The sequence below is a fragment of the Stenotrophomonas acidaminiphila genome, from assembly GCF_001431595.1.
Lineage (GTDB): Bacteria > Pseudomonadota > Gammaproteobacteria > Xanthomonadales > Xanthomonadaceae > Stenotrophomonas > Stenotrophomonas acidaminiphila.
This window is the reverse complement of the sequence record NZ_LDJO01000075.1, coordinates 1-53,542: the sequence shown is the minus strand read 5'-3', so window position 1 is coordinate 53,542 and position 53,542 is coordinate 1. Positions and strand designations below refer to the sequence as shown.

General features: G+C 69.6%; 59 protein-coding genes, 3 tRNA genes and 1 pseudogene (1 of these 63 cut by a window edge). 33 read left to right on the top strand and 30 right to left on the bottom strand.

Translation table 11 applies throughout. From position 1 onward, the window contains the following. On the top strand, window positions 1-432 hold the 3' portion of the coding sequence (locus tag ABB33_RS16685) for a thioredoxin family protein (RefSeq protein WP_056932827.1). It extends 165 nt beyond the left edge of the window; the window shows 432 of its 597 coding nt (coding positions 166-597); its start codon lies beyond the left edge, outside the window; it ends in the stop codon at window positions 430-432. 119 nt (window positions 433-551) lie between these two features. Next, complete coding sequence (locus ABB33_RS16680) at window positions 552-1,673, top strand: hypothetical protein (RefSeq protein ID WP_056932826.1); 1,122 nt, start codon at window positions 552-554, stop codon at window positions 1,671-1,673. Window positions 1,674-1,695: 22 nt separating this feature from the next. On the opposite strand, the gene ABB33_RS16675 is transcribed toward ABB33_RS16680, so the two are convergent. After that, the gene (locus ABB33_RS16675; protein WP_056932825.1) at window positions 1,696-2,190 is read right to left on the bottom strand and encodes a MarR family winged helix-turn-helix transcriptional regulator; all 495 of its coding nucleotides are present in this window, start codon (window positions 2,188-2,190) and stop codon (window positions 1,696-1,698) included. Between the two features lie 126 nt (window positions 2,191-2,316). On the opposite strand from ABB33_RS16675, the gene hppD reads away from it, so the two are divergent. Together hppD and hmgA are read left to right on the top strand one after the other, a co-directional pair. Then, window positions 2,317-3,432: a 4-hydroxyphenylpyruvate dioxygenase gene (gene hppD, locus ABB33_RS16670; RefSeq protein WP_054667871.1), complete on the top strand. Its 1,116-nt coding sequence runs from the start codon at window positions 2,317-2,319 to the stop codon at window positions 3,430-3,432. A gap of 68 nt (window positions 3,433-3,500) precedes the next feature. Then, complete coding sequence (gene hmgA, locus ABB33_RS16665; RefSeq protein ID WP_054667869.1) at window positions 3,501-4,799, top strand: homogentisate 1,2-dioxygenase; 1,299 nt, start codon at window positions 3,501-3,503, stop codon at window positions 4,797-4,799. A gap of 1 nt (window position 4,800) precedes the next feature. On the opposite strand, the gene ABB33_RS16660 is transcribed toward hmgA, so the two are convergent. The 7 genes from ABB33_RS16660 to ABB33_RS16630 all read right to left on the bottom strand — a co-directional run bounded on the left by ABB33_RS16660 (window position 4,801) and on the right by ABB33_RS16630 (window position 11,300). Continuing rightward, complete coding sequence (locus ABB33_RS16660) at window positions 4,801-5,307, bottom strand: hypothetical protein (RefSeq protein WP_054667867.1); 507 nt, start codon at window positions 5,305-5,307, stop codon at window positions 4,801-4,803. 97 nt (window positions 5,308-5,404) lie between these two features. Continuing rightward, window positions 5,405-5,776 (bottom strand): Na+/H+ antiporter subunit G, encoded by a 372-nt coding sequence (locus tag ABB33_RS16655; RefSeq protein ID WP_054667865.1) that lies wholly within the window; start codon window positions 5,774-5,776, stop codon window positions 5,405-5,407. Then, window positions 5,773-6,015 carry a K+/H+ antiporter subunit F gene (locus tag ABB33_RS16650; RefSeq protein WP_267914007.1) on the bottom strand — a complete coding sequence of 81 codons (243 nt, stop codon included), beginning with the start codon at window positions 6,013-6,015 and terminating at the stop codon, window positions 5,773-5,775. Before ABB33_RS16650 ends, ABB33_RS16655 begins: the two co-directional genes overlap by 4 nt. Before the next feature lie 38 nt (window positions 6,016-6,053). Beyond that, window positions 6,054-6,560 carry a Na+/H+ antiporter subunit E gene (locus tag ABB33_RS16645; RefSeq protein WP_054667862.1) on the bottom strand — a complete coding sequence of 169 codons (507 nt, stop codon included), beginning with the start codon at window positions 6,558-6,560 and terminating at the stop codon, window positions 6,054-6,056. Further along, window positions 6,557-8,101 (bottom strand): monovalent cation/H+ antiporter subunit D, encoded by a 1,545-nt coding sequence (locus tag ABB33_RS16640; RefSeq protein WP_056932824.1) that lies wholly within the window; start codon window positions 8,099-8,101, stop codon window positions 6,557-6,559. Before ABB33_RS16640 ends, ABB33_RS16645 begins: the two co-directional genes overlap by 4 nt. Continuing rightward, the gene (locus ABB33_RS16635) at window positions 8,098-8,472 is read right to left on the bottom strand and encodes a Na+/H+ antiporter subunit C (RefSeq protein ID WP_054667859.1); all 375 of its coding nucleotides are present in this window, start codon (window positions 8,470-8,472) and stop codon (window positions 8,098-8,100) included. Before ABB33_RS16635 ends, ABB33_RS16640 begins: the two co-directional genes overlap by 4 nt. Then, on the bottom strand, window positions 8,472-11,300 hold the full coding sequence (locus tag ABB33_RS16630; protein ID WP_056932823.1) for a monovalent cation/H+ antiporter subunit A: 2,829 nt from the start codon (window positions 11,298-11,300) through the stop codon (window positions 8,472-8,474). The genes ABB33_RS16635 and ABB33_RS16630 overlap by 1 nt, the downstream gene beginning before the upstream one ends. A gap of 244 nt (window positions 11,301-11,544) precedes the next feature. Between ABB33_RS16630 and ABB33_RS16625 the strand changes: the two genes are divergently transcribed. After that, window positions 11,545-12,432, top strand: a complete 888-nt coding sequence (locus ABB33_RS16625) for an NAD-dependent epimerase/dehydratase family protein (RefSeq protein WP_056932822.1) — start codon at window positions 11,545-11,547, stop codon at window positions 12,430-12,432. Between the two features lie 48 nt (window positions 12,433-12,480). On the opposite strand, the gene ABB33_RS16620 is transcribed toward ABB33_RS16625, so the two are convergent. Further along, window positions 12,481-12,960 (bottom strand): Mpo1 family 2-hydroxy fatty acid dioxygenase, encoded by a 480-nt coding sequence (locus tag ABB33_RS16620; protein ID WP_054667855.1) that lies wholly within the window; start codon window positions 12,958-12,960, stop codon window positions 12,481-12,483. A gap of 56 nt (window positions 12,961-13,016) precedes the next feature. After that, complete coding sequence (locus tag ABB33_RS16615) at window positions 13,017-13,943, bottom strand: phosphoribosylaminoimidazolesuccinocarboxamide synthase (protein WP_056932821.1); 927 nt, start codon at window positions 13,941-13,943, stop codon at window positions 13,017-13,019. Window positions 13,944-14,087: 144 nt separating this feature from the next. Between ABB33_RS16615 and ABB33_RS19220 the strand changes: the two genes are divergently transcribed. The 14 genes from ABB33_RS19220 (at window position 14,088) to ABB33_RS16545 (ending at window position 24,842) form a co-directional block, all read left to right on the top strand. Further along, the gene (locus ABB33_RS19220; RefSeq protein ID WP_054667851.1) at window positions 14,088-14,417 is read left to right on the top strand and encodes a J domain-containing protein; all 330 of its coding nucleotides are present in this window, start codon (window positions 14,088-14,090) and stop codon (window positions 14,415-14,417) included. Window positions 14,418-14,428: 11 nt separating this feature from the next. After that, the gene (gene rpe, locus ABB33_RS16605) at window positions 14,429-15,103 is read left to right on the top strand and encodes a ribulose-phosphate 3-epimerase (RefSeq protein WP_054667849.1); all 675 of its coding nucleotides are present in this window, start codon (window positions 14,429-14,431) and stop codon (window positions 15,101-15,103) included. Window positions 15,104-15,105: 2 nt separating this feature from the next. Further along, on the top strand, window positions 15,106-15,591 hold the full coding sequence (locus tag ABB33_RS16600; RefSeq protein WP_054667848.1) for a GNAT family N-acetyltransferase: 486 nt from the start codon (window positions 15,106-15,108) through the stop codon (window positions 15,589-15,591). Window positions 15,592-15,914: 323 nt separating this feature from the next. After that, window positions 15,915-16,169, top strand: coding sequence for a hypothetical protein (locus ABB33_RS16595; protein ID WP_056932820.1), 255 nt, complete (start codon window positions 15,915-15,917; stop codon window positions 16,167-16,169). A gap of 87 nt (window positions 16,170-16,256) precedes the next feature. Further along, a complete protein-coding gene (locus ABB33_RS16590) occupies window positions 16,257-16,493 on the top strand; it encodes a hypothetical protein (RefSeq protein ID WP_152985136.1) in 237 nt (78 codons plus the stop codon). 77 nt (window positions 16,494-16,570) lie between these two features. Next, a complete protein-coding gene (locus tag ABB33_RS16585; protein WP_056932818.1) occupies window positions 16,571-17,251 on the top strand; it encodes a winged helix-turn-helix domain-containing protein in 681 nt (226 codons plus the stop codon). Further along, window positions 17,251-18,642: a sensor histidine kinase gene (locus ABB33_RS16580; protein WP_056932817.1), complete on the top strand. Its 1,392-nt coding sequence runs from the start codon at window positions 17,251-17,253 to the stop codon at window positions 18,640-18,642. The genes ABB33_RS16585 and ABB33_RS16580 overlap by 1 nt, the downstream gene beginning before the upstream one ends. A 225-nt stretch (window positions 18,643-18,867) precedes the next feature. Continuing rightward, the gene (gene trpE / locus ABB33_RS16575) at window positions 18,868-20,358 is read left to right on the top strand and encodes an anthranilate synthase component I (protein WP_056932816.1); all 1,491 of its coding nucleotides are present in this window, start codon (window positions 18,868-18,870) and stop codon (window positions 20,356-20,358) included. A 10-nt stretch (window positions 20,359-20,368) separates the two neighbouring features. Beyond that, the gene (locus ABB33_RS16570; protein WP_056932815.1) at window positions 20,369-21,130 is read left to right on the top strand and encodes a hypothetical protein; all 762 of its coding nucleotides are present in this window, start codon (window positions 20,369-20,371) and stop codon (window positions 21,128-21,130) included. A 10-nt stretch (window positions 21,131-21,140) separates the two neighbouring features. Beyond that, a complete protein-coding gene (locus ABB33_RS16565; protein ID WP_056932814.1) occupies window positions 21,141-21,725 on the top strand; it encodes an anthranilate synthase component II in 585 nt (194 codons plus the stop codon). Beyond that, window positions 21,719-22,237 (top strand): DUF1543 domain-containing protein, encoded by a 519-nt coding sequence (locus ABB33_RS16560; RefSeq protein ID WP_225546643.1) that lies wholly within the window; start codon window positions 21,719-21,721, stop codon window positions 22,235-22,237. The genes ABB33_RS16565 and ABB33_RS16560 overlap by 7 nt, the downstream gene beginning before the upstream one ends. Before the next feature lie 13 nt (window positions 22,238-22,250). Further along, on the top strand, window positions 22,251-23,282 hold the full coding sequence (gene trpD, locus ABB33_RS16555; RefSeq protein ID WP_056932813.1) for an anthranilate phosphoribosyltransferase: 1,032 nt from the start codon (window positions 22,251-22,253) through the stop codon (window positions 23,280-23,282). A gap of 52 nt (window positions 23,283-23,334) precedes the next feature. Further along, window positions 23,335-24,129, top strand: a complete 795-nt coding sequence (trpC, locus tag ABB33_RS16550) for an indole-3-glycerol phosphate synthase TrpC (protein ID WP_056932812.1) — start codon at window positions 23,335-23,337, stop codon at window positions 24,127-24,129. Next, window positions 24,126-24,842 carry a haloacid dehalogenase-like hydrolase gene (locus tag ABB33_RS16545; protein WP_054667810.1) on the top strand — a complete coding sequence of 239 codons (717 nt, stop codon included), beginning with the start codon at window positions 24,126-24,128 and terminating at the stop codon, window positions 24,840-24,842. The genes trpC and ABB33_RS16545 overlap by 4 nt, the downstream gene beginning before the upstream one ends. A 42-nt stretch (window positions 24,843-24,884) precedes the next feature. Here ABB33_RS16545 and ABB33_RS16540 read toward each other — a convergent pair whose 3' ends face one another. Both ABB33_RS16540 and crp read right to left on the bottom strand, forming a co-directional pair. Further along, window positions 24,885-25,643: a sulfite exporter TauE/SafE family protein gene (locus tag ABB33_RS16540; protein ID WP_054667808.1), complete on the bottom strand. Its 759-nt coding sequence runs from the start codon at window positions 25,641-25,643 to the stop codon at window positions 24,885-24,887. A 214-nt stretch (window positions 25,644-25,857) separates the two neighbouring features. Further along, window positions 25,858-26,547 (bottom strand): cAMP-activated global transcriptional regulator CRP, encoded by a 690-nt coding sequence (gene crp, locus ABB33_RS16535; protein ID WP_054668795.1) that lies wholly within the window; start codon window positions 26,545-26,547, stop codon window positions 25,858-25,860. Between the two features lie 156 nt (window positions 26,548-26,703). On the opposite strand from crp, the gene speD reads away from it, so the two are divergent. Both speD and sugE read left to right on the top strand, forming a co-directional pair. Beyond that, window positions 26,704-27,498 carry an adenosylmethionine decarboxylase gene (gene speD / locus ABB33_RS16530; RefSeq protein WP_054667806.1) on the top strand — a complete coding sequence of 265 codons (795 nt, stop codon included), beginning with the start codon at window positions 26,704-26,706 and terminating at the stop codon, window positions 27,496-27,498. Window positions 27,499-27,663: 165 nt separating this feature from the next. Continuing rightward, the gene (sugE, locus tag ABB33_RS16525) at window positions 27,664-27,978 is read left to right on the top strand and encodes a quaternary ammonium compound efflux SMR transporter SugE (RefSeq protein ID WP_056932811.1); all 315 of its coding nucleotides are present in this window, start codon (window positions 27,664-27,666) and stop codon (window positions 27,976-27,978) included. A 168-nt stretch (window positions 27,979-28,146) separates the two neighbouring features. Here sugE and coq7 read toward each other — a convergent pair whose 3' ends face one another. Next, on the bottom strand, window positions 28,147-28,791 hold the full coding sequence (coq7, locus tag ABB33_RS16520; protein ID WP_054667802.1) for a 2-polyprenyl-3-methyl-6-methoxy-1,4-benzoquinone monooxygenase: 645 nt from the start codon (window positions 28,789-28,791) through the stop codon (window positions 28,147-28,149). Between the two features lie 193 nt (window positions 28,792-28,984). Here coq7 and rplM point away from each other — a divergent pair, with 193 nt between their 5' ends. Continuing rightward, a complete protein-coding gene (gene rplM / locus ABB33_RS16515) occupies window positions 28,985-29,413 on the top strand; it encodes a 50S ribosomal protein L13 (protein WP_056932810.1) in 429 nt (142 codons plus the stop codon). A gap of 2 nt (window positions 29,414-29,415) precedes the next feature. Continuing rightward, entirely contained in the window at window positions 29,416-29,808 is a 393-nt protein-coding gene (gene rpsI, locus ABB33_RS16510) for a 30S ribosomal protein S9 (RefSeq protein WP_054667799.1), read from the top strand. Between the two features lie 170 nt (window positions 29,809-29,978). Here the strand turns inward: rpsI and ABB33_RS16505 are convergent. The 3 genes from ABB33_RS16505 to ABB33_RS16495 form a co-directional block, all read right to left on the bottom strand. Further along, window positions 29,979-30,053, bottom strand: a tRNA-Gln gene (locus ABB33_RS16505). A 109-nt stretch (window positions 30,054-30,162) separates the two neighbouring features. Continuing rightward, window positions 30,163-30,237, bottom strand: a tRNA-Gln gene (locus ABB33_RS16500). 31 nt (window positions 30,238-30,268) lie between these two features. Next, window positions 30,269-30,345 (bottom strand) — tRNA-Met (locus tag ABB33_RS16495). 120 nt (window positions 30,346-30,465) lie between these two features. Here ABB33_RS16495 and ABB33_RS16490 point away from each other — a divergent pair. From ABB33_RS16490 to bfr, 3 genes are all read left to right on the top strand, one after another. Then, complete coding sequence (locus tag ABB33_RS16490) at window positions 30,466-31,086, top strand: RNA pyrophosphohydrolase (RefSeq protein WP_056932809.1); 621 nt, start codon at window positions 30,466-30,468, stop codon at window positions 31,084-31,086. Between the two features lie 122 nt (window positions 31,087-31,208). Then, window positions 31,209-31,418, top strand: a complete 210-nt coding sequence (locus ABB33_RS16485; protein WP_054668794.1) for a (2Fe-2S)-binding protein — start codon at window positions 31,209-31,211, stop codon at window positions 31,416-31,418. A 145-nt stretch (window positions 31,419-31,563) separates the two neighbouring features. Then, window positions 31,564-32,034: a bacterioferritin gene (gene bfr, locus ABB33_RS16480; RefSeq protein ID WP_054667795.1), complete on the top strand. Its 471-nt coding sequence runs from the start codon at window positions 31,564-31,566 to the stop codon at window positions 32,032-32,034. A gap of 150 nt (window positions 32,035-32,184) precedes the next feature. Here the strand turns inward: bfr and ABB33_RS16475 are convergent, their stop codons facing one another. Genes ABB33_RS16475 through ABB33_RS16465 form a run of 3 tightly spaced genes read right to left on the bottom strand, consistent with a single transcriptional unit; the run spans window position 32,185 to window position 36,956 of the window. Then, complete coding sequence (locus ABB33_RS16475) at window positions 32,185-34,470, bottom strand: hybrid sensor histidine kinase/response regulator (RefSeq protein ID WP_380609978.1); 2,286 nt, start codon at window positions 34,468-34,470, stop codon at window positions 32,185-32,187. A gap of 1 nt (window position 34,471) precedes the next feature. Continuing rightward, window positions 34,472-36,286, bottom strand: a complete 1,815-nt coding sequence (locus tag ABB33_RS16470) for an EAL domain-containing protein (protein WP_054667792.1) — start codon at window positions 36,284-36,286, stop codon at window positions 34,472-34,474. 31 nt (window positions 36,287-36,317) lie between these two features. Next, entirely contained in the window at window positions 36,318-36,956 is a 639-nt protein-coding gene (locus ABB33_RS16465; protein WP_056932808.1) for a DUF4126 domain-containing protein, read from the bottom strand. Window positions 36,957-37,125: 169 nt separating this feature from the next. On the opposite strand from ABB33_RS16465, the gene ABB33_RS16460 reads away from it, so the two are divergent. The 5 genes from ABB33_RS16460 (at window position 37,126) to ampE (ending at window position 40,668) form a co-directional block, all read left to right on the top strand. Then, the gene (locus ABB33_RS16460) at window positions 37,126-37,866 is read left to right on the top strand and encodes a DUF6776 family protein (RefSeq protein WP_054667789.1); all 741 of its coding nucleotides are present in this window, start codon (window positions 37,126-37,128) and stop codon (window positions 37,864-37,866) included. After that, complete coding sequence (locus tag ABB33_RS16455; RefSeq protein ID WP_056932807.1) at window positions 37,866-38,294, top strand: bactofilin family protein; 429 nt, start codon at window positions 37,866-37,868, stop codon at window positions 38,292-38,294. Before ABB33_RS16460 ends, ABB33_RS16455 begins: the two co-directional genes overlap by 1 nt. 31 nt (window positions 38,295-38,325) lie before the next feature. Beyond that, window positions 38,326-38,712 carry an iron-sulfur cluster insertion protein ErpA gene (gene erpA, locus ABB33_RS16450; protein WP_054667784.1) on the top strand — a complete coding sequence of 129 codons (387 nt, stop codon included), beginning with the start codon at window positions 38,326-38,328 and terminating at the stop codon, window positions 38,710-38,712. Window positions 38,713-38,798: 86 nt separating this feature from the next. Further along, the gene (gene nudC / locus ABB33_RS16445) at window positions 38,799-39,704 is read left to right on the top strand and encodes an NAD(+) diphosphatase (RefSeq protein ID WP_054667781.1); all 906 of its coding nucleotides are present in this window, start codon (window positions 38,799-38,801) and stop codon (window positions 39,702-39,704) included. A 76-nt stretch (window positions 39,705-39,780) separates the two neighbouring features. Next, on the top strand, window positions 39,781-40,668 hold the full coding sequence (gene ampE, locus ABB33_RS16440; protein ID WP_056932806.1) for a regulatory signaling modulator protein AmpE: 888 nt from the start codon (window positions 39,781-39,783) through the stop codon (window positions 40,666-40,668). Between the two features lie 114 nt (window positions 40,669-40,782). On the opposite strand, the gene ABB33_RS16435 is transcribed toward ampE, so the two are convergent. The 5 genes from ABB33_RS16435 to ABB33_RS16415 all read right to left on the bottom strand — a co-directional run bounded on the left by ABB33_RS16435 (window position 40,783) and on the right by ABB33_RS16415 (window position 44,753). Beyond that, a complete protein-coding gene (locus ABB33_RS16435; RefSeq protein WP_054668792.1) occupies window positions 40,783-41,193 on the bottom strand; it encodes a DUF2752 domain-containing protein in 411 nt (136 codons plus the stop codon). Window positions 41,194-41,202: 9 nt separating this feature from the next. Beyond that, window positions 41,203-41,511 carry a CD225/dispanin family protein gene (locus tag ABB33_RS16430; RefSeq protein ID WP_054667776.1) on the bottom strand — a complete coding sequence of 103 codons (309 nt, stop codon included), beginning with the start codon at window positions 41,509-41,511 and terminating at the stop codon, window positions 41,203-41,205. A gap of 22 nt (window positions 41,512-41,533) precedes the next feature. Continuing rightward, on the bottom strand, window positions 41,534-41,851 hold the full coding sequence (locus ABB33_RS16425; protein ID WP_056932805.1) for a hypothetical protein: 318 nt from the start codon (window positions 41,849-41,851) through the stop codon (window positions 41,534-41,536). 90 nt (window positions 41,852-41,941) lie between these two features. Beyond that, on the bottom strand, window positions 41,942-43,831 hold the full coding sequence (locus ABB33_RS16420; RefSeq protein WP_056932804.1) for an MFS transporter: 1,890 nt from the start codon (window positions 43,829-43,831) through the stop codon (window positions 41,942-41,944). Then, window positions 43,818-44,753: a LysR family transcriptional regulator gene (locus tag ABB33_RS16415; RefSeq protein WP_054667771.1), complete on the bottom strand. Its 936-nt coding sequence runs from the start codon at window positions 44,751-44,753 to the stop codon at window positions 43,818-43,820. The genes ABB33_RS16420 and ABB33_RS16415 overlap by 14 nt, the downstream gene beginning before the upstream one ends. Window positions 44,754-44,853: 100 nt before the next feature. Between ABB33_RS16415 and ABB33_RS16410 the strand changes: the two genes are divergently transcribed. After that, window positions 44,854-46,035 (top strand): MFS transporter, encoded by a 1,182-nt coding sequence (locus ABB33_RS16410; RefSeq protein WP_056932803.1) that lies wholly within the window; start codon window positions 44,854-44,856, stop codon window positions 46,033-46,035. On the opposite strand, the gene yccS is transcribed toward ABB33_RS16410, so the two are convergent. Continuing rightward, complete coding sequence (yccS, locus tag ABB33_RS16405; RefSeq protein ID WP_056932802.1) at window positions 46,032-48,230, bottom strand: YccS family putative transporter; 2,199 nt, start codon at window positions 48,228-48,230, stop codon at window positions 46,032-46,034. The two genes, ABB33_RS16410 and yccS, sit on opposite strands and share 4 nt — an antisense overlap. Before the next feature lie 99 nt (window positions 48,231-48,329). Next, window positions 48,330-49,250 carry a LysR family transcriptional regulator gene (locus tag ABB33_RS16400; protein ID WP_056932801.1) on the bottom strand — a complete coding sequence of 307 codons (921 nt, stop codon included), beginning with the start codon at window positions 49,248-49,250 and terminating at the stop codon, window positions 48,330-48,332. 76 nt (window positions 49,251-49,326) lie between these two features. On the opposite strand from ABB33_RS16400, the gene ABB33_RS16395 reads away from it, so the two are divergent. Next, on the top strand, window positions 49,327-50,322 hold the full coding sequence (locus ABB33_RS16395; protein ID WP_056932800.1) for an aldo/keto reductase: 996 nt from the start codon (window positions 49,327-49,329) through the stop codon (window positions 50,320-50,322). A gap of 140 nt (window positions 50,323-50,462) precedes the next feature. Here the strand turns inward: ABB33_RS16395 and purD are convergent, their stop codons facing one another. From purD to purH, 4 genes and pseudogenes are all read right to left on the bottom strand, one after another. Then, window positions 50,463-51,749 carry a phosphoribosylamine--glycine ligase gene (purD, locus tag ABB33_RS16390; protein ID WP_056932799.1) on the bottom strand — a complete coding sequence of 429 codons (1,287 nt, stop codon included), beginning with the start codon at window positions 51,747-51,749 and terminating at the stop codon, window positions 50,463-50,465. 23 nt (window positions 51,750-51,772) lie between these two features. After that, window positions 51,773-52,180 (bottom strand): hypothetical protein, encoded by a 408-nt coding sequence (locus ABB33_RS16385; RefSeq protein WP_054667761.1) that lies wholly within the window; start codon window positions 52,178-52,180, stop codon window positions 51,773-51,775. Beyond that, window positions 52,180-52,974 carry a hypothetical protein gene (locus ABB33_RS16380; RefSeq protein WP_056932798.1) on the bottom strand — a complete coding sequence of 265 codons (795 nt, stop codon included), beginning with the start codon at window positions 52,972-52,974 and terminating at the stop codon, window positions 52,180-52,182. Before ABB33_RS16380 ends, ABB33_RS16385 begins: the two co-directional genes overlap by 1 nt. 34 nt (window positions 52,975-53,008) lie before the next feature. After that, a pseudogene (gene purH / locus ABB33_RS16375) lies at window positions 53,009-53,542 on the bottom strand (bifunctional phosphoribosylaminoimidazolecarboxamide formyltransferase/IMP cyclohydrolase); the annotation flags it as partial.

Here is a 53,542-nt window from a genome sequence, read left to right as displayed (position 1 = left end):
GCCGCGGCGGACATCGCCGCCGTGGCCGCGCTCAACGCGCAGTTCGACCCGGCGCGCGACCCGGTCGCCGACCTGGAGACGGCCAAGGTCGAGGCCCAGCGCGGCGGCAAGCGGATCGTGCTGGACGTGGGCGGCGAGTGGTGCTCCTGGTGCCACCTGATGGACGCCTTCATGGAAGGCGATTCGGAGATCCGCCGTTTCCGCGACGCCCATTACGTGTGGATGAAGGTCAACTACAGCGAGGACAACGAGAACGCGGCGTTCCTGTCGCGCTTCCCGGCCATCACTGCCTATCCGCACCTGTTCGTGCTCGATGCCGAGGGGCGGCTGCTGCATTCGCAGTTCACCGGGGAACTGGAGAAGGGCAAGGGCTACGACCGCGCCCGGTTCTTCGCCTTCCTCAAGGAATGGGCGCCGCCGGCCACGCCCTGAGCGGGCCACGGACGCGGGAGGGGACGGCGCCGCAGGGCGCCGTTTTCGATCCGGGCTTCATTTCCGGGGCGCACGGCCGCTAACGGGAGCATTCCCTTGCTCGCCGGGGCCGATTCCCGATGTCGCTTCCTTCCGATGCCTCCCCCGACGCCGCCGCTCCGGCCGCCACCGCTGCGACCGCCGGTACCGGCCTGCCCACGGTGGATGCGCTGCTGGACGAGCAGCCCCTGGCCGACGCCGGGGAGGGGGCGCCGCGCTACCGGCTGCCGCAGGCGGCGGTGCCGCCGACCATCATGCTGCAGGCCGCGGTGGCGCGGCTGGTGGAGCAGAAGGAGCGCATCGACCGGCTGGCCCGCGAAGGCCTGCTCGATGGCCTGTTGCCCGCCGAGTGGAGCGCGGTGCCGGGCAACGAGCTGCGCGCCTTCGTGGCCTCGGTGGTGCCGTTCGCTTCGGACAGCGTGCGCGGCGAGACCATCGCCGCGCGGGTGCCGCTGAAATACCTGCTGGGCCAGTCGCATCGCTGGGGCAGGGACGACGTCGCCGAGCCGCGTTCGCTGAGCGCGTTCCTGGCCAGCGACGAACGCGCCACCGCCGGCGCGGCCGACGCGGCCGAGGTGATGCTGCTTGGGCCGCTGGGGTTGGGCTGGGCGCAGGTGGGCCGCAGCCGGGTGGGCTTCCTGCGCGCGATGGGGACCGAATCGCTGGCCGCGCGGGTCACCGCGTTGCCCTATCCGGCGCCGGAGCAGCTGGCGCTGTACCAGGTGAGCGTGGCCGGCGCATCACAGGTGTGGTGCGTGCTGGACAACCGCCGGCTGCGCGCGTTGTCGGCGCCGTCGCTGACAGTCCCGCTGTTGACCGCCTATGGCGTGGGCGCGCCACAGGCATGGCCGGCACAATGGCCTGATCCGGTCGAAGTGGATGCCGAGATTGGCGTGGCAAGGTCCGGCAAGGGAGGCAACGAGGTTGACCTGGTCAGGCTGGTGGACAAGATCCAGCGTAACCGGGCCGGCGAGGCCTGGAGCAGCGCGAGCCTGATGCAGCTGCATACCTGGGTGCCGCGCTGGCGCTTTTTCCTGGCCTCGTTCATCGGCCTGCCGGCGGCGCTGCTGCTGATCGCGGCACTGGCCCTGCCCGGGCGCGTCGAGGCCGCTGCGGTGGCGGCGGCGCTCGGCTTCGCCGGTGGCGCCATTGCCGCGCTGGCCGCGCCGTGGATCTACGCGCGCCGCAAGTTCCTGAGCTGAGCCGGCCGCGACAGGCCCGGCTTCAGTCGGTGCTCATCTGCGCGAGGCCGGCATCGGCCAACCGGGTGATGAGCCGTTCCAGTACCTGCTCTTCTTCCTCGGTGAGCACCGACATCAGCTTGCGGGTGATCTCCATCACCATCGGCGCGACGGTCTCGTAGACCTCGAAGCCCGCCGCCGACAGCGCCAGCACCGAGCGGCGGCGGTCGTCGCCATGGGTCTCGCGGCGGATGAAGCCGCGCTCGAGCAGGCGCGCCACCGCACGGCTGACGGCCACCTTGTCCATCGCCGTGCGTTCGGAAACCTCGCTTGCCGACGAGCCCGGATACAGCGCCAGGATGGTGATCACGCGCCATTCCGGGATCGACAGGCCGTAACGCTCGCCGTACAGGCGCGCGATGTTGCTGCTGACCCGGTTGGACAGGACGCTGATGCGGTACGGCAGGAATTGTTCGAGATCGAGCAGCACGTGCGAGGCACGGATGCTGGTGGACTTGCTGTAATCGGAAGCGCTCATGCTGCAGTGCACCTTGATGGTGGTTTCATGTGAAACTATAACCTTCGGTCCGGACCCGCGTTTTTCGCGTGTCTTCCTGTACTCCGCCGCCGGCTGCGGCGACGACCCCACTCCCGGAGGCAACCCATGAATACCCAAGTCCACGCCGCATCCAACGCGCCCAACCTGGGCATGCAGGTGACCACCTTCGAGAACCCGATGGGCATCGACGGTTTCGAGTTCGTCGAATTCGCCGCGCCCGCCGGGCAGGCCGCGCAGCTGCACGACTACTTCAGGAACATGGGATTCACTGCCGTGCTCCGCCATCGGCAGCGTGCTATTACCGTCTACCGTCAAGGCGGCGTCAACTTCCTCGTGAACGAGGAGCCGGATTCGTTCGCCGCCGACTTCGCCGCCAAGCACGGCCCCTGCGCCTGCGGTTTCGCCATCCGCTTCAAGCGGCCGGCCAGCGAGGTCCTGTCCGCCGCGCTGGGCAACGGTGCCGAGGAAGTCACCCTGCTGGCCGACACCCGCGCGGTGCCGGCGCCGGTGATCAAGGGCATCGGCGACTGCATGCTGTACCTGGTGGACCGCTACGGCGACGCCGGCAGCATCTACGACGCCGACTACGTGCCGGTGGAAGGCGCCGAGCAGGACCCGAAGGGTTTCGGGCTGACCTTCATCGACCACCTGACCCACAACCTGTACCTGGGCAACATGCAGCAGTGGTCGGACTACTACGAGCGCCTGTTCAACTTCCGCGAGATCCGCTACTTCGACATCAAGGGCGCCAAGACCGGCCTGGTGTCCAAGGCGATGACCGCGCCGGACGGCATCGTGCGCATCCCGCTGAACGAGTCGTCCGACCCCAAGAGCCAGATCAACGAGTACCTGGACGCGTACAAGGGCGAGGGCATCCAGCACATCGCCTGCTTCACCGACAACATCTATGACACCGTCGAGGCCATGCGCGCGCGCGGCATCGAGTTCCTGGATACGCCGGACGCCTATTTCGACGTGATCGACCTGCGCATCCCCGACAATGGCGAGGACGTGCCGCGCCTGCGCCGGAACAAGATCCTGATCGACGCCGATCCGGAAACCAAGCAGCGCAAGCTGCTGCAGATCTTCACCCAGAACTGCATCGGCCCGATCTTCTTCGAGATCATCCAGCGCAAGGGCAACGAAGGCTTCGGCGAAGGCAACTTCCAGGCGCTGTTCGAGAGCATCGAGCGCGACCAGATCAAGCGCGGCGTACTGTAAGACATGTGCTCCAGCCCCCTCTCCGGGAGGAGAGGGGCTTTGAAAACACGAAACGGGCGGGCAAATCCATGGTCAGCAACGCGTATCAAACCGGCTTCGGCAACGAGTTCGCCACCGAGGCGGTGCCCGGCACCCTGCCGCTGGGGCGCAACTCGCCGCAGCGCGTGGCCCACGGCCTGTATGCCGAGCAGCTGACCGGCACCGCGTTCACCGCGCCGCGCGGCAGCAACCGCCGCAGCTGGCTGTACCGCATCCGCCCGGCGGCGATGCACGGCGAGTTCACCCCGTTCGCGCAGCCGTGCCTGCATGGTGACTTCAGCCACGCGGCGGTATCGCCGAACCAGCTGCGCTGGAACCCGCTGCCGCTGCCCCAGGCGCCCACCGATTTCATCGAAGGCCTGTACACCATGGGCGGCAACGGCTCGCCCGAGGCGCATGCCGGCGCCGCCATCCACATGTACGCGGCCAATGCCGACATGCGCGGCCGCTATTTCTACAACGCCGATGGCGAACTGCTGGTGGTGCCGCAGCTGGGCCGGCTGCGGCTGCGTACCGAGATGGGCGTGCTGGAGGTCGAACCGCAGCAGATCGCGGTGATCCCGCGCGGCGTGCGCTTCGCGGTGGACCTGCCGGACGGCCAGGCGCGCGGCTATGTCTGCGAGAACTTCGGTGCGCTGCTGAAGCTGCCCGACCTCGGCCCGATCGGCAGCAACGGCCTGGCCAACCCGCGCGATTTCGAAACGCCGGTGGCCGCCTACGAGCAGCTCGAAGGCGATTTCGAGCTGGTCGCCAAGTTCCAGGGCCGGCTGTGGCGCGCCGCCATCGGCCATTCGCCGCTGGACGTGGTCGGCTGGCATGGCAACTACGCGCCGTACCGCTACGACCTGCGCCGCTTCAACACCATCGGCTCGATCAGCTACGACCATCCGGACCCGTCGATCTTCCTGGTGCTGCATTCGGCCAGCGACACCCCCGGCACCAGCAACCTGGACTTCGTGATCTTCCCGCCGCGCTGGCTGGTGGCGCAGGACACGTTCCGCCCGCCGTGGTTCCACCGCAACATCGCCAGCGAGTTCATGGGCCTGGTGCATGGCGCCTACGACGCCAAGGCCGAGGGCTTCGTGCCGGGCGGGGCGTCCATCCACAACTGCATGACCGGCCACGGCCCGGATGCGGCCACGTTCGACAAGGCCTCCGGCGCCGACCTGTCGCGGCCGGACGTGATCACCGACACCATGGCCTTCATGTTCGAGACCCGTGGCGTGATCCGCCCGACCGAGCAGGCCATCGCCGCCGCGCACCGGCAGCGCGACTACCAGGCGTGCTGGAGCGGGCTGGGCGACCACTTCGCGCCGCCGCAGGGGTGATTCAGGCCGGCAGCGGCGCGTCCAGCACCGCCGCCAGGTGCGGTTCGGGCAGCACTTCGCGCAGGCGCTCGCGCACCCGCCCCACGTAGCCGTCCGAGGCCATCGCCGGCAACTGGGCCAGCGCCAGCCGCAGCGCATGCACGGTGTCCGCGTCCCCGCGCGTGGCCTGCAGCAGCTGGTGCAGGCGCGCGGCGGCCGGATGCCGCTGCAGCGCGAGCATGTCCAGCAGGTAGATGCGCGCGGCCAGCAGCGAGCGGCGCCGCGTGGCGGGCACGGGCGTGGTTTCGGGCGAGGGCGAGGGCGCCGGGTCCGGCTGCTCCGCGTGCAGGTAGCCATCGCGCTGCAGCTGGGCGATCAGGGGCGCGGCATCGTCGCCGAGCAGCGCCCCCAGTTCGGCGAGGTCGCGCTTGCCGTCGCACAGGATCAGGGCGCGGCGCTGGCGCAGGTCCAGCGGGGCGCGGTGGGCCTGGAGTGCGGCATGCGCGAGGTCGGTCTTGCGCGGTTGCATGGGCGGAAGGGCGATGCGGCGCGGAGCCCCAAGCCTGTCGGCCGCAGGTGAAAGCCTGATGACAGGCGACTTGCCGCCGCCGGCACCGGTGCCGGCGTCAGTCGCCGCCGCGGTCGTCCGCGGGCGGTAGCTGCTCCTTGCGCGCGCTGTCATCGCCCGGCACTTCCGGGCGGCTCTCCATCATCAGCGACAGCGCCGCCTTGGCCATCATGTGCGCGCTGACCGGCGCGGTGATGAACAGGAACACGGTGATCAGAAGTTCGCGCGGCTGCGGGTCTTCGCCGAGGAAGATGTGGTACGCCACCGAGCACACCAGTACGCAGCCCACGCCCAGCGTGCTGGCCTTGGTCGGCGCATGCAGGCGCTTGAAGAAGTCGGACAGGCGCACCAGCCCGAGCGCGCCGACCAGGATGAAGAAGCAGCCGGCCAGCAGCAGCAGCGACAGCAGGATCTGGAGGAAGGTCATCATTCGACGATGTCCCGGCGCAGCACGAACTTGCTCAGCACCACCGTACTGCAGAAGCCGAGCATGGCGATCACCAGCGCGGCCTCGAAGTAGACCGCCGAGTTGATGTACATGCCGAACAGCATCAGTTCGGCGATGGCGGTGACCGAGAGCGTGTCCAGGGCGAGGATGCGGTCGGGCACGGTGGGGCCGCGCAGCAGGCGCCACAGCGCCAGCAGCATCGCCAGCCCGACCATGTGCATGCACACCACCAGCGTGGTCTGGAAAACCAGGAGTCCGGTCACGGGAAGATCTCCATCAGCGGGGCTTCGTAGCGGGACTTGATCTCGTCGATCAGGGCCTGCGGGTCCTCCAGGTGCAGCACATGCACCAGCAGGTAGCGACGGTCGTCGGACAGTGCCGAGGACACCGTGCCCGGGGTGAGGGTGATCAGGCTGGTCAGCGCGGCGATGCCGTGGATGTTGCCGATGTCCAGCGGCACCCAGATGAACCCCGGGGTGAGCCTGCGTTCCGGTCCCAGGACCTGGACGGCGACGCGGAAGTTGGACAGCAGGATGTCCCACAGCACCACGCATGCCAGCCGCGGCAGCGGCCGCAGCGTGCCGATGCGGGCGAACTCGCGGTCAAGGCGCGCGGCGAACAGTGGCACCACCACGCCCAGCAGCATGCCCAGCAGCAGCTGGCCGAGGTCGAAGCTGGCGGACATCACCAGCCAGAACGCGACCACGGTGATCGACAGTACCGGCGACGGGAACAGCCGCCGCAGCAGGGGCCGGCGCGCGCTCATGGCTGCCTCGACTGCGGCGTGGTGCCGCGTACGTCATGCAGGTACTGCTGCGGCGCCAGCAGCTGCGCTGCGATGGCGTCGGTCTGCCGCATCAGCGGCGCGGCGAACACGCTCATCGCCAGTGCGCAGACCAGCAGCGCGCCGGTGGCGGCGGTCTCGAACGGCCGCGTCGGCACCTCGCCCTCGGGCGGCGGTGGCGCGTCGTCCTCGCCGGGCACGTGCCAGAACAGGCGGATGCCGCTGCGCACCAGGCCGATGATCACCAGCAGGCTGCTGCCGAGGACCGCCGCCCATACCACTCCGGTATGCGCGTCCGGCACCGCCGACAGCAGCGCGGCCTTGGCGAGGAAGCCGGCCAGTGGCGGCAGCCCGGCCACCGCCACCGCGCCGACCAGGAACAGCAGGCCGGGCACGGTCTTGCCCGGCAGCGCCGCGGCCAGGTCGCGCTCGCCGCGTTCGCCGGCGCGCCAGCGGCGGCGGCGGATCAGGTCGGCGACCAGGAACAGGGCCGCCGCGGTGAAGGTGCTGTGCGGCAGGTAGTACAGCCCGGCCGAGATCGTGCCGGCGTTGCCCAGCGCGAAGGCGATGAACAGCGTTGCCGCCGAGACCACCACCAGGTAGGCCACCTGCACCCGCAGCCGGGTCGCCGCCAGCGCGCCCAGCGCGCCCAGCAGCAGCGTGCCGATGCCGGCCCACAGCAGCCAGTCGGCGCCATAACCGGCCAGTGCGCCGGCGCCCTCGCCGAACCACAGCGTGCCCACCCGCAGCACCGCGTACAGGCCGACCTTGGTCATGATCACGAACAGCGCCGCCACCGCCGCCGGTGCGCGCGCATACGACTCGGGCAGCCACAGGTACAGCGGCAACAGCGCGGCCTTGGCGCAGAACACCACCAGCAGCAGGCCCAGCGCGGCCTTGGCCAGCTTCAGGTGCGAGGGCGGCAGCTCGGCGATGCGCTGGCCGATCTCGGCCATGTTGAGCGAGCCCAGGGTGGCGTAGAGCATGCCCAGCGCGACCAGGAACACGGTCGAGGCCGAGACGTTGAACACCACGTAGTGCAGGCCGATGCGCAGGCGCAGGCCGCGGCCGCCGGACAGCAGCAGGCCATAGGAGGCGATCAGCAGCACCTCGAAGAACACGAACAGGTTGAAGATGTCGCCGGTTAGGAACGCGCCGTTGAGGCCGACAAGCTGGAACTGGAACAGTGCGTGGAAATGCGGCGCGCGGCGGTCCCAGCCGGTGCAGGCGTGCAGCAGGCAGGCCGCGGCCAGCAGCAGCGTGGTGCCGAGCATCCAGCCGGCGAGGCGGTCGGCGACCAGGGCGATGCCCAGCCGCGCCGGCCAGTCGCCGAGCAGGTACACCATCGTCTCGCCCTGGCTGGTGGCGGCGATCAGCAGCACTTCGACCAGCGCCAGCAGCAGCATGCTGGCCCATGCCACGCTGCGCTGGACCTTCGGCCCGTAGCGCCGGTGCTCGACGAACAGCGACAGCGCCGCGCCCAGCAGCGGCACCAGGATCGGCAGGATCGGCAGGTGGTTCATGCGCCGCCCCCGTTGCCGGCTTCGCGGCCGTCGTCCGGCTCGTGCGCGTCGACGTGGTCGCTGTGGTTGTCGCTGCGGCTGCGTATCGCCAGCACGATGCTGACCGCGGTCATGGCGAAGGCGATGACGATGGCGGTGAGCACCAGTGCCTGCGGCAGCGGGTCGGTGTAGTGCGCCAGGTCCGGCGGTACGCCGTCCCTGAGCACCGGTGGCTTGCCGCTGGCCAGTCGCCCGGCGCTGAAGATCAGCAGGTTGGTGGCGTAGGACAGGAAGGTCATGCCGAGGATGACGTCGAAGCTGCGTGCGCGCAGCAGCAGGTACACGCCGATCGCGGCAAGTACACCGATCGCGCTCGCCAGGGCCAGTTCCATCAGTGCATCTCCCCGGTGCGTGCCGAACGGCGGTGGATGTCGATCTCGCCATGGCGCGCGCTGCGCGTGCGCGACGGCTTGACGGTGCCCATCATCGACAGGATCAGCATCACCCCGCCGAACACCACCAGGTACACGCCGGTGTCGAAGCCCATGGCGCTGGCCAGCGGCAGCTCGCCGATCAGCGGCAGGTGCAGGTCGAGGTGGCCACTGGCCAGGAACGGCACGCCGAACAGCATCGACGCCATGCCGCTGAGCACGGCGATCAGCAGGCCCACGCCGATGCAGCGGACGTAGTCGAAACCGAAGCGCGACTCGACCGACGCCGTGCCCTGGATCACGTACTGGATCAGCAGCGGCACCGCCAGCACCAGGCCGGCGATGAAGCCGCCGCCCGGCGCGTTGTGGCCGCGCAGGAACAGGAAGATCGACACCGTGAGGGTGAGCGGGAACATGATCTGCGCCAGGTCGGCCGGTACCGGCAGCTTGACCGGCGGGCCGGGCATGATCTGCTCGGGGGCCATGCGCGAGCGGCGCAGCAACGCGTGCACCACCAGCGCGGCGATACCGAACACGGTGATCTCGCCGAAGGTATCGAAGCCGCGGAAGTCGACCAGGATCACGTTGACCACGTTGCGGCCGTAGGCCTCGGGCAGTGCGCGCTGCAGTATCTCGCCGGCCACGGTGTTGGGCGGCAGGGTCATCATCGCGTAGGCCAGCGCGGCCAGGCCGCCGCCGGCGACCACCGCGATCAGCGCGTCGCGGCGCTTGCGCCACGGCGCGCGCTCGGGTGGCGACTGCGCCGGCAGGTAATTCATGCCCAGCAGCATCAGCACCAGGGTCACCATCTCCACCATCAACTGGGTCAGTGCCAGGTCCGGCGCGGACAGGAAAACGAAGGCCAGCGCCACCATCAACCCGCTGCCGCCCACCACGATCACCGCCAGCAGGCGCTGCCGGTACAGGAACAGCCCGCCCAGCGCGCAGGCCAGCATCACCAGCCACAGTACCCAGCCCAGCAGCGGCATCGGCTGCGCCGCCGGCCAGGCCGGCCATGCCGGGGCGGCGGCATAGGGCGCGGCGGCCACGATCACCGCCACCAGCACCAGCGCCAGCAGCATCCGCTGCAGGCTGCCGTCCGCCAGCGCGTGGGTGATGCGCTGGGCCAGCCCGAACAGCGCGTCCATGCCGCGCTGGAACATCTGCTTGCCCACGGCACGGTTGCGGGCCGCGTACAGGTCGGTGTGGCGACGCAGGCCGAAGTACAGCGCGATGCCACCGGCCACGCCGATCGCGCTCATCGCCAGTGGCAGGTTGAAGCCATGCCAGATCGACAGGCTGTAGGCGGGCATCGCGGCGCCGAGGATGGACTGCGCGGCGGCGTGCAGTACCGGCGCCACGGTCAGTGCCGGGGCGATGCCGACCGCCAGGCAGATCAGCACCAGCACCTCGACCGGTACCTTCATCCAGCGCGGCGGTTCATGCGGCACCACCTCGATGTCGACCGGGCCCCTGCCGAAGAAGGTGTCGTGGACGAAGCGCAGGCTGTAGGCGACGCCGAGGATGCCGGCCAGCAGTGCCGCCGAGCTCATCGCCGTGCGCATCCACTGCGGGCCACCGGTGGCCAGCGCCTCGGCGAACAGCATTTCCTTGGACAGGAAGCCGTTGAGCAGCGGGATGCCGGCCATCGCCAGCGAGGCGATGATCGCCAGCGTGCTGGTGATCGGCATCAGCCGGCGCAGGCCGCCGAGGCGGCGCATGTCGCGGGTGCCGGTTTCGTGGTCGATGATGCCCGCGGCCATGAACAGCGAGGCCTTGAACGTGGCGTGGTTGAGGATGTGGAACACGCCGGCGACCACCGCCATCGGCGTGGACAGGCCGAACAGCAGGGTGATCAGGCCCAGGTGCGAGATCGTCGAGTAGGCCAGCAGGCCCTTGAGGTCATGCTGGAAGATCGCGTTCCAGGCGCCGACCAGCAGGGTCAGGGCGCCGATGCCGCTGACCAGGTAGAAGAACAGCTCGCTGCCGGCCAGCGCCGGGTGCAGCCGCGCCAGCAGGAACACGCCGGCCTTCACCATGGTCGCCGAGTGCAGGTAGGCCGATACCGGGGTCGGCGCGGCCATCGCGTGCGGCAGCCAGAAGTGGAACGGGAACTGCGCGCTCTTGGTGAAGATGCCGGCCAGCACCAGCAGCAATGCCCACGGGTACAGCGCGCTGCCGCGGATCAGGTCGCCGGAGGCCAGCACCACGTCCAGGTCGAAGCTGCCGACGATGCGTCCGATCAGCAGCACGCCGGCCAGCAGCGCCAGGCCGCCGCCGCCGGTGATGACGAAGGCCATGCGCGCGCCCTCGCGGGCGTCGCGGCGGTGCGACCAGAAACCGATCAGCAGGAACGAGCTGATGCTGGTCAGCTCCCAGAACACCATCAGCAGCAACAGGTTGCCGGACAGCACCATGCCCAGCATCGCGCCCATGAACAGCAGCAGGCTGCTGTAGAAGCGGCGCGTGCTGTCCTGTGCGGAGAGGTAGTAGCGCGCGTACAGCACCACCAGCGCGCCGATGCCCAGTACCAGCCCTGCGAACATCCAGGCCAGCCCGTCCAGCCGCAGGGTGGCTTCCAGCCCGATCTGTGGCAGCCAGGGCCAGCTCTGGCGCAGCACCGCGCCGTCGAGCACCGCCGGCGTCATCGCTCCCAGCAGTACCAGGCCCAGCAACGGTGCGGCGCCGGCCAGCCATGCCGCGGCCGTGCGCGACAGGCGGCCATGCAGGGCGATGAGCGCGGCCATCAGGAATGGCAGCGCGAGCAGCAGGGGGAGAACGGATGTCATGCAGGGAATGCGGGATTCGCGAGCAGGTTTTGCAGTCTAGCAGGCGCTTTTTTGCCACCGGAACCCCGTAGATGAACGAGCCGTTCGGGTTCGCGCCCGGCGTCGCCGCCCGTCCCGCGAGCCCCGGCCGCTGCCGCCCCGGGGGTGCATGGCGGCCGGCATCGCCGGGCCGCCCCGGGCCGGGCAGCCGCTCGCGCGTGCATCGGTCGGGCGCCGGCGCGCTCCCATCGCCTATGCTTCCACGATGGAAGCAGGGCAATACGAACGGGACACGCCGCCACGGGCACTGGTATTCGGTGGCAGCGGACAGATCGGCGAACGGCTGCTGGCGGGCCTGCTGGCGCAGGGCTGGCAGGTGAGCGCGGTGTCGCGCATGCCGCGTGCGCCGGCACCGGGGCTGGTATGGCGGCAGGGCGACCTGTCCGGCCACTGGCGGGACGATGGTCCGTTCGATGCGGTGTTCAGCTGCGGCCCGCTCGACCACTTCGCGCGCTGGTACCAGGCCTCGGACATCGCCGCGCCACGGGTGGTCGCGTTCGGCTCCACCAGCGTCGAGGTCAAGGGTGATTCGAGCGAACCGGCCGAGCGCGACGTCGCCCACCGCCTGCGCCAGGCCGAGGCCACCCTGTTCGCCGCTGCCCACGCGCGCGGCGTGGCGGCCACGGTGCTGCGCCCGACCCTGGTCTATGGCGCCGGGCGTGACGCCACGCTCACCGCGATCGCCCGGCTGGCCACGCGCGCCGGCTTGTTCGTGCTGCCCGCTGGCGCCGATGGCCTGCGCCAGCCGGTGCACGTGCAGGACCTGGCCGACGCCGCGCTGCAGGTGCTGCGGCACCCGTCCACCGCCGGCCGCGCCTATGCGCTCGGTGGTGGTGAACGCCTGGGTTATGCGGAGATGGTGCGGCGGGTGCTGGCTTCGCTGCAGCCGCCACCGCGCCTGCTGCGGGTGCCGGCGCCGCTGTTCCGCGGGGCGTTGGCGGCAGCCCATGGCATCGGTCGCCTGCGTGGCATGAACGCCGCGGCGCTGGCGCGCATGCGCGAACCGCTGGTGTTCGATATCGCACCGGCGCGGCGCGACTTCGGCTACGCCCCGCGCCCGTTCAACCCGACCCGGGACATGTTCGGGCTGTAATGCCGGGCCTGGCGCCTTGCCGGCGCCGTCCGCGGCGGCTGTGCCGGCTCAGTACTTCCAGCCGAACTGCCGGTACAGCTTGGCCAGTACCCAGATCGGCCCGATCAGCAGGTAGGTCAGGTCGGTGAGGAAACTGGGCCTGCGGCCTTCGACATGGTGGCCGACGAACTGCGCGATCCAGGCCACCACGAACACGCCGATACCGGAGAAGAGCAGGCCGCGCACGCCGATGCGGTCCTCCAGCAGCCGGCACAGGCAGCCGGCGACGAAGAACAGGATCAGCATGCCGATGCCCAGTGGCCGCGACAGGCGGTTGTAGTACGCCCACGCGCCGAACATCGCCAGCGCCGCCCAGATGCCGTTCTGGAACCAGGGCAGCAGCGGCGGGACGCACCACAGCAGGGCGACCACCGACCACAGGATGGCCGGTACCGCGACCACGTGGATGGCCTGGTTGACGGGGTTGCGGTGGTCGCCGGAATAGCTGGCGAACCAACGGTCGATGGGGCGTGCGGCGCTCATGTCCATGCTGCCTCTTCTCCCGGCAGGGCCTGTGGTGCGCGCCCGGGCGGGCGCGCCGGTGCTCAGTCTATGTGGATGCCCGCCAGCTTCTGCAGGGCTTCGGCGTACTTGTCGCGGGTGCGCGAGATCACCTCGGCCGGCAGCGCCGGCCCGGGGGCGGTCTTGTCCCAGTCCAGCGTTTCCAGGTAGTCGCGCACGAACTGCTTGTCGTAGCTCGGCGGGCTGGTGCCGACCGCGTACTCGTCGGCCGGCCAGTAGCGCGAGGAATCCGGGGTCAGCATCTCGTCCATGATGTACAGGCGGCCATCGGCGTCGGTGCCGAACTCGAACTTGGTGTCGGCCAGCAGGATGCCGCGTTCGGCCGCGTACTCGGCGGCGAACTTGTAGATGCGCAGGGTCGCGTCGCGCACTTTCTCGGCAAGCTCGGCGCCCACCGACTTGACCATCGCGTCGAAGTCGATGTTCTCGTCATGGTCGCCCACCGCGGCCTTGGTGGACGGGGTGAAGATCGGCTCGGGCAGCTTCTGCGCCTGCTGCAGGCCGTCGGGCAGCTTGATGCCGCTGACCTGGCCGGTGCGCTGGTAGTCCTTCCAGCCGCTGCCGATCAGGTAGCCGCGGGCGATGGCTTCCACCGGCACCGGCTTGAGCCTGCGGGTCACCACCGCGCGCCGGGCGTACAGCGCCGGGTCCACGCCTTCCGGCAACACGCTGGCCACGTCGATGCCGGTCAGGTGGTTGGGCATCAGGTGCGCGGTCTTGGCGAACCAGAAATTGGAGACCTGGCACAGCATCTCGCCCTTGCCGGGGATCGGGTCGGGCAGCACCACGTCGAACGCGGACAGGCGGTCGGTGGCCACGATGAGCAGGTAATCGCCGGCAGGCGTGTCGGCCGGCAGGCGTTCGCGCGGGATATCGAATACATCGCGCACCTTGCCGCGGTGGCGCAAGGGCAGGCCGGGAAGATCGGATTGCAGCAGCGTGGTCGGCACGGGCACTCCTGGAACTTGGCGATGAGGCCGTCGGCACAGGACCCGGGGGGCCCGCGGCGGGACGGCGGGCGGCCTAGTGTAAGGCCGTCCGGGGCCGCTGTGGCATAAAATGCGGGTCCGATCTTCGAGGCCACGGCCCTGCCCATGCGCTGGTACGGAAAACTGCTGGGATTCATCGCCGGCGCCCTGCTGTTCAGGCCCAACCCGCTGTTCGGCGCGGTGGTGGGCGTGCTGCTGGGCCATGCGTTCGACAGCGACTGGTTCAGGCTCGGCAAGGACCTGCCCTACCGCGAACTCGGCGTCACCCGCGAGGCCAGCGACGCCGAGATCGACCTGGCCTACCGCCGCCTGATGTCCCAGTACCACCCCGACAAACTGGCCGGGGCCGCGCCCGAGCTGCGCGCCCAGGCCGAGAAGAAGGCCCGGCAGATCAACGCCGCCTACGACCGCATCAAAACCCTGCGCAAGCGCTGAAAGGCCCCGTCATGTCCAACTGCATCATCGCCCCGTCCATCCTCTCGGCCGATTTCGCCCGGCTCGGCGAGGAGGTCGACACCGTCCTCGCCGCCGGTGCCGACTGGGTCCATTTCGACGTGATGGACAACCATTACGTGCCCAACCTGACCATCGGCCCGATGGTCTGCCAGGCGCTGCGCAGGCATGGCGTGACCGCGCCGATCGACGTGCACCTGATGGTCGAGCCGGTGGACCGCATCGTGCCGGACTTCGCCGAGGCCGGCGCCAGCCTGATCAGCTTCCACCCGGAAGCGTCGCGGCACGTCCACCGCACCATCCAGCTGATCAGGTCGCACGGCTGCAAGGCCGGCCTGGTGCTCAACCCGGCGACCCCGGTGGAAGTGCTGGACTGGGTGCTGGAGGACCTGGACCTGGTGCTGCTGATGTCGGTCAACCCCGGCTTCGGCGGCCAGGCCTTCATCCCCTCGACCCTGGAGAAGCTGCGCGCGGTGCGGGCGATGATCGACAAGCTCGGCAAGCCGGTGATCCTGGAAGTGGACGGTGGCGTGAAGGCCGACAACATCGGGCAGATCGCCGCCGCCGGTGCCGACGCCTTCGTCGCAGGCTCGGCCATCTTCAACGCCCCGGACTACGCGCAGGTCATCGCGCAGATGCGCGCCAACGTCGCCGCGGCGCGGGGTTGAGCATGGCCGCCGGCCTGCATATCCGTCCGGCCACCGCCGATGATGCGGGCCTGATCCTGCATTTCATCCGCGAGCTGGCGATCTACGAACGGGCCGAATCGTCGGTGCAGACCGACGAGGCCGGGATCCGCGCCAGCCTGTTCGGGGCCGACGCGAAAGCGCAGGCGCTGGTCTGCGAGCGCGACGGCCAGGCCATCGGCTACGCGGTCTATTTCTACAACTATTCCACCTGGCTGGGCCGCAACGGCATCTACCTGGAAGACCTGTACGTCAGCCCGGAACATCGCGGCTGCGGGGCGGGCAAGGCACTGCTGCAGCACATCGCGCGGCTGGCGGTGGCGCAGGGCTGCGGCCGCTTCGAGTGGTCGGTACTGGACTGGAACACGCCGGCGATCGACTTCTACCGCGCCGCCGGCGCGCTGCCGCAGGACGAGTGGACCGTGTACCGGCTGCAGGGCGACGCGCTGCGGCGGTTCGCCGAGGGCTGATTCCCGGCGCCGTCCGTGGTGGACGTCCCGGGCCGGCCTTGCGGCAGTAAAAAAAAAGGCCGTGGCGGCGACGCCACGGCCGGGGGAATTCGTGGGAGGCTGATCCTGCCTCCATCCATCGTCCCTGCTATGGACTTCCATGTTCCGGGGCTTTGATGACGCGGCGATGACGATCGCGTTGCCGTTGCATGGCGGGCGCACATTACAGAGCGTTCATGCGTGCGCCACGCTCCCGTTAGCCGGCGCGGCGCAATCTGTCGGCGATGGTTGGAAACGCCATCTTCCCGAACCTTCCCGACATAGCCCGCCCAAGGATCACGCATATGAAGACTTCCGCCCTGCTCCTCGCCGTCGGCCTGGCCCTGGGGGCCGGCACCGCGTTCGCCGCCCAGTCGACCCCGCCGGCCACCCCCGCCACGCCTGCAACCCCGGCGGCCCCGGCGGCCCCGGCCATGCAGATGGCGCCGGCTGCCAAGACCGCCGCCGCCCCGGCCGCCAAACACCACGCCAAGAAGCACCATCACCACGCCGCCGCCGCCAAGCCGGCAACGCCTGCCCCCCCGGCAGACGGCAAGTAAGTCCCCGGCCCGGAAGGGTCACGCCGGTCCTTCGGCCGGCGTGATCGGCCTGCGTCCGGTCGGGTCACCGTGACGGAGGGCAGGGCAATGAACACCGCTACCCATCGCCCGTATCGCGTGATGGTGCTGGTCGTGATGGCCGTGCTTGGCGGCGCAATGCCGCAGGCCGCCGGTCCCGTGCCCACCATCGCTGCTGCCCCGGCCGCGGGGGCGCTGCCGGCACGGGCCAGGCCGCCGCCGCGGTGCCTCAAGCGCAGCGCCTTGGGCAAGTGCGAACGCCGCGTGCCGTCCACGGTCCGCTCCCCCGCCAGCCCCGCGCACTGAGCGGCAACCGCGGGCATGACGGCCGCCACCGGTGGCGGCGCTATGCTTGCCCCCAATCAGGCCACAGCCAAGCCGCCATGCGCATACTGGTCGTCGAGGACGATACCCAGATTTCGGCTTTCATCGCCAAGGGGCTGCGCGAGGACGGACACGTCGTGGATTGCGTTGGCAACGGCCGCGATGGCCTGTTCATGGCCACCACCGAGGCCTATGCCGCGGTCGTGCTCGACCGCATGCTTCCCGGCCTGGACGGCCTCACCGTGCTGCGCACGCTGCGTGGCGCCGGCAACACGGTGCCGGTGCTGCTGCTGACCGCGCTGGCCGATGTCGACCACCGGGTGGAGGGCCTGCGCGCCGGTGCCGACGACTACCTGGTCAAGCCGTTCGCCTTCGCCGAACTCAGCGCTCGGCTCGACGGCCTGTCGCGGCGCGGCCCGGGGGCGCCGGCGGCCGCGCCATCGACGCGGCTGCAGGTGGCCGACCTGGAGCTGGACCTGCTGCGCCGCACCGCCTCGCGCGCCGGCCGTACCATCGAGCTGCTGCCGCGCGAGTTCATGCTGCTCGACTACCTGATGCGCAACGCCGGCCGGGTGGTCACCCGCACGATGCTGCTGGAAGCGGTGTGGAACTACCACTTCGATCCGCAGACCAACGTGATCGACGTGCACATCAGCCGCCTGCGGCAGAAGATCGACCATGGCTTCGCCAGCACGCTGCTGCATACGGTGCGCGGCGCCGGTTACCGGCTCGACGGGTGATGCGCCTGCCGCGCTCCACCACCTCGCGGCTGGCGCTGGCGGTGTCCGTCGCCTTCCTGTTGTCGTTCATCGTGCTCGGCACCGGCGTCTATGCCGCGGTGTCGACGCTGCTCGAGCGCGACGCGCACGAGGTCGTGCGCACCGATGCGGCGGGGCTGCGCGATCTGTACCGGCATGCGGGCTACGCGCGCCTGCGCGAAGAGCTGGAGGCGCGCATCGGCACCCCGGACGATCCGGACATGGTGTACATGCTGCTGGACAGCCATGGCAAGGTCATCGCCGGCAGCCTGGCCGACGTGCCCGGCTGGACCGGGCGCGCGCGCTGGCTGCAGTTCGTCGACGCGGCTTCCGACGACACCCCGCGGGTGATCGCGCAGCAGCAGGTGCTGGACAACGGCCAGTACCTGCTCACCGGCCTGCGCATGCGCTCGGAAGATGGCTTCCTGCGCCTGATCCTGCACTCGGCGTTGGCGGCACTGCTGGCCGCGGCGGTGATGGGTGCGATGGTCGGGCGCTGGACCTCGCGCTGGGTGGCGCGGCGGCTGGGCAACCTCGACCGTACGGCCGAACGTGTGGCCGCCGGTGAAATGGGCCTGCGCGTGCACAGTGATGGCAGCGGCGATGCGTTCGACCGGGTCGCGCTGCGCTTCAACGGCATGCTGGACCGGATACAGGCGCTGCTCGATGCGGTCCGCCATGCCACCGATCACATCGCCCATGACCTGCGCACGCCGCTGAGCCGCCTGCGCGCGCGGCTGGACGCGATGCGCGAGGTGCCGGCGATCGCCGCCTCGCCCGTGGCGATCGCCGAGCTGGATGCCGGGCTGGCCGAAACCGACGGCCTGCTGCAGTCCTTCTCCGCCCTGCTGCGGCTGTCGCGGATCGAGGCACAGCCGGCGACTGCCGACGATGCCACCGTGGTCGACCTGGACCAGTTGGTCCAGGACGTGGCCGAGCTCTACCAGCCGGTCGCCGCCCAGCGCGGCATGCGCCTGCATGTCGTGGGCGCACCACTGCAGGTGGCGGGCGACCCGGACCAGCTGTTCCAGCTGCTGGTGAACCTGCTCGACAACGCGCTCAAGTACGGGCCGGCCGGCGGTACCGTCACCCTGGCCATGGCGGCCGCGGGCGGGCAGGTCGAGTTGAGCGTCCGCGATCAGGGGCCCGGCATTCCCGAAGGCGACCGCCAGCGTGTGTTCGACCGTTTCGAGCGCCTGCAGGCCGACCGCGGCCAGGCCGGTACCGGGCTGGGGTTGAGCCTGGTGCGGGCCATCGTCGCCCGCCACCGCGGCAGCGTCGTCCTGTCCGATGGCGACGCCGGCCCCGGCGGCGCCCCGGGGCTGTGCGTGACCGTGCATCTGCCGCGCCGGCCTCCCGCCGCCGTGACCTGAGGCCAGTGGTGGGGCGCCGCACACGCCCGGGCGGGCGCGGACAGTTGCCCCTGCAAGCGTTCCCGCCGGGTGCCGCGGCCCCCGCTGGGGCCCATTTGCGGTACAGTTGCGCGGTGCCCATTCTGACGACCAAGCGTTCCCTTTCTTCCGCTCGCCGCTGGTGGCGATGGTGGCCCGTTGCCGTCGTCCGTACCGCCACCGTCGATTCCCGGAAGGAAAGCCGTCTTGATCACGCAAGAGCAGTTCCAGCAGCTGGCCACTGAGGGCCACAGCGCACACCCGCATAATTTCGTTCCCGTCGTCCGCGAAGTGCTGTCCGACCTGGACACGCCGCTCTCGGTCTACCTCAAGCTCGCCGACGGCCCGCATACCTATCTGTTCGAATCGGTCGAGGGTGGCGAGCGCTTCGGCCGTTATTCCATCATCGGCCTGCCGGCGCGACGCATCTACAGCTTCCGCGGGCACACGCTGGAAGTGAGCGAGCTGGGTGAAGTCGTCGAGCGCCGCGAGGTGGCTGACCCGCTGGCCGAGGTGGAAGTGCTGCGCAGGCAGTACTCGGTGCCGCAGCTGGATGGCCTGCCGGGCTTCACCGGCGGCCTGGTCGGCTGGTTCGGCTTCGAGTGCATCCAGTACATCGAGCCGCACCTGGGCGCGGGCGACAAACCCGATGAACTCGGAACGCCGGACATCTACCTGATGCTGTCCGAAGAGCTGGCGGTGTTCGACAACCTCAAGGGCCGGCTGTACCTGATCGTGCATGCCGACCCGTCGCAGCCGCAGGCCTGGGCGCGCGCCAACCGGCGCCTCGACGAACTGGCGCACCGGCTGCGCCAGGGCGGTGCCGGTTACCCGCAGGCGCAGGTGTCCGACGCCATCGACGAGCAGGATTTCCAGTCGTCCTTCACCCGCGAGCAGTACCACGCGGTGGTGCGCAAGGCGCAGGAATACGTGCGCGCCGGCGACATCTTCCAGGTGGTGCCGAGCCAGCGCCTGCGCGTGCCGTTCCGTGCGCGGCCGATCGATGTGTACCGCGCCCTGCGTGCGTTGAATCCGTCGCCGTACATGTACTTCATCGACGTCGGCGGCACCCAGGTGGTCGGCTCCTCGCCGGAAATCCTGGCGCGCCTGCGCGATGGCATCGTCACCGTGCGTCCGATCGCCGGCACCCGCCCGCGCGGCGCCACGCCGGAGCTGGACAAGGCCCTGGAAGTCGAACTGCTGGCCGATCCCAAGGAGCGCGCCGAGCATGTGATGCTGATCGACCTCGGCCGCAACGATGTCGGCCGCGTCGCCGAACCGGGCACGGTCAAGGTGGGCGAGCAGTTCGTGATCGAGCGCTACAGCCATGTCATGCATATCGTCAGCGAGGTCACCGGCACCTTGAAGGCCGGGTTGAGCTACAGCGACGTGATGCGTGCGACCTTCCCGGCCGGCACCGTCAGCGGCGCACCGAAGATCCGCGCGCTGGAGATCATCCGCGAGCTGGAGCCGGTCAAGCGCAACGTCTATTCCGGCGCGGTCGGCTACATCGGTTGGAACGGCGATGCCGATACCGCCATTGCCATCCGCACCGCGGTCATCCAGGACGGTTACCTGTACGTGCAGGCGGGTGGTGGCGTGGTCTACGACTCCGATCCGGATGCCGAGTGGCAGGAAACCATGAACAAGGGTCGCGCGCTGTTCCGTGCGGTGGCGCAGGCGGCGAGAGGTTTGTGAGGTGAAAGGGATGATTGCCAATGGCCCGCGGACCGCATTTTTCGTGGCGGCGATGGGTCTGGCAGCCGTCGCATCGGCCCGGGAATCTGACCTTCCCGGGGACAGGCAGAATGCAGTGATACGTCCGGAGGGCACGGCGCTCCATTTTGATGGACGTATAGCGGATGAGTCGGTTGCCAGGGTGCGGGCATTTCTGGACGCGGACAGTTCGCTGACGGAGCTGGCCATCCGATCGGGCGGCGGCGACATTGAGGCAGGAATGGCACTGGGCAGGATGCTGCATGAGCGAGGGATGGATGTACGTGTAGTGGGAGATATCTGCATATCCTCCTGCGCGAACTATGTGTTCCCGGCAGGCCGGCGGAAGCGGGTGGACAGTGGCGCGCTGGTCATCTGGCACGGTTCCATGCTGCAGAAGAATCTTCTCGAGAGTTTCGACTTCTCCGGTGTCGAGAGGCAGCTCGGTCGGCCGCTCACGTGGCTGGAGCGATGGTCTGCGCGGAGAGCCACGAAAAAATGGTACCGCCGCGTTTACTCGGAACAGGCCGCGTTCTTCAGAATGATCGGGGTTGATCCGGCGATTACGGTTCTTGGCCAGGAACAAGGTTGTGCGTGCGACTGGACGGTGTCGGTTGCAGACATGGCGAAATTTGGAATTGGCTCGGTGAGTGCGGATGCCGACTATGCGGCCCCGGGCTATGCGCGCTGGGACGGGAAATGGCAACTGATTACAGGCATCGACGAAGCACCGGCGGCTACACGACAACGATGAGAGACGAACCATGCTGTTGATGATCGACAACTACGACAGCTTCACCTTCAACCTCGTGCAGTACCTGCAGATGCTGGGCGCCGAGGTGAAGGTGGTGCGCAACGACGCGCTGAGCGTCGAACAGATCGCCGCGCTCAATCCCTCGCACATCGTGGTGTCGCCGGGGCCGAAAACCCCCGACGACGCCGGGGTGTCGCTGGAGGTGATCCGGCGGCTCGGCCCGACCATCCCGATCTTCGGCGTGTGCCTGGGCCACCAGAGCATCGGCCAGGTGTATGGCGGCGACGTGATCCGCGCCGGCAACATCATGCACGGCAAGACCTCGCCGATCCGCCACGAGGGCAAGGGCGTGTTCGCCGGGCTGCCCGACCGCTACGAGGCCACGCGCTACCACTCGCTGGTGGTGGACAAGGCCACGCTGCCGGACGTGCTGGAGATCACCGCCTGGACCGAGAACGCCGACGGTTCGATGGAGGAGATCATGGGCCTGCGCCACCGCCAGCATCCGGTGGAAGGCGTGCAGTTCCATCCCGAGTCCATCCTCACCCAGCACGGCCACGCGCTGATGAAGAACTTCCTGGACCGCACGTGCTGAGCGGGACCGAAGCGCTGCGGCTGTTCGTGGTGATGCTCGGCGGCCGCCATGCGCGCGCCAACACCGAAGTGCACGACGTGGTGCTGGCGGTGGCGCCGGGCATCGAACGGACCCATGCCCAGCTGCGCCAGCAGTGGTTCGGCGAGACGTCCGGGCTGCACATCGATTCGTGGATGACGGTCGATGGCGTCGAACAGTGGCAGGTGCGCCTGTCCGCGGACGCGCCCGCCGCCGATGCGCCGCGGCTCTACTTCGTGAATCTGGGCGGCTATGTCGCCGGCGAGTTCGGCGAGGCCCACCGTTACCTGCTGGTGGTCGCCGACGACACGGCCGACGCCAAGCGCAAGGCGCTGCGCCAGGCCGGCGCGGAGTGGATCAAGCCGCACCGCGATGCCCTGTTCGACGTCGACAGCTGCCTGCCCGTCGGCCCCATCGGCGGCCTGCACGTGCACCTGGTTCCCGGCCCCCACGCCGGCATCCGCAGCCAGAGCGACTACATCGTCATTTCCTGATCCTGGAGTTTTCATGACCATCACCGCGCAGGAAGCCCTGCAACGCACCATCGAACACCGCGAGATCTTCTTCGACGAGATGGTCGACCTGATGCGGCAGATCATGCGTGGCGAAGTGTCCCCGACCATGACCGCCGCCATCCTCACCGGCCTGCGGGTGAAGAAGGAGACCGTCGGCGAGATCGCGGGCGCGGCCACGGTGATGCGCGAGTTCGCGCTGCCGGTGGCGGTGGCCGACAAATCGCACCTGGTCGACATCGTCGGCACCGGCGGCGATGGCTCGCATACCTTCAACATCTCCACCTGCTCGATGTTCGTGGTGGCCGCGGCTGGTGCCAAGGTGGCCAAGCACGGCAACCGCAGCGTGTCGTCCAAGTCCGGCAGCGCCGATGCGGTGGAGGCGCTGGGTGCGGCGATCGAGCTCAACCCGGAGCAGGTGGTGCGGGTCATCGAGCAGACCGGCATCGGCTTCATGTTCGCGCCGATGCACCACCCGGCGATGAAGGTGGTGGCGCCGGTGCGGCGCGAGATGGGCGTGCGCACCATCTTCAACATCCTCGGTCCGCTGACCAACCCGGTTGGCGCCACCAACATCCTGATGGGCGTGTTCCACCCCGACCTGGTCGGCATCCAGGCGCGCGTGCTGCGCGAGCTGGGCGCGCAGCGCGCGCTGGTGGTGTGGGGCCGCGACAACATGGACGAGATCTCGCTGGGCGCCGGCACCCTGGTCGGCGAGCTGCGCGACGGCAAGGTGCGCGAGTACGAAATCCACCCGGAGGATTTCGGCATCGCCATGTCGGCCAGCCGCAATCTCAAGGTGGCCAACCCGGAAGAGTCCATCGCCATGCTGCGCGGCGTGCTCGACAACCAGCCCGGCCCGGCCAACGACATCGTCGCGCTCAACGCCGGCGCCGCCCTGTACGTGGCCGGCGTGGCCGACAGCATCGCCGACGGGCTGGCGCGCGCGCGCGCGGTCATCGCCGACGGCAGCGCCCGTGCCCGCATGCAGCAGTACGTCGCCGCCAGCCGCGCCTTGGCCGGCTGAGCGCCAACCCGTCTTCCCTTCCCGCCGTACCGTCTTCCAGGAAAGCAGAGTCATGAGCGACATCCTCAACACCATCCTCGCCCGCAAGACGCAGGAGGTGGCCGAGCGCAGTGCCCGCGTGCCGCTGGCCGAACTGAAGGCGCGCGTTGCCGATGCGTCGCCGGTGCGTGGTTTCGCCAGCGCGCTGCAGGCGGCCATCGCCAACGGCGACCCGGCGGTGATCGCCGAGGTCAAGAAGGCCAGCCCGTCCAAGGGCGTGATCCGCCCGGATTTCCGTCCGGCCGAGATCGCGGTCAGCTACGAGCTGGGCGGCGCCAGCTGCCTGTCGGTGCTCACCGACGTGGATTTCTTCCAGGGCGCCGACGCCTATCTGCGCGAGGCGCGCGAGGCCTGCACGCTGCCGGTGCTGCGCAAGGATTTCGTCATCGACCCCTACCAGGTGGTCGAGGCCCGCGTGCTGGGCGCGGACTGCATCCTGCTGATCGTCTCGGCGCTGGACGACCGCCAGCTGGCCGGATTGTCCGACCTGGCGATGCAGCTGGGCATGGACGTGCTGGTGGAAGTCCATGACATCGACGAGCTGGAGCGCGCCATCCAGGTGCCGGTGCCGCTGGTGGGCATCAACAACCGCAACCTGCGCACCTTCGAGGTATCGCTGGACACCACGCTGTCGATGCGCGCGGCGGTGCCGCGCGACCGCCTGCTGGTCACCGAGAGCGGCATCCTCGGCCCGGCCGACGTCAGGACCATGCGCGAGGCCGGCGTCAACGCCTTCCTGGTCGGCGAGGCCTTCATGCGCGTGGAGGAGCCGGGCGAGGGCCTGCGTCAGCTATTCTTCAGCGCATGACCGAGTCCTACCCCGTTCCCCGCGACGACGCGCAACTGGTCGTCTTCGATTTCGACCACACGCTGTACGACGGCGATTCCGGCAGCCACCTGTTCGCCTGGCTGATCCGCCGCAACCCGCTGCGGATGCTGGCGGCAGTGCTGATCACGCCATTGTTCGGCCCGCTGGTGGCGCTGCTGCCGACGCGCCGCTTCGGCATTTCCGGCTACGTGTGGATCGCGACCTTCGGCCTGCACCGGGCGCGGGAGTTCAACGGCATCATCGACCAGTACGTGCGCGCGCACGAACCTGCGATCCGCGCGCGGCTGCTGCCACGGGCGCTGGATGTGTTCGCCGCGCATCGCCGCGCCGGCGACCGGGTGGTGGTGGCAACCGGTGCGCCGCCGGAGCTGGCGCGTGCCATCCTGGCCTTCGTCGCGCACCAGGACGTGCCGGTGGTCGGCAGCGAAGTGGGGCCGCGGCTGGGCGCGATGGGCGCCACCCGCCACTGCCACAACGAAGAGAAGATGCGCATGCTGCGCGAGCGCGGCTATGGCGCCATCGCCATCGCCTACTCGGACAGCACCGCCGACCTGCCGCTGCTGCGCGCGGCGCAGGCGCCGGTGGTGGTCAACCCCAAGCATTCGCGGGTGGCGTACTTCCGCCGTGTGTTGCCGGCCGGCACCCGCATCCTCAACTGGGGCTGTGCCGAGCGCGGCGGCGAGCCGGCCTGAACGGCGCCGCCGGCCATTGGCCGGCGGTGCGCCTGCCGGGCGTCAGCCCAGCCAGCGGTGCAGTGCGTGGCCGATCTGGAACAGGCTGATCGACAGCACCAGCACCCCCACCGCGATGAGTACCCAGCGCTCCTTGAGGCGCTTGACCAGCAGCGCCGCCACCGGTGCGGCCATCATCCCGCCGACCAGCAGCCCGGCGACGATGGACAGGTGCTGCAATCCCATCGACAGCAGGAACGTGGTCGAGATCGCCAGGGTGACGATGAATTCGGCCGCATTCACCGTACCGATGGTGGTGCGTGCCTTGCCGCCGCGCGCGAGCAGGGTCGAGGTCGCCACCGGCCCCCAGCCGCCGCCGCCACTGGCGTCGAGCAGGCCGGCGAAGAAGCCCAGCACCGGTACCCGCTGCACCTCGCTGCGTGGGGTGAAGCGGCCGGCCGCGCGGGCAAGGATGAAGATCGCCAGCGCCAGCAGGTAGAGATAGATGAAGGGGCGGATGAACTCGCCGGGCAACTGGGTCAGGACGTAGGCGCCGAGTGCGCCGCCAACCGCACCGGGCAGCGCCAGGCGCAGGAACAGCCGCCGGTCGACGTTGCCGGCCGCCAGATGCGATACCCCGGACGCGCCGGTGGTGAATACCTCGGCGGTATGGATGCTGGCGCTCACCGCCGCCGGTGGCAGCCCCATGCTCAACAGAACAGACGAGGACACCAGCCCGAATGCCATGCCCAGGGCGCCATCGACCAGCTGCGCCCCGATCCCGATCAGGATGAACCAGTAGAACTCGCTTCCAAATTCCATTGGTGGAGACTGCTGGGTAAGGAAGGCAACCGTCAAGGCCGCGGGATTGCCCCGCGGTGCCGGACTCGGGGGCTGGAGACGTCAGGTTTCCGCTGAGGCAGCCCGCTTTTGTTGTCAAAGGGGCGCGCGCGGACAGGCGCAGGGATCTGGAGGCCGATGCGCCGGGGCCCCGGGGTCTGCGGAGCAGACTCTGGGGTTTATGCGTGAGTACGTATCAACGCGTTCCGTACAGCACGATGGTCTTGCCGCGCGCGTGCAGGATGCCGTCGGCCTGCAGCTTCTTGAGCACGCGCCCGGCCATTTCCCGCGAGCAGCCCACCAGCCGGGCGATCTCCTGCCGCGAAACGCGCAGCTGGGTGCCCTGCGGGTGACTCATCGATTCCGGCTCGCGGGCCAGGTCGTGCAGGGTGCGCACGATGCGGTCGGTCACGTCCAGGAACGCCAGGCGGCTGGCCTTGCGGCTGGTGTGCAGCAGGCGCCGGGAAATCTGCGAGCCGATCGCGTACAGCAGCCGCGGGGCGTCGCTGGACAGCGGCCCCAGGAACAGCTGGTGCAGCCGTTCGTAGCTGATCTCGGCCAGTTCGCAGGGGGTGCGGGTGCGCAGGATCACCTCGCGCTTGTCCGATTCGATGAACAGCCCCATCTCGCCGACGAACTCGCCGGCGCCGAAGTAGCCCAGCACCAGTTCCCGGTCCTCGTCCTCCTCGGCGATGATGCTGACCGAGCCGCTGACCACGTAGTACATGGTGCCGGCCGGGTCGCCGGGGCGGAACACGTCGGTGCGCCCCGGGTAGCGGCGGCGGTGGCTGTGGGCCAGGAACCGATCGATGGTGGCGATATCCAGGGCCAAGGGGCTGGAGGCGAGGCGCACGTTAGGCACGGTGTTGGCGATCCCTGGACTCATGATGACGTTCATGTTCGTGTTTATGAACTTGTCTTAACGGACAAGCTTAGCGACGCAGGCCACAAGGGGCAAACGCCTGTTGGCCGCGCACGTTTCGCCGGGGGGCGGTTTGCCCCATAATTGCCCCCTTTCCCACCATTCACAGGACCGACCGCCGTGGTCAAGCCGTTGCCTCGCCTGAGGTTGCAGGGTTTCAACAACCTCACCAAGGCGCTGAGCTTCAACATCTATGACGTCTGCTATGCGCGTACCGAAGAGGAGCGCCAGCGTTACATCGAGTACATCGACGAGGAATACAACGCCGATCGACTCACGCAGATCCTCACCGATGTGGCCGAGATCATCGGCGCCAACATCCTGAACATCGCCCGTCAGGATTACGATCCGCAGGGCGCGTCGGTGACCATCCTCATCTCCGAGGAGCCGGTGATCGACAAGAAGGCCGCCGGCAAGGAGCTGATCTCCGACGCGGTGGTCGCGCACATGGACAAGAGCCACATCACCGTCCATACCTATCCCGAGACACACCCGCAGGAAGGCATCGCCACCTTCCGCGCCGATATCGACGTCGCCACCTGCGGCGTGATCTCGCCGCTGAAGGCGCTGAACTACCTGATCGAGAGCCTCGAGTCGGACATCGTGATCATGGACTACCGCGTCCGTGGCTTCACCCGCGACGTGAAGGGCAAGAAGCACTTCATCGACCACAAGATCAACTCGATCCAGAACTTCCTGGCCAAGAACATCAAGTCGCGCTACGAGATGTTCGACGTCAACGTCTACCAGGAGAACATCTTCCACACGAAGATGCACCTGAAGGATTTCGACCTGGACCAGTACCTGTTCGAGGAGAAGGCCAAGAACCTCTCGTTCAAGGAGCGCATGAAGATCGAGGCGCTGCTGCGCCGCGAGATCGAGGAGCTGTTCCACGGCCGCAACCTGGCCGAGTGACGGTTACATGCGGTTCGGGGAGCGGTTGCTAGCCTGCCGCTCCTGAAATACCCGGCGGGACGGCCCGCCCCGTGGTGCGATCCACGGAACACAGCCGACGGCGGCCCGGTGCTCACCAGCACCGGGCCGCTTTTTTTGTGCCCAAACCTTTAAGGAGTAAACCCCATGGCCTGGATCTACCTGCTGGTGGCCGGTCTGTTCGAAGTCGTCTGGGCGATCGGCCTGAAGTACACCGAGGGCTGGACCCGGCTGTGGCCCAGCGTGGGCACCCTGGCGGCGATGGCGGTCAGCTTCTGGTGCCTGTCGCAGTCGCTCAGGTCGATCCCGATCGGCACCGGCTATGCGATCTGGACCGGGATCGGCGCGGTCGGCGCCGCCGCGCTGGGCATCGTGCTGTTCGGCGACAGCGCCTCGTGGCCGCGGCTGCTGTGCATCGGCCTGATCGTGGCTGGCGTGATCGGGTTGAAGATCGTGTCGTAGTCACGTCCGCGGAGCGGGCATGCTGCCCCGGGGTCCGCTGCGCAAACCTTGGGTCCCGGCTCCGGGTTCACCCATTCCCGCGCCTTCGGCGCGCCGGCTTGACCCGTGGGCCCTGCAGCAGACGGAATGCGTGCTTCGCCCGTTCCGCCGTGAGGCCGGGGCGTGGGTTCAGAGCCGGTAGGCGATGGTTTTCATGGCCCGGGAGGCCAGTGCCATCACCGCCGGGATCGGTGCCGGCAGGATCCGCGCGCCGGCGTGTTCGGCATGGTCGGCGTGGCGTGCCTCGTCGATCTTCATCACCTTGAGGATCTCGCGGCTGCGCTGGTCGGCCGGTGGCAGGGTCTCAAGGTGCTCGTCCAGGTGCGCCTCCACCTGGCGCTCGGTCTCGACCACGAAACCCAGGTTCCAGCCGTCGCCGCGCAGCCCGGCGAGGGTGCCGATGGCGTAGCTGCCGGCATACCACAGCGGGTTGAACAGGCTGGGGCGGCTGTCGAGCTCGCGCAGGCGGTCCGCGCACCAGCCCAGGTGGTCGGTCTCCTCCTGCGCCGCTTCCAGCAGGTGCGCGCGGGTGGACGGGTCGCGGGCGACGGCTGCCTGTCCGAAATACAGCCCCTGAGCGCACACTTCGCCGACGTGGTTGATGCGCATCAGGCCTGCGGCGTGGCGCCTTGCGTCCGGTTCCAGCACCACGTCCGGGGTATCGCCGGCGGGGTTGGGGCGGCGCGCCGGCGGGTTGCCGAACACCGTGTCCAGCGCGCGCTGGGCCTCGGTCAGCAGGCGGTCCAGGGGCGTGAAGGCGCGGTCGGTGGTCATGGCGTCCAGGCGGGGTGGGGGAGAGCCGGATTCTCGCCGCTGTCCCCGGGGCTGCCAAGGCCGGCCGGGTGGCGGCTTGCGTGGGCCGGTCACGGCCGGTACAATTCCGCCTCTTGTGTTTCACCTTCACAACGCGTGGCAGAGTTCCGGCAGTTCAGCGCCGCAATGAGCCCGACCTAACCTGAGTTCTTTCATGAGCACTTTCACCGCAAAGAACGAGACCGTCCAGCGTGACTGGTATCTCGTCGACGCCTCGGGCAAGACCCTGGGCCGTCTGGCCACCGAGCTGGCCCGCCGCCTGCGTGGCAAGCACAAGCCGGTCTACACCCCGCACGTCGATACCGGCGACTACCTGGTTGTCATCAACGCAGAGAAGATTGTCGTCACCGGCAAGAAGCTGCAGGACAAGCAGTACCACCGCTTCACCGGCTACATCGGCAACCTGAAGACCGAGACCCTGGCCCAGGCGCTGGAGCGTCACCCGGAGCGCGTGATCGAGATCGCTGTCAAGGGCATGCTGCCGAAGGGCCCGCTGGGCCGCGCCATGTACCGCAAGCTCAAGGTCTACGCCGGCGCCGAGCACCCGCACGCCGCCCAGCAGCCGCAAGTTCTGGATATCTAATCATGGCTATCACGCAAAACTACGGCACTGGCCGCCGCAAGTCCTCCACCGCCCGCGTGTTCCTGCGCAAGGGTTCGGGCAACATCACCGTCAATGGCCGTCCGCTGGACGAGTTCTTCGGCCGTGAGACCGCGCGCATGATCGTGCGCCAGCCGCTCGAGCTGACCAAGAACACCGAGAGCTTCGACGTCATCGTCACCGCCACCGGCGGCGGCACCACCGGCCAGGCCGGTGCGATCCGCCTGGGCATCGCCCGCGCCCTGGTCGAGTACGACGAAGGCCTGAAGTCCGAGCTGCGCAAGGCCGGCTTCATGACCCGTGACGCCCGCGAAGTCGAGCGCAAGAAGGTTGGTCTGCACAAGGCCCGCCGCGCCACCCAGTTCTCCAAGCGCTGATCCATCGCGCCTGGCGTGGGGTCCTCCGGGATCCCGCTGGGAAAACAAAAGCCCGGCCTCGGCCGGGCTTTTGTCGTTCCGGGGTGGCGTGAAGCCCATGGCGGCTGCCGCGCCGGCATCCGCTGGGGGCAAAAAGAAAGGCCTGATCTTTCGATCAGGCCTTTGGTATTTGGCAGCCCCGGAAGGATTCGAACCTCCGAATGCCTGAGTCAGAGTCAGGTGCCTTACCGCTTGGCGACGGGGCTAGGCAGGGGTGGATTATCGCATGCCGCGACGGTCGAGGCCAACAGGGGTGGCGAGACCGCTGGAGCAGGCAAAAAAAGACCAGATCTTTCGATCTGGTCTTTTGATATCTGGCAGCCCCGGAAGGATTCGAACCTCCGAATGTCTGAGTCAGAGTCAGATGCCTTACCGCTTGGCGACGGGGCTGTGGTTTTCAGGAGCCGGGCTCCTGCTCCCTTGGTGGCTATGGGTGGACTCGAACCACCGACCCCAGCATTATGAGTGCTGTGCTCTAACCGGCTGAGCTACATAGCCTCAGGGAGCCCGCAATTCTGCGTATCGCCGGCTTGCCTGTCAACTGTTTTTTCCGCGCTTGTGGCATTGCAGCGGCCATGGCAGAGTCCAAGCCAGTAGAAATATTTAGGAGTCCGCATCGTGATCGATCCGGACGGCTATCGACCGAACGTCGGCATCGTGCTGATGCGGGAAGACGGACAGGTGTTCTGGGCACGACGCGTGCGCCGGGACGGCTGGCAGTTCCCGCAGGGTGGGATGAACTCCGACGAGACCCCGGTCGAGGCCATGTATCGCGAGCTGCAGGAAGAAACCGGCCTGTTGCCTGAACATGTCGAAGTGCTCGGGGCTACCCCGGGCTGGCTTCGCTACCGGTTGCCCAGCCGCGCCATCCGCCGTACCGAGAAGCAGGTCTGCATCGGCCAGAAGCAGGTCTGGTTCCTGCTGCGGCTGACCGGCGACGAAGGCCATGTGCGCCTGGACCATACCGAGGCCCCCGAGTTCGACCATTGGCGCTGGGTGGATTTCTGGTATCCCGTCGAGCATGTGGTCATGTTCAAGCGGGGTGTCTATGCGCGCGCGCTGCGGCATCTGGCGCCGTTGGCGCGGGGCATCGCCGGGCAAGGGGTGACGGCGATGCCGAAGAGCGCCCAGGAGGCGTGGATGCCCGGCCATGCGGCAGGCCATGAGCGCCCGCGCAAGCGTTCGCGCAAGCGCGGCTACTGGCCGCGGAAGGCGCAGGGCGAGGGGCCGACGGCCTGACGGCCTGACGGCCTGACGGCCGCCATCTGATCGATAACGATTCAGGATTTTAATTGACAATCGTTCTCGTTTTCGTTGAAATGGCTTCCGGCCACTCCCGGCCGGTCCTGCCCATCGCCCCCGTGTACGTCTGCATCTGCAACGGTGTCACCGACCACCAGATCCGCGAAGCGGCCGACAACGGCTGCAGTTCGGTTGCCGAGCTGACGATGCGCACCGGCTGCGGTTCCAGCTGCGGTTCCTGCCTGGAGATGGCCGGCGAGCTCCTGGCCAAGGCGCGCGCGGTGCACGACCTGCCGCTGCCGGTACTCGGCCTGGCCAGGGTGGCCTGAACTCCGTCGCGGCGCGTGGCCGCGGCGTGAGCGCATGCGTCAGGTCCGCCGTTGCGGCCGGACCAATGCATACGATTCGCGTTCCTTCATCGACGCATCCGTGACGCTACAGTGCGCGCGTTCAATGCGTGCAGGAGCAACTCCCATGAAAGGCGACGTCAAGGTCATCGAATTCCTCAACAAGGTGCTCTACAACGAGCTGACCGCGATCAACCAGTACTTCCTGCACGCCAAGATGCTGAAGAACTGGGGCCTGAAGGAGCTGGCCGAGCACGAGTACAAGGAATCCATCGACGAGATGAAGCATGCGGACGCGTTGTCCGACCGCATCCTGTTCCTCGAGGGACTGCCGAACTTCCAGGCGCTGGGCAAGCTGCGCATCGGCGAGAGTCCGGTCGAGATCCTGCGCTGCGACCTGGCGCTGGAAACCTCGGCGGTGGCGGTGCTGCGCGAGGCCGTGGCCTACGCGGAGAGCATCGGCGACTACGTCAGCCGCGAGCTGTTCGTGAAGATCCTCGACTCCGAGGAAGAGCACATCGACTGGCTGGAAACCCAGCTGGACCTGATCGAGCGCATCGGCGAGCCGAACTACCTGCTGACCAAGCTGGACGACTGAGCGCCCGCCCCGGCGCTGTGCCGGGCACTTGCGGGCCCAGGCCACGGCATCGCTCATCTACCCAGGGCCGCGCCGTCTGCGCGGCGCTGATCCCGCTCCCTTTCCCGCACGCGCGCCCCGGCGCGACATGCGCGTGCGCGCGAGCCGGGCTCAGGCCTGCAGGGCCCGTTCGCCGCGCATGTCCGACTGGTAGCCGATCAGCGCGAGCCGGGCGCGGGCGAACTCGGCAATGATCAGTGCGACCATCACCGCCGGGCGTTCCAGCTTGCCCGAGCGGGCGGCCAGTTCGACCCGGCGCGCCGCGGCCGACAGGGCCAGGGCACCGACATTGGCGCTGGCCGACTTGAGGCTGTGCGCCAGTTCGCGCAACTGGTCCAGGTCGGGTGTGACCGCGGCCTCCTGCAGCTGGCGCACCAGCGGGGTGGTGTCGTCGAGGAACACGTCGATGATGGTGGCGGTCTCGGCGCCGGCGATCTCGCGCAGTTCGTCCAGCACCTCGCGGTCGAGCACCGGCAGGGCGGTGGACTGGGCGGCCGAGGCCGGGGCTTCCTCGAGCTGGGCCGGTGCCGCCTGCGGCGGTTCGTCGCCGGCGGTCGGCGCGGGCCCGCACCAGCGCAGCAGGCAGGCCTGCAGGCCTTCGCGCGAAATGGGCTTGGACAGGTAGTCGTCCATTCCCGCGTCCAGGCAGCGCTGGCGGTCGCCGGCCATGGCGTTGGCGGTCATGGCGATGATCGGCAGGCGCGTAGCCTGGGTAGTGGCCTCGTGCTCGCGCCAGCGGCGGGTGGCGGCGTAACCGTCCAGCACTGGCATCTGGCAGTCCATCAGCACCGCCTGGTAAGCGGCGGCGTGCAGCTTGTCCAGCGCGAGCTGGCCGTTGATGGCGGTTTCCACTTCGCAGCCGAGCACGCCCAGCAGCTTCTGCGCCACGAGCAGGTTGACCGGGTTGTCCTCGACCAGCAGCACCCGTGTGCCGGCCAGTCCGCGCGCCCGTTCCAGCGATGCCGGGGCAGGGGGCGGCGCTTCCGGCGCGACGGAGGGTGCGGCCGCGCCGGTGTCCGGCGCAGTGCTGGCCGGTTCCGTCAACGCCGCGCGCAGGGCCGCATCCGCCGCCTGCCGCGATACCACGCGTGGACTGTCGCGCAGCTCGGCCGGCAGCGGTGCGTCGTCCTGCAGCCAGACCAGGCGGTGGTCGCCGCCGGCCCGCTGCAGCGCCGCGACACCCAGGCGCAGCGATGACAGGTCGCCGATGACGGCGTGCAAGGGCTGTGTGGTGCCGCCGGTGCGGAGCAGGTCCAGCGCTTCCTGCACCGTGTCCACGCTGCGGACCTCGAACCCCCAGTTCGGCAGGATCAGCTCCAGCCGCTGGCGCAGGCGCGCGTCGGTGGACACCAGCAGCACCCGCGGGTGGGCACCGTGCGCCGGTGCGCGCAGGTCGCCGATCACCTTGAGCAGTGGAATCTCGAACCAGAAGGTCGAGCCCTGGCCGGGCACCGAGTCGAGCCCGATCCGGCCATGCATCAGGTCGATGATGCGCTTGCAGATGGCCAGGCCCAGGCCGGTGCCGCCATACAGGCGGGTGGTCGAGGCATCGGCCTGGGTGAAGGCGCTGAACAGGCGTTGCTGCTGTTCCGCATCGATGCCGATGCCGGTGTCGCGGACCTCGAAGCGCAGCAGGTGCTGCGCGTTGGTCTCGCCCATGCGCCGCACCTGCACCTGGATGCCGCCGCGTTCGGTGAACTTGATCGCGTTGACCATCAGGTTGCTGAGCACCTGGCGCAGGCGTACCGGGTCGCCGCGCACCGCCAGCCGCACCGCCGGGTCGAGCGCCAGGGTGATGTCCAGCCCCTTGTGCGCGGCCGAGCGCTGCATCAGCTGCAGCAGCGAGTCCAGCAGCTCGCGCAGGTTGAACGTGGTGATCTCCAGTTCCAGCCGCTGCGCTTCGAGCTTGGAGTAGTCGAGGATGTCGTCGACGATGCGGAACAACGCCCGCGAACTCTCGCTGGCGGTGTTGAGCATCTCGCGCTGTTCGGCGGCCAGCGGACCCTGCGCGACCATTTCCAGCATCGGGATGATGCCGTTGAGCGGGGTGCGGATCTCGTGGCTCATGGTGGCCAGGAACTCGCCCTTGGCCAGCATCGCCGCCTCGGCATCCTGCTTGGCCTGCAGCAGTTGCTGCTCGAGCTGGACATGGCGCTGCTGTTCCTGGCGCAGCCGCTGCAGCTCGCGCTCGTTGTCGCGCGAGCGCTGCGCGAACGCGGCGGACGTGTCGGCCAGGGCGCGTGCGGCGAGCGCGGCCAGCAATGCGCACAGGCAGGCGAGCGCGGCCAGGACGGTGGTGATGATCTGCGCCGGTAGCGGCGGCGGCAGCCACTGCGCCGCGCCGGCGGCGACCGCGAGCATCGCCGAAGCCATGGCCCAGCGGTTGGCTGCCTGCATCTCAGAGCACCGTGTTCTGGAAGTCGAAGTCCAGCTCGCTGCCGACCGACTGCACCACGTTGCCCTGGATGAAGTCGATGCCGCTCATCCACATCGCGGCGGCGGCCTGCGGGTCCTCGATCTGCTGGCCGATGATCTGCAGCCCGGCGCGGTGCGCGGCATCGATCGCGCCGCGCAGTTCGTCGCGCAACTGCTGGCTGGCGTGGCTGCCGGCGAAGCGTCCGGCCATGCGCACGAAGCCCAGCGGCAGCTGGGTCATCAGCGCGTTGGCCTCGTCGCCGGGTTCGAACTGGCTCAGGCAGAACTGCACGCCCGCGGGCATCAGCCGTTCGCAGAACTGCTGCAATGTCACCGCGTGTACCAGCGCGTCGCCCAGGCGCACGTCGATGACCAGCGAGCTGCCGGCGATCTGCCGGTCGGCGATGGCCTTGAGCAGCCAGCCGGCGAACGCCTCGCGGGCGAGGCTGCGCAGCGATTGCGACACGAACAGACGCATCGGCGGCACGGCGTGCTGGTAGCGGTGCAGCAGCCCCAGCGCATGGTCGAGCACCTGCTGGTCGAGATCGCCGATGCGCCCGGCCGCCTCGGCCGCCGGAATCACCTGGCCGGCCGAGAGCAGGGTGCCGTCGTTGCGCCGCAGGCGCAGCAGCACCTGGTACTGCGCGGTGTCGCTGCCGGCGACGGCCACGATCGGCTGGTAGGCCAGCTCGATCTGCCCCTCCAGCAGGGCCAGGTGTTCCTGCGCGGCGGCATCGCCGTTGCCCTGGTGGGCAGCCACGCCGTCGGCGAGCAGCCGCGCCTGCAGGGCGGTGCGTTCGACCGCCTCCAGGGCGATGCCGGCGTCCTCGAAACCTTGCGACAGGCGTGCATGACCCACGGCGCAGCGCAGGTGCAGCGATTCGTCATCGCGCACCACGAACGGGTGCGCGGACAGTGCCTGGCGTACCGAGCGCGCCAGTGCATCGACCGCGTCCTCGTCCATGCCGCGGCCCAGCAGCAGGAAGCTGTTGTCGTTCAACCGCGCCAGCAGGTGCGGGCGCGCGGCTTCGGCCAGGCGCCGGCCGGCCTGCATCATCAGCCGCTCGAAGGCGGCATAACCATAGCGTTCGCGCAGGCCCAGCGCGCTGGCGATCTCGATGAACATCAGCCCGCCATGCTCGGCCGCGGCCAGCGCCGCATCCAGTTGCAGCATCAGGTTGTGCCGGGTTGGCAGCCCGGTCTCCGGGTTGCTCAACGCCACCCCTTCGGCCGTGCCCTGCGACTGCTGGCGCGAACGGCGGATGCGGTTGGCCACCGCCGCGACCAGGTGGCGCGGGCGGATCGGTTTGGTGAGGAAATCGTCGGCGCCGCTGTCGAGCACCTCGAACTGGCGCTCGGGGTCGGGGTCGCCGGTCAGGAACACGATGGGCAGCAGCTGCTGCTGCGGGTTCTGGCGGATCAGCGCGGTCAGCCGCATGCCATCGAGCCCGGGCATGTGCAGGTCCATCAGGATCAGGTCGGGGCGGTGCTCGGCGATGGCCTGCTGCACGCCTTCGGCGTCCATCTGCACGATCGCCTGCATGCCGGCACCGTGCAGCACGCTCTGCGCGAACAGCGCCTGCGAGCGATCGTCCTCGACGATCAGCACCCGATAGGGCGTTTCGGCGGCCGCGGGCTGGCCCGCTTCGGGTGCCGCTGCCGGGGCGGCGGCGATATGCGCGCGGACTGCTTCGGCCGGCGGCGCGTTGCCCACGCTCCAGCGCTGCCAGTAGTCTGCCGGCGGGACCTCCGCGCGCGACAGGCGGGCGGAGGAGGTAGGTGTGTCGTTGCTTGCCATCGGTACTCCCCGTATGCCGTGGATTATGCGGTCAACGAGCCGGTGGCAGCGAATGGTCCCTGGCCGTTGCCGCTGCCGCGGCCGGCGCTGGTGCGGCGAACAGGCGCTTGACCCCGCGCCAGAGCGTGCGCCAGACCAGCCATACGGTCAGCGCGCCCAGCAGGCTTGCGCCGACCACCAGCGCCAGCGCCAGCCACGGGTGGGCCAGTGCCAGCGCCAGGCCGGCGATCACCACGCCGTCCTCTGCCACCGATGCGGCCCAGTTGCTGGCCGGCTCCGGGGAAGTGTTCAGCAGTGCCCGGGTGCCGGCCTTCAGGCCATGGCTGGCCAGTGCCACGCCGGCGCCGGCGGCGAGCGCGCCGGCGCCGAGCTGGCCGTCGGGGGACAGGGTCGCCGCGGCCAGGAAGGCGCCGGCCGGTACCCGGGCCAGGGTCTGCAGCAGGTCCCAGATCGAATCCACGCCGGGGATCTTGTCGGCGAAGAACTCGGTGGTCGCCAGCGCGGCCGAGGTGCCCAGCACCCACCATGACTGCGTGGCCTGCAGTGCCGGCGGCAGTTCGACCCAGCCCAGCACGCCGGCCAGGCCGACGCCGAACACGGTCAGGTACACGCGGATGCCGGCCAGCCAGGCCAGCAGGATGCCGATGACGAAAACGTGGGCTTCGGTCATGGTCGCGGACTCGCGCGGGAACTGTGAGCAGGATCGCAACTATCGACCATGCCCCGGGGGATTGCCAGTTCCCGGCGGGCCGTGCCGGGAGTCGTTTACACTGCCCAGCCGTTTCAACCGGAGCGAAGGTGCCGCTTCGCGCAGGATCCGGCACCGGTCATGTAACGCCATGAGCAATCCATCCCCCTCGCGTTTCCAGATCACCCTGCGGGGAACGCCGCAGCGATCGGCGTGGGTGCGGCTGGCCGTCCTCGCCGTCGCCTGGCTGCTGTCGCTGCTGCTGGTGGGCTGGCTGGCCGCCCGCTACGCCTCGCCCGATGCCGGCGGGTTGCGCGAGCGCCTGCGCCAGAGCGAGCGTACCGTCGCCGCGCAGCGCGCCCAGATCGAGGAGCTGCGGCAGCGCCAGGCCACGCTGGAGGCGTCGGACAAGATCAGCCGCGCGGCCAATACCGAGGTGCAGGCATCGCTGGCCGAGCGCGACGAGGAGATCGCCGGGCTGCGCGCGGATGTCGCGTTCTACGAGCGCCTGGTGGGCGCCACCAGCCAGCGCAAGGGGCTGAATGCGCATTCGGTGGAGTTCTCTGCCGAAGCAGCGGGCACCTGGCACTACAGCGTGGTGCTGACGCAGAACCTGAACAGGGGCGCCATCAGCCAGGGGCAGATGCGGTTCTCGGTGGAAGGGGTGAAGGGCGGCAAACTGGCGACGGTGACCTGGGACGAGCTCCACCAGCGCCGTGAGGTGCCCGGGCAGGCCTATTCGTTCCGGTATTTCCAGCGCCTGGACGGCAGCGTGATGCTGCCCAAGGATTTCACCCCGCAACGTGTGCGAGTCTCGTTGACCGGGCCCGGGGGGAGCGCGACACAGACTTTCGATTGGAAACTCGCCGGCAACGGCAGAGGGGAGCAGTGATGTTCAAGAACAAGTCCAGCCGCGACAGCCACCTGGTCGTGGACGCCCTGATCGGGCCGCAGGTGGTGATCCGTGGCGACGTGATGTTCAGCGGCGGCCTGTACGTGGAAGGGCGCATCGAGGGCCGGGTGATCGCCGAGGAGGGCGCCAAGGCGGTGCTGACCCTGGCCGAGCAGGGCCACATCGACGGCGAGGTCCGTGCCTCGGTGGTGGTGCTCAGCGGGCGCATGGACGGCGACGTCCATGCCGGCGAGCGCATCGAGCTGACCCCCACCGCGCGGGTCAACGGCAACGTCCACTACCAGGTGGTCGAGATGGGCGCCGGCGCCCAGCTCAACGGCCGCCTGGTGCATGCCACGGCGATGGCCGCGCTGCCTTCGCCCGAGGCGGCGGCGCTGCAGGAGCAGGCTGAAGCGGCGGAGGCTTGAATCGGCGCGCGGCCGTCCCCATGCTGGTCGCATGAGCACGCTCGTTTCCCTGCCCGGCGCAACGGCCGCCCCCGATTACCAGTCCCTCGATCGCCCGCTGAACTTCACCCCGGCCGCCGCGGCCAAGGTGAGCGAGCTGATCCGCGAGGAGGGCAACGCTGCCCTGGCCCTGCGCGTCTATATCCAGGGCGGTGGCTGTTCCGGCTTCCAGTATGGCTTCGAGTTCGACGAGAACCGGGCCGACGACGACCTGGCGGTGGTCACCGACGGCGTGACCCTGCTGGTGGACCCGCTGAGCCTGCAGTACCTGATGGGCGCCGAGGTCGATTACTCGGAAAGCCTCACCGGGGCGCAGTTCGTGATCCGCAATCCCAACGCCCGCACGACCTGCGGCTGCGGCAGCAGTTTCGCCGTCTGAGTCCTGCGCCATGCCGCGGACACGCGCGCATCCCCGCGGACGCGGGCAGCTTCTCGCCACGGTGGTTTGCCGGTAGTCTGCCGACGATGCCTGTTTTCGACTCTTCCTTCCACGCACACGCCTTTGCCGGCGCCGCGCTGGATCGCGCCGATGCGCTGCGCGACGACGCCGATGCGCTGGCGCGGCTGTGGCCCGACGCCCGGGTGCTGGTACTCGATGCCGACGGCACCGCTTTCGCCGATGCCGACGGCCAGCCGTTCCTGACCAGTGGCCGCGAACTCGGCGGCGGCCCGGGCACGGCCATCTTCCTGGGCATGCAGCACGAGCGCGCCTGGTTCGTGGTCGAGGCGGCGATGGTCGGGGCGCGGGCGCCAGGACGCATCGACCTGCGCCGTGCCGCCGCCGAATGGCCGGCCGACGCGTCGGGCGTGTTCTGCTACGCGCGCGGCATGTCGTACTGGCATTCGCGCAACCGCTTCTGCGGCGTCTGCGGTGCCGCGGTGGTGTTCGGGCGTGGCGGTTTCATCGGCCGCTGCGGCCAGTGCGGCACCGAGCATTACCCGCGGGTGGACCCGGCGGTCATCGTCGCGGTCGAGCACGACGGCCGCCTGCTGCTCGGGCGCCAGGCCAGCTGGGCGCCGCGGCGCTGGTCGGTGGTGGCCGGTTTCGTCGAACCGGGCGAGACCTTCGAGCAGACCGTGGCGCGCGAAGTGTTCGAGGAAACCCGGGTGCGGGTGATCCAGGCCGAGTACCTGTGCACCCAGCCGTGGCCCTTCCCGGGCGCGCTGATGGTCGGTTTCCGGGCCACCGCGCATGGCGACGTCCCCCAGGTGGACGGCGAACTCGAGGACGCGCGCTGGTTCGACGCCGAGGAAATCGGCGCCGCGCTGCGGCGCGAACAGGCCGACGACGGCCAGGGCATCCTGCTGTCGCCGCCGATCTCGATCGCACGTACGCTGATCGAAGACTGGTACCGGCGCCGGCAGCCATGAGGCCGGCAGCGGGCCGTCGCGGGCATCGGCACGCGCGGCCTTGGCGGGGCCTACAATCAGGACCCGGAGGAATCGCATGTTCACGACCCTGGTAGCAGTGATCGCGGCACTGGTCCTTGGCCATCTGGCGCCCGCGCCGATGGCGGCCCTGCGCGACTGGCGCTGGTTCGGGCGCTGGCTGGGCTGGCTGCAGGTACATGAAGGCGGCAGCAATGCCGGCCGCTTCGGGCTGCTGCTGGCCATCACCCCCTGCGTGCTGCTGGTGGCGGCCGTGCAATGGCTGCTGGCCGGGCACCTGCACGGGCTGCCGTCGCTGCTGTTCGGCATGGCGGTGCTGGCGCTGTGCTGGGGGCCGCGCGACCTGGACCGCGACGTCGAGGCGGTCATCGACGCGGAGGATGCGGCGGCCCACGACGCAGCGGTCGCCCAGCTCCAGTCTGCCGGCGGCAGCCTGCGCGAGGATGTGCCCACGCTGGTCGACGCGACCCTGTACAACGCGCTGCGGCGCTGGTTCGCGCCGCTGTTCTGGTTCCTGCTGCTGGGCCCGCTGGGCGCGGTGCTGTACCGCCTGCTGGTGCAGTCCGTACACGGCCCGATCGCCGCTGGCGTGGCCGCCGAAGCCCGCGGGACGGGCGCCTGGGCGCTGGCCGTGCTGGAATGGCCGGTGGCCCAGCTGATGACGCTGTCGATGGCACTGGTCGGCAATTTCGACACGGTGTTCTCGGCCTGGCGCCGTGCCGGTGGCAACCGCTGGGCGCTGGACCTGGGCTTCCTGGGCGAGGCCGCGCGTGCAGGCGTCGGCATGGAACTGGCCGAGGACGCGGCCGATGCGCGCGAGGCCGGTCTGGTTCCGCACGCCGAACGTCATCCCGAACTGCGCGATGCGATGAGCATGGTCTGGCGCATGCTGCTGTTGTGGATGGCGCTGCTGGCGCTGTTGATCATCGCCGGCTGGGTGGGGTGAGTCCCTGCGGCGGATAGAGTCGCGAAGCACTGGTAGCCGGTGCCACGGCATTGGCCGGTGGAGGTGCCGGGTACGTCGCGCGGATGGGAGTGCCGGCGCGCAGCGCTGTTCTTTTCAGCCCGGTGCGAGCAGGGTGAACGGGTACCAGGGCAGGTTGCGGGCGACCCAGTAGGCCGGCAGTACCGCCAGCCACAGCTTCGGCGCCATCACCACCCTCATCAGCGGCTGCAGCCAGCGCGGGTTCCAGCCGGCGGACCAGAGCACCATCAGCGGGACCAGGGCGAGGGTCACCAGGCCCAGTGGATTCATCGAGAACGCGCGCAGCAGGTCGCCGTGGGCCAGGGCGTGCAGCGCGCGGGTCAGTCCGCAGCCGATGCAGTAGTAGCCGGTGAAGGCCAGGAACATGCAGGGCGGGAACGGGTTGCCCTCGACGTTCGGATCGAAATGCCACAGCAGCCAGATGCCGGCGGGGATCGCCAGTGCGACCCCCGCCAGCGCGAGCTTGTGCCGGGTTTCGAGCAGCAGCGCCACGGCTTACTGGTATTGCTGCAGCATTTCCATGTAGGCGGCGGCACCGCCCATGGCGAAGTAGATGGCGTTGAACACCACGCCGATGATGGCCAGCGCGGTAGCCACCCAGCACCAGGTCTTGGCGTTGTTGGAGGCGCGGCGGGCGCCCTCGATGTCGCCCTGGCTCAGCAGGTTGTTCACCTTGCTGGAGAACACGATGGCGACGATGCCCACCAGGCCCAGCGGGCAGCACAGGCAGGTGGCCAGGACGGTGGCGATGATCGACCAGGCCAGGTGGTTGGGGATGCTGCCGGCGGGATTGACGGTATTCATGGGTTCTCCGATGGGGTTGCGATCAGCGTGACTTGCAGGCGTTCGCCGCGGTCAGCGACGAGAGGATCATGGCCGCGACCCAGCACAGCGGCCAGGTGATGAAGCCGATGAAGACGAAGCACAACAGGACGTTGACGAAGGTCAGCGCCCAGTAGCCGAACATGATGATCAGGCCGGTGCCGACATTGCCGGCGTACATGTGGCCGATGCCGAACGTCTGCAGGAACAGCCCCGGCAGCACTTCCAGCAGGGCCGCCACGCCGCCGGACTTCTGCGGGTGGTAGTAGTGGTGCACCTGCTGCGGCGCGGGGGCGGCGGGAGGGGGCGGTGGGATGTCCATGTTTCCTCGGTGTCGGCGGGTGCCGTGCAATCCCTGCAGCCGCGTCTGGATGGATAGCGTAGCGATTTGCCGGGCAGGCGGTAAAGCCGGTCAGGCCTCGCCGCCGCGCAGCGCCCGTACCCGGGCCTCCAGCGCCGCCGCGTCGGTGGCCGTACCGTCGATGGCGGGGACGGCTGCCACTTCGATGTGGGCGCGGAAGCGGCGCGGTACGCGCATCCGTCCCAGGCGCGTGTCGCGCCGGCTCCACATGCTGCTCCACATGCCTTTCAGCGCCAGCGGCACCACCGGCACCGGCCGCCGGGCCAGGATCTTCTCCACCCCGGAGCGGAACCGGGCGATGTCGCCGTCGCGGGTCAGCGCGCCCTCGGGGAAGATGCAGACCAGCTCGCCTTCCGCCAGCGCCGCATCGATGGCGTCGAACGCGCGCTGCATCAATTCGGCGTCTTCCTTGGGACTGGCGATGGGAATGGCCTTGGCGGTGCGGAAGATCCAGCGCATCACCGGGATGTTGAAGATCCGGTAGTACATGACGAAGCGCACCGGGCGCGGGATCACCGCGGCCAGGATCAACGCGTCCATGTAGCTGACGTGGTTGCAGACGATCAGTGCCGCGCCCTCGTCGGGCACGTGTTCCTCGATGCCGGTCCGGCGCAGGCGGTACAGCGCGTGCACCATCACCCAGCTCAGGAAGCGCATCAGGAACTCGGGCACGATGCTGAAGATGTAGCCGGCCACCAGCACGTTGGCGATGGCCAGTGCCAGGAACAGCTGCGGCACGCTCCAGCCCAGCACGCTCTGGGTGAGCAGGCCGGCCATCGCCGCCAGCACGATGAAGCCCGAGTTCTGGATGTTGAGCGCGGCGAACACGCGCGACATCTCCGACTTCGGCGTGCGGCTCTGGATCAGCGCGAACAGCGGCACCACGAACAGGCCGGTGAACAGGCCGATGCCGAGCAGGTCGACGACGATGCGCAGGCTGCCGGGCTGGCCCAGGAAGCCGGCCACGCCCAGCCCGCTCGCCGCCACCGCGCCGGTGCGGGCGAAGTACAGGTCGAACAGGAACGCGCTCATGCCGAACGCGCCCAGCGGCACCAGGCCGATCTCGACGGTGCGCGCGGACAGCTTTTCGCACAGCAGCGAGCCGGTGCCGGTGCCCACCGAGAACAGCGCCAGGGCGAAGATGTACAGGGTCGAGCCGCCGCCCAGGTTGATCTCGGCGTAGGTCGGCAGCTGCGAGGTCAGGATGGTGCCGACGAACCAGAACCAGGACACGCCCAGTACCGCGTTGCGCACCGCCTTCTGCTTCCTGGCCATCCGCAGCACCGCCAGCGATTCGGACAGCGGGTTCCAGTTGATCTTCAGGTCCGGCGCGCCGGCATCCACTTTCGGGATCAGCCGCGCGGCGATGTTGCCGGCCACCGCCAGCGCGATCACCGCCACCGAGGCCACGACCGGGCCGTGGCTGCCGGCCAGGGTGAAGATCATGCCGCCGACGATCATGCCGCCGAGGATGGAGATGGAGGTGCCCATCTCGACCAGGCCATTGCCGCCGGTCAGCTCCTCCGGCTTGAGGATGGACGGCAGCACCGAGTACTTCACCGGGCCGAACAGGGTGGACTGCATGCCGGTGCAGAACAGCGCCACCAGCAGCACCGGCATGCTCTGGGTGAGGAAGCCCAGCGCGGCCAGCGACATGATCACGATTTCCATCGTGGTGGTGATGACGATCAGCCGCTGCTTCTCTAGCTTCTCGGCGAACTGACCGGCCAGCGCCGAGAACAGGAAATAGGGCAGGATGAAGATCGCCGGCGCGAGCATGGCGTAGATGCTGCGTTCCTTGGTGCTGACGCCGAGGAAGAACAGCAGGCCGATGATCGCCTGGCGGTACACGTTGTCGTTGAAGGCGCCCAGCGCCTGGACGACGAAGAACGGCAGGAAGCGGCGCTGTCCGAGCAGCGCGAACTGGTTATGGCCGGCCACGTGGGTTCCTTGGTTTGCGGCGCACCTTAGCAGGTTCGATGCGCGGCCCGTGCGTCGCGGCGGCGGGCAACAGGTCGAGCAGGGCGCGCGCGGCGGGCGTTGGATCGGCGCGCCAGACCGCGCAGGTGCGGAAGCGGAACGGCTCGGCCAGCGGGCGCACGTCCACCCCCTGCATGCGCGCGGCCATGCTGTCCGGGATCGCCGCGACCGCCAGCCCGGCGGCCACCAGTTGCCGCAGCAGTTCGCCATGGCTGACCTCGTACTGCAGCCGCGGCGCGACGCCGCGCTCGCGCAGGGCGTCGTCCATCATCCGGCGCACGCCGGCGCCGGGAACCAGCGCCGCCAGCGGGACGCCGTCGAGCGCGGGCAGCGGCACCCGCTGCATCGCCGCCAATGCATGCCCGCGCGGCAGCAGCAGCGACAGGCCTTCCTCGTCGAGCAGGCGGTGCTGCGCCGGCAGTGGCACCTGCGGGCCGACGCCGACCAGGGCCACGTCCAGCCTGCCCTCGGCCAGCTCGGCCAGCAGTTCCTCGCTCATGCCCACGCGCAGGTGCACGTCCACGGCTGGATACGCGCCCCGGAACCGGGCCAGCAGGTCGGGGACGTCGACCACGGTGAGCGCGGTGATCTGGCCGATGCGGATGCGCCCGCGCACCGTGCCCAGCGCCAGCGCCATCTCTTCCTGCAGGCGGTCGGCGGCCTGCAGGGTGAGCCGGGCGTTGCGCAGGAACACCTCGCCGGCGGCGGTGGGCCGCACCTGGCGGTGGCCGCGCTCGAACAGGCGCGCACCGAAGGCCTCCTCCAGCCGCGCCACCTGGTGGCTCAGCGCCGACTGCACGGTGTGGCAGCGCGCCGCCGCCGCGGTGAACCCGCCTTCCTCGGCGACGGCGACCACGAATTCGAGCTGGCGCAGGGTGAACATGCCATCACTCAAGCAGATGAAATGGATGATGACAATACATTTGTGTCATGGAAGGCCCCGTCACAGACTTGCCGCCTGCTCCCCCCCGACCGAGGCCGTGATGTCCACCCACTCCCCCCATGCCAACGCGCTCAGCCAGCGGCGGGTCATGCTGCTGGCGGCGGCCACCGGGCTGATCGTGGCCAGCAACTACTACGCCCAGCCGCTGCTGCAGCTGCTGGGCGGTGCGTTCGGCCTGGGCGCCGGCACCGTGGGCTGGGTGGTGACCGTCGCGCAGCTGTCCTATGCCGCCGGCCTGCTGCTGATCGTGCCGCTGGGCGACCGCCTGGAGCGGCGCCGGCTGATCGTGGCGCTGTTCGTGCTGGCGGCGCTGGGGCTGCTGGTCAGCGCCAGCGCCGGCCATTTCGCGCAACTGCTGGCCGGGACCGCGCTCAGCGGCCTGTGTGCGGTGGCCGCACAGGTGATCATCCCGCACGCGGCGACGCTGGCGGAGCCGGAACGGCGCGGGCGCGTGGTCGGTACGCTGATGGCCGGCCTGCTGCTGGGCATCCTGCTGGCGCGCACCGCCTCGGGCGTGCTGGCCGGGATCGGCACCTGGCAGACCGTGTACTGGGTCGCCGGCGCGGCACTGCTGCTCATGGCGCTGGCGCTGGCCCGCGCGCTGCCGGCCTATCGGCCGCAGGCGACGCTGTCGTATCCGCGCCTGCTCGCCTCGGTGCTGGCGCTGCTGCGCGACGAGCCGGTGCTGCGCCGGCGCGCGTTGCTGGGTGCGCTGCTGTTCGCCGGCTTCAGCGTGTTCTGGACGCCGCTGGCGTTCCTGCTGTCCGGGCCGGCCTATGGCTACCCCATCGCCAGCATCGGCCTGTTCGGGCTGGTCGGTGCGGCCGGTGCGCTGGCCGCCAGCCGCGCCGGGCGCCTGAGCGACCGCGGCCATGGCCGCCTGGTGACCGGTGGCGGCCTGGTGGTGTTGCTGCTGTCATGGGGGGTACTGCTGCTGGCGCCGGTCTCGCTGGCCGCGCTGGTGGTCGGCGTGCTGGCGCTGGACGTGGCCGTGCAGGCGGTTCACATCGACAACCAGAGCACGATCTACCGGCTGGACGAAAGTGCCCGCAGCCGCATCACCGCGGCCTACATGACCTGCTACTTCATCGGCGGCGCGGCCGGTTCGGCGCTGGGCACGCAGGCCTGGACCCGGTACGGCTGGAACGGCGTGTGCGCGGTGGGCATCGCGCTGGCGCTGGCGGCGCTGCTGGCGATGCCGCGCGCGTCCGGGCGGCGCTAGGCCAGCGGTGTCGCCGGCGTGGCGGGCGCCGGCGCCCCCACCGCTTCGTCCGCGGCCGCGCGCAGCCGCGGCAGCAGGCGCAGGATCAGCGCCAGCTGGGTGCGTACCAGCCGTGATTTGTCGTCGCTGTCGCCGGGCAACTGCTCCAGCGTATCGGCCAGCGCGGCCTCGTCGACCTCGGCCGCCGGCACCGGCCGCCGCTCGCCGAGTGCGGCCGACAGCCCGGCCAGCGCCTGTTGCAGGTACTGCTGGGCATGGCTGACCAGCGGGTCGTCGGTCACCGTGGCGCGCGCGCGGTGCGCGCCGAGCGCGGACAGGTAGCCGAGCAGGGTGTTGGACAGCGCCAGGAAGCGGAACCCCGCATCCAGGTTGCCGCGCGCGTAGCCCGGCTCGCGCAGCATGTTGGACAGCGCCACCGACAGCGCGACGTCGGCGTTGTGCATGTCGCGGCGGGCGATGCGGTAGGGCAGGTCGTCGCGCATGCCGCTGCGGTACTGGCCCAGCACCTCGTCCAGGTAGCGGGCGCTGGTGGCGATCACCTGCGCCATCACCCGGTGCAGGCGCCGCCCCTGCCAGTCGGGCAGGATCAGCAGCGAGGCGGCGGCGGCGATCACGCAGCCGATCAGCGTGTCCAGCAGCCGCGGCCAGATCAGCACGAAGCCGTCGCCGAGCAGGTTGAAGCACAGCAGCGCCATGGTGGTGATCGCGGCGGTGGCGATCACGTAGCGGTCGGTGCGGGTGACGAAGAACAGCAGCGCCGCGGCCAGCGCCAGCAGCAGCTGCACGGTGGTGCCCGGGAACAGCTGCATCAGCGCCCAGGTCACGCCCAGCCCGAACAGGGTGCCGCCGATGCGCTGCACCAGCCGCAGCCGGGTCGCGCCGAAGTGCGGCCGGCACACGAACACGATGGTGAGCAGGATCCAGTAACCGTTGCTCGGGTGCACCAGCTTGAGCACGGCGTACCCGGCGATCAGAGCCAGCGCGATGCGCACGCCATGGCGGAACAGCACCGAGCCGGGCGTCAGCGCCTGGCGCAGCCGGGTGGCCATCTCGCGCAGGGTGTGCGGCGAGGAATCGCGCAGGCGGGTGTCGATGCCCTCCAACGGCGTGTCGGCCAGCGACGCCTCGGACAACTGCCGCGCGATGCTGGACAGGTTGGTCGCCAGAAGCTGCAGCGAGCCGAGCAGCCGCTGCCAGTGCGGGTTGTGCTGGTCGCGCAGGTACTGCAGCGAGTGTTCCAGGTCCTGCCCGGCCTGGCGGTTGCGTTCGCCGTAGTCGAACGGCTGGCGCAGGCGGATGGCCTGGCCCAGCGCCATGCACGCGCCGCCCTGCAGCGACAGCAGGCGCCGGCAGCGGTACAGCACGTCGCTGTGGAAAAACGCCTCGGTCAGCGCCTCGTAGGGATAGTGCGAGGAGCTGGCGCGTTCGTGGAAATCCTGCGCCATGTAGTACAGGCGGAAATACAGCCCGGACTGCACCCCGGGGCGCCCGGAGCGGCCGAAGCGGCTGAGGATCGCGGTCTTGGCCGCGTTGAGCGCCTCGACCACGCGCACGTTCTGCTCGGCCAGCGCCAGCCGCCGCGCCTCGAGGTCGCCGTGGCGCACCGGTTCGAACAGGTCCGCCTTGAGCTGCAGGTAGCGCCCGAGCTCGGCGAACAGCCGTGCCAGCCGCTCGCGCACCGGCCGGTTGGCGAACATCACCGTCCACAGGATCGACAGCGCGCCATACCACGCCGCGCCGGCGAGCATCTGCGCCACGTCGCGCCAGGCCGCATCGGTGCCGGCGCCGCGGTGCTGGTCCATCGCGATCATGGTGTAGATCGCCAGGGTCACCGTGGCCTGGCCGATGGAGGCGTAGCGTTCGCCCAGCGCGCCGAGCAGGGTCAGGGCGAAGGCGGCCAGCGCCAGCGCCGCGACGAACGGCAGCGGCCAGTCGAACAGGTGGATGACCGCCGCGGCGGCGGCGACGAAGCACAGCAGCGACAACAGCACCGATTTGCTGCGGCCCCAGCCGTTGTCGTCGGTCTCGGCCACGGCGCTGGCGATGGTGCCCAGGAACAGCGACGGCAGCGGCTGCAGGTCGCCGCGGTACCAGCACACGGCCATCAGCGTGGACAGCGCGATCGACACGCGCAGGCCGTAGCTGGCCTTTTCATGGGCCCAGAGCCGGTTCAACAGGCGTTCGGTGGGGCGCATGCCGGTGCGGTGGATCGTCAATGGGGAGAGTGCGCAAGCTTGCAGTGCCGGCCACCAGGCGACAAGGCCGTGCCGCTCGTGGACAGGTGTGCGCGCACGTTACGACGACACCGCGTTGGCGTCGCGCATGAAATCGACGAACACCCGCAGCTTGGGCGCGAGCTGCTCGCGTGACGGGTAGTACAGGTGGAAGCCGGGGAACGGCGGCTGCCACGCGTCGAGCAGGCGCAGCAGGCGGCCGGCGGCCAGGTCCTCGGCCGCAGCCGCCTCGAACACCTGCGCCAGCCCGAGGCCGGCGATGGCCATGCGCCGGCCCAGCCCGCTGTCGTTGAAGATCGGCCCGCCACCGACCTCGATGCTGAAATCGTGCCCGTCGCGGGTGAACTCCCACGGCATCAGCCGGCCATCGCTGCGCCGGTAGCGGATGCAGGCATGCGCGGCCAGCGCCTGCGGCGTTTCCGGTGGCCGGTGCCGGCGCAGGTAGTCCGGCGCGGCCACGACCACCAGGCGCTGCGGCGGGCCCAGCGGCACCGCCACCATGCCATCGGCCAGCGATTCGCCCAGCCGGATGCCGGCATCGAACCCCTCGGCCACCAGGTCGGTCAGCGCCGCCTGCACCGCCAGTTCCACCTCGACATGGGGAAAGCACGCGGAGAACGCCGGCAGGTGCGGCAGCAGCATCTGTTCGACCACGATCCGCGGCGCGGTGATGCGCAGGCGCCCGGCGGGCACGTCACGGCTTTCCTCCAGTGCCTGCAGCGCGCCGCCGATGCGCGCCAGGGCCGGCGCGGCTTCGCGCAGCAGGCGTTCGCCCGGCTCGGTCAGCCCGACCCGGCGCGTGGTCCGGTGCAGCAGGCGCACGCCCAGCCGCCGCTCCAGGGTGCGCACCGACTGTGACGCTGCCGAAGCCGACATGCCCAGTTCGATCGCCGCCTGGCTGAAGCTGGCGTGGCGCGCGACGCAGGCGAAAGCCGCCAGCGCCGGCAGCAGGGAGGGGGCTATTGTGAAGTCCTGCTTCATTGATGTTGCAGATTACCCGGATTTATCGCGATGTTCCCGCGCCCTACAGTGGCCGTCCCCCCTCTGGAGCATTGCCATGCAGACCCGCACCCTTGGCCGCAACGGTCCCGTGGTTTCCGCCCTCGGCCTCGGCTGCATGGGCATGAGCGCGTTCTACGGCGGCCGCGGCGACGATGCCGCGGCCATCGCGGTGATCCACCGCGCGCTGGAACGCGGCGTCACCCTGCTCGACACCGCCGACATGTACGGCCCGCACACCAATGAAATGCTGGTCGGCCGTGCCATCGCCGGGCGCCGCGGGCAGGTGGTGCTGGCCACCAAGTTCGGCGTCCGCCTGGACCCGTCCGACCCGCAGGCGCGTGGCGTCGACGGCCGCCCCGAGTACGTGCAGGCCGCCTGCGAGGCCAGCCTGAAGCGGCTGGGCGTGGAGCATATCGACCTGTACTACCAGCACCGGGTGGATCCGCAGGTGCCGATCGAGGACACCGTGGGCGCGATGGCGCGGCTGGTCGAGCAGGGCAAGGTGCGCTGGCTGGGCCTGTCCGAGGCGGCGCCGGAGACGATCCGCCGCGCGCATGCGGTGCACCCGCTCACCGCGCTGCAGACCGAGTACTCGCTGTGGTCGCGCGAGCCCGAGGACAACGGCGTGCTGGCCACCGTGCGCGAACTGGGCATCGGCTTCGTGCCGTACTCGCCGCTGGGCCGCGGCTTCCTGACCGGTGCGATCCGTACGCCCGCGGATTTCGACGCGGACGACTACCGGCGCCATTCGCCGCGTTTCCAGGGCGACAACTTCGCCCGCAACCTGGCGCTGGTGGAACAGGTGCGGGCGCTTGCCGCCGCGCGCGGTGTCAGTGCCGGGCAACTGGCGCTGGCCTGGGTGCTGGCGCGTGGCGAGGACCTGGTACCGATTCCCGGCACCAAGCGCCTGGCGTACCTGGAGGAAAACCTGGGCGCGCTGGACATCGTGCTGGATGCCGCCGACCTGGCGCGGATCGAGGCGGTGTTCCCGCCCGCCGCCGCGGCCGGCGCGCGCTACCCGGCGGCCAGCATCGGCAGCGTGCACCGCTGAAGGGCCGGGGCGAGGGCCGAGGGCCTCCACGCACCTCGTATTTCCCGCCCCATGGGCCGTGTCCCATCGCGCCGGCAGATGCAGGCAACGGAAAAGGGCGGCCGCAGGCCGCCCTTTTCATCTTCCGTCGCACCGATGGCTTACTGCTGTTCGCGGGCGATCGCGCGCCAGCCGATGTCGTTGCGGTGGAATTCGTTGGCCCAGTGGATCTTCGCCACGCCGGCGTAGGCGTGGGCCTGTGCATCCCGGACGCTGTCGCCCAGCGCGGCCACGCACAGCACGCGGCCGCCGGCACTGACCACGTTGCCGGCAGCGTCCAGCGCGGTACCGGCATGGAACACCTTGGCGCTGGCCGGCACGTCGTCCAGGCCGCTGATGACATCGCCGGTGATCGGTGTTTCCGGGTAGGGCCTGGCGGCCATCACCACGCCCAGCGACGGGCGCGGGTCCCACTGCACCTGGACCCCTGCCAGCGCGCCGTCGATGGCCGCTTCGAGCAGGTCGACCAGGTCCGACTGCAGGCGCAGCATCACCGGCTGGGTTTCCGGGTCGCCGAAGCGCACATTGAACTCGATCACCTTCGGTGCGCCCGTGGCGTCGATCATCAGGCCCGCATACAGGAAGCCGGTGAACGGCACGCCGTCGGCGATCATGCCGGCCACGGTCGGCTCGACCACTTCGCGCATGACCCGGGCGTGCACCTCCGGCGTCACCACCGGCGCGGGCGAGTACGCGCCCATGCCGCCGGTGTTGGGGCCGGTGTCGCCATCGCCCACGCGCTTGTGGTCCTGGCTGGTGGCCATCGGCAGCGCGACGCGGCCATCGACCATGGAAATGAAGCTGGCTTCCTCGCCCTCGAGGAACTCCTCGATCACCACCCGCGCGCCGGCATCGCCGAAGGCGTTGCCGCTGAGCATGTCGCGCACCGCGGCCTCGGCTTCGTCCAGCGTCATCGCCACGATCACGCCCTTGCCGGCGGCCAGGCCATCGGCCTTGATCACGATCGGCGCGCCCTTCTCGCGCAGGTAGGCAAGCGCCGCATCGACCTCAGTATGCACGGCGTAGAACGCGGTGGGGATGCCGTGGCGGGCGAGGAAATCCTTGGCGAAGGCCTTGCTGCCTTCCAACTGCGCGGCGGCGGCGGTCGGCCCGAAGATGCGCAGGCCGGCCGCGCGGAATGCATCGACCACGCCGGCCACCAGCGGCACTTCCGGACCGACCACGGTCAGGCCCACGGCTTCGTCGCGGGCCAGCGCGAGCAGGCCGGCGATGTCGGTGACCTTGACCGCCACGTTGCGGCACTTGCCTTCGGTGGCGGTGCCGGCGTTGCCGGGGGCGACGATCACTTCGCTCACGCGCACGGACTGGGCCAGCTTCCAGGCCAGGGCGTGTTCGCGGCCGCCGGAGCCGATGACGAGGATTTTCATGGGGCAGTTCCTGTAGGGGGCATTCAAGGGGAAGGGCAATCGGAGGCTTTCAGCGTGGCGTCGAAGAACACGGCGCCATCGGCGTCGACGAAACGGCGGCGGGCTCCACCGCCGGCGGCGCGCACCGGCGCCAGCGCCGGCTCGTCGCACAGCGCCAGCATCGCGTCCTGCTCGTCGGCGCGCAGCGCGTCGAATACCTCGGGCCTGGCCCGGGCCATGGCCACGGTGATGTCCGCCGAACGGATCACCAGCACCAGGTCGTCCCCGTCACGGCGTACCGATTCGACCACCAGCCCATCGCGATAGGGGCGGGGAAGCTGCGCGCCGATCTCTTCCACGGCCCTGCGCTGTGCCTGCTCCAGCGCACGGTTGCCGCAGCCGGCGGTCACCACCAGGGTCGCCGCCAGGAGCAGGGGCCGGCGCCACCGCATCAGTCGCAGGCCTCCAGCTGCATGCGCGCCGGGACCAGGTAGCGCGATTGCGCCGGATCGTAGGCGATGGCATGCACGGCATCCACCGCGCCGGTGCAGCCGTTGCCGGTCTCGTGCACGCGCAGTGGCCAGTAGCGCAGGCCGGGCTGGCTGTCGTCCGGACGGGCATCGAAATCCAGGTCCAGCGTCCCGGGCCGGCAGCTGCCGGTGGTGACGCAGTCGATCGCATTCTGGTTGTCCAGGTGGGTACGCAGCCAACCCGCCTCGGCCACCGTGCCGCCGCCATCGAATACCAGCCAGGCCCGGTCGCGCATCCTCGAGCCCACCACCACCAGTTCGTCGTCGATCTGGTAGGCCCAGGCGCCGGCGCCCACCTGCAGGATGCTGACCGCACCTGGCCGGCCACCGCTGCCGCTGGCCCGGCCCGGCAGTTCGGCGGCGACGCCCAGGGTGCCGTCGGTGGCCTGGCGCAGCACGATGAAATCACTGCTGCCCAGTTCCACGGGCGTCGCATCGAGGTAGCGGGTGCACACGGCCAGCATGCGATAGCGGCCATCGGCGAGGGTGATTTCGCGGTCGGCGCACAGCTCGCGCTGGACCTGCCGTGCCGGGTCCAGCTGCGGGTCGTCCAGGGGTTGCGTCCAGGTGCCCTTCAGCTGCGCGGGTGCGCCGTAACGCGCCTTGAGCAGCGACAACACGGCCGCATCGTGGCCGTGCGGCAGCTGCCCGTCGCCTTGCGCGGGCGCATCCTGCCGGCACGACGCCAGCACCAGCGCGGCGAGCAGCGACGCCAAAGCCCGGAATACGCCCGCCGCCATGCCTGCGGCCTCAGTGGCGGAAGTGGCGCACGCCGGTGAACACCATGGCGATGCCGTGGTCGTCGGCCGCCGCGATCACCTCGGCATCGCGCATCGAACCGCCCGGCTGGATCACCGCGGTGATGCCCGCTTCGGCCGCGGCGTCCAGCCCGTCGCGGAACGGGAAGAACGCATCGGAGGCCATCACCGAGCCCGGTACCACCAGCCCCGCGTCGGCGGCCTTGATGCCGGCGATGCGCGCCGAATAGACGCGGCTCATCTGCCCGGCGCCGACGCCGATGGTGCGCTCGTCCTTCGCATACACGATGGCATTGGACTTGACGTACTTGGCCACGCGCCAGGCGAACAGCAGGTCGCGCAGCTCGGCGGTGGTCGGTGCACGCCGGGTCACCGTCTTCAGCTCGTCGGTGGTCATGCCGCGGTTGTCGGCGCTCTGGATCAGCAGGCCAGAACCAATGCGCTTGGTGTCGTAGTTGTTGCGCGCGTCACCGGCCGGGATGCGCAGCACGCGCACGTTGGCCTTCCTGGTGGCGTACTCCAGCGC

Excerpts from the sequence above, each read along its gene's own strand:
- ABB33_RS16455 (WP_056932807.1), top strand. The coding sequence starts at position 37,866 with ATGTTCAAGAACAAGTCCAGCCGCGACAGCCACCTGGTCGTGGACGCC.
- ABB33_RS16430 (WP_054667776.1), bottom strand. The coding sequence starts at position 41,511 with ATGAATACCGTCAATCCCGCCGGCAGCATCCCCAACCACCTGGCCTGG.
- ABB33_RS16410 (WP_056932803.1), top strand. The coding sequence starts at position 44,854 with ATGTCCACCCACTCCCCCCATGCCAACGCGCTCAGCCAGCGGCGGGTC.
- trpC (WP_056932812.1), top strand. The coding sequence starts at position 23,335 with ATGAGCGACATCCTCAACACCATCCTCGCCCGCAAGACGCAGGAGGTG.
- ABB33_RS16585 (WP_056932818.1), top strand. The coding sequence starts at position 16,571 with ATGCGCATACTGGTCGTCGAGGACGATACCCAGATTTCGGCTTTCATC.
- yccS (WP_056932802.1), bottom strand. The coding sequence starts at position 48,230 with ATGCGCCCCACCGAACGCCTGTTGAACCGGCTCTGGGCCCATGAAAAG.
- hppD (WP_054667871.1), top strand. The coding sequence starts at position 2,317 with ATGAATACCCAAGTCCACGCCGCATCCAACGCGCCCAACCTGGGCATG.
- ABB33_RS16545 (WP_054667810.1), top strand. The coding sequence starts at position 24,126 with ATGACCGAGTCCTACCCCGTTCCCCGCGACGACGCGCAACTGGTCGTC.
- rplM (WP_056932810.1), top strand. The coding sequence starts at position 28,985 with ATGAGCACTTTCACCGCAAAGAACGAGACCGTCCAGCGTGACTGGTAT.
- ABB33_RS16400 (WP_056932801.1), bottom strand. The coding sequence starts at position 49,250 with ATGAAGCAGGACTTCACAATAGCCCCCTCCCTGCTGCCGGCGCTGGCG.
- ABB33_RS16650 (WP_267914007.1), bottom strand. The coding sequence starts at position 6,015 with ATGCACATGGTCGGGCTGGCGATGCTGCTGGCGCTGTGGCGCCTGCTG.
- rpe (WP_054667849.1), top strand. The coding sequence starts at position 14,429 with ATGTCCAACTGCATCATCGCCCCGTCCATCCTCTCGGCCGATTTCGCC.
- ABB33_RS16580 (WP_056932817.1), top strand. The coding sequence starts at position 17,251 with ATGCGCCTGCCGCGCTCCACCACCTCGCGGCTGGCGCTGGCGGTGTCC.
- ABB33_RS16595 (WP_056932820.1), top strand. The coding sequence starts at position 15,915 with ATGAAGACTTCCGCCCTGCTCCTCGCCGTCGGCCTGGCCCTGGGGGCC.
- ABB33_RS16630 (WP_056932823.1), bottom strand. The coding sequence starts at position 11,300 with ATGACATCCGTTCTCCCCCTGCTGCTCGCGCTGCCATTCCTGATGGCC.
- erpA (WP_054667784.1), top strand. The coding sequence starts at position 38,326 with ATGAGCACGCTCGTTTCCCTGCCCGGCGCAACGGCCGCCCCCGATTAC.
- ABB33_RS16385 (WP_054667761.1), bottom strand. The coding sequence starts at position 52,180 with ATGCGGTGGCGCCGGCCCCTGCTCCTGGCGGCGACCCTGGTGGTGACC.
- nudC (WP_054667781.1), top strand. The coding sequence starts at position 38,799 with ATGCCTGTTTTCGACTCTTCCTTCCACGCACACGCCTTTGCCGGCGCC.
- ABB33_RS16635 (WP_054667859.1), bottom strand. The coding sequence starts at position 8,472 with ATGGAACTGGCCCTGGCGAGCGCGATCGGTGTACTTGCCGCGATCGGC.
- ABB33_RS16475 (WP_380609978.1), bottom strand. The coding sequence starts at position 34,470 with ATGCAGGCAGCCAACCGCTGGGCCATGGCTTCGGCGATGCTCGCGGTC.
- hmgA (WP_054667869.1), top strand. The coding sequence starts at position 3,501 with ATGGTCAGCAACGCGTATCAAACCGGCTTCGGCAACGAGTTCGCCACC.
- ABB33_RS16460 (WP_054667789.1), top strand. The coding sequence starts at position 37,126 with ATGAGCAATCCATCCCCCTCGCGTTTCCAGATCACCCTGCGGGGAACG.
- purD (WP_056932799.1), bottom strand. The coding sequence starts at position 51,749 with ATGAAAATCCTCGTCATCGGCTCCGGCGGCCGCGAACACGCCCTGGCC.
- rpsI (WP_054667799.1), top strand. The coding sequence starts at position 29,416 with ATGGCTATCACGCAAAACTACGGCACTGGCCGCCGCAAGTCCTCCACC.
- ABB33_RS16660 (WP_054667867.1), bottom strand. The coding sequence starts at position 5,307 with ATGCAACCGCGCAAGACCGACCTCGCGCATGCCGCACTCCAGGCCCAC.
- ABB33_RS16600 (WP_054667848.1), top strand. The coding sequence starts at position 15,106 with ATGGCCGCCGGCCTGCATATCCGTCCGGCCACCGCCGATGATGCGGGC.
- bfr (WP_054667795.1), top strand. The coding sequence starts at position 31,564 with ATGAAAGGCGACGTCAAGGTCATCGAATTCCTCAACAAGGTGCTCTAC.
- crp (WP_054668795.1), bottom strand. The coding sequence starts at position 26,547 with ATGAGTCCAGGGATCGCCAACACCGTGCCTAACGTGCGCCTCGCCTCC.
- sugE (WP_056932811.1), top strand. The coding sequence starts at position 27,664 with ATGGCCTGGATCTACCTGCTGGTGGCCGGTCTGTTCGAAGTCGTCTGG.
- ABB33_RS16565 (WP_056932814.1), top strand. The coding sequence starts at position 21,141 with ATGCTGTTGATGATCGACAACTACGACAGCTTCACCTTCAACCTCGTG.
- ABB33_RS16470 (WP_054667792.1), bottom strand. The coding sequence starts at position 36,286 with ATGGCAAGCAACGACACACCTACCTCCTCCGCCCGCCTGTCGCGCGCG.
- ABB33_RS16395 (WP_056932800.1), top strand. The coding sequence starts at position 49,327 with ATGCAGACCCGCACCCTTGGCCGCAACGGTCCCGTGGTTTCCGCCCTC.
- ampE (WP_056932806.1), top strand. The coding sequence starts at position 39,781 with ATGTTCACGACCCTGGTAGCAGTGATCGCGGCACTGGTCCTTGGCCAT.
- ABB33_RS16620 (WP_054667855.1), bottom strand. The coding sequence starts at position 12,960 with ATGGACATGAGCGCCGCACGCCCCATCGACCGTTGGTTCGCCAGCTAT.
- ABB33_RS16675 (WP_056932825.1), bottom strand. The coding sequence starts at position 2,190 with ATGAGCGCTTCCGATTACAGCAAGTCCACCAGCATCCGTGCCTCGCAC.
- ABB33_RS16465 (WP_056932808.1), bottom strand. The coding sequence starts at position 36,956 with ATGACCGAAGCCCACGTTTTCGTCATCGGCATCCTGCTGGCCTGGCTG.
- ABB33_RS16590 (WP_152985136.1), top strand. The coding sequence starts at position 16,257 with ATGAACACCGCTACCCATCGCCCGTATCGCGTGATGGTGCTGGTCGTG.
- coq7 (WP_054667802.1), bottom strand. The coding sequence starts at position 28,791 with ATGACCACCGACCGCGCCTTCACGCCCCTGGACCGCCTGCTGACCGAG.
- ABB33_RS16540 (WP_054667808.1), bottom strand. The coding sequence starts at position 25,643 with ATGGAATTTGGAAGCGAGTTCTACTGGTTCATCCTGATCGGGATCGGG.
- ABB33_RS16415 (WP_054667771.1), bottom strand. The coding sequence starts at position 44,753 with ATGTTCACCCTGCGCCAGCTCGAATTCGTGGTCGCCGTCGCCGAGGAA.
- ABB33_RS16625 (WP_056932822.1), top strand. The coding sequence starts at position 11,545 with ATGGAAGCAGGGCAATACGAACGGGACACGCCGCCACGGGCACTGGTA.
- ABB33_RS19220 (WP_054667851.1), top strand. The coding sequence starts at position 14,088 with ATGCGCTGGTACGGAAAACTGCTGGGATTCATCGCCGGCGCCCTGCTG.
- trpD (WP_056932813.1), top strand. The coding sequence starts at position 22,251 with ATGACCATCACCGCGCAGGAAGCCCTGCAACGCACCATCGAACACCGC.
- ABB33_RS16425 (WP_056932805.1), bottom strand. The coding sequence starts at position 41,851 with ATGGACATCCCACCGCCCCCTCCCGCCGCCCCCGCGCCGCAGCAGGTG.
- ABB33_RS16680 (WP_056932826.1), top strand. The coding sequence starts at position 552 with ATGTCGCTTCCTTCCGATGCCTCCCCCGACGCCGCCGCTCCGGCCGCC.
- ABB33_RS16645 (WP_054667862.1), bottom strand. The coding sequence starts at position 6,560 with ATGAGCGCGCGCCGGCCCCTGCTGCGGCGGCTGTTCCCGTCGCCGGTA.
- ABB33_RS16570 (WP_056932815.1), top strand. The coding sequence starts at position 20,369 with ATGATTGCCAATGGCCCGCGGACCGCATTTTTCGTGGCGGCGATGGGT.
- ABB33_RS16640 (WP_056932824.1), bottom strand. The coding sequence starts at position 8,101 with ATGAACCACCTGCCGATCCTGCCGATCCTGGTGCCGCTGCTGGGCGCG.
- ABB33_RS16655 (WP_054667865.1), bottom strand. The coding sequence starts at position 5,776 with ATGATGACCTTCCTCCAGATCCTGCTGTCGCTGCTGCTGCTGGCCGGC.